The sequence below is a fragment of the Marinobacterium jannaschii DSM 6295 genome, from assembly GCF_000620085.1.
GTDB lineage: Bacteria > Pseudomonadota > Gammaproteobacteria > Pseudomonadales > Balneatricaceae > Pontibacterium > Pontibacterium jannaschii.
Genome location: NZ_JHVJ01000007.1, coordinates 57,672 through 114,569 on the forward strand (window position 1 = coordinate 57,672; position 56,898 = coordinate 114,569).

Here is a 56,898-nt window from a genome sequence, read left to right on the forward strand (position 1 = left end):
TTCACCCCTTCCGCCGCATCACCGGCCAACTCGATATATTTCTTCGAGGCCACACCGTGAGACTGGAACAGCGGCACCTGAATCCCCAGCTGCTTATAGTTTTTGGTGACGATCGCCGGTCCCTGACCAAAGCCGAAATTCAGCACCGCCTGCACCCCGGCCGTGTTCTTGATCTTGGTGAGCTGGGCAGTCATATCGGTATCCTTAGGCCCGTAGGTCTCGCTGCTGAGGATCTTGATGCCGTACTCACCGGCCACCTCTTTCGACTGTTTGAGGCCGGACTTACCAAAGCCGCCGGTGCCGGAGATCATGGCGATCTGGCTAATACCGTTCTGCTTCATATGGGCGAAGATCTTACCCGCCGCCATACGGTCGGTATGGGGCGTCTTGAACACCCAGCGCTTCACCGGGTCAACAATGGAGACGGCCCCGGCCAGGGAAACAAACGGCATGCCGGAACGCTCCATCAGCGGAATGACTGCCAGGGTTTCACCGGAAGCACTGCCGCCAACAATCACATCCACCTCGTCGGAATCGATCAGGCGCTTGACGAAGGTTCGCGCCTTGCCTGCACTGCCCTGGGAATCGTAGTGCACCAGCTCCAGCTGACGCCCCAGCACGCCGCCTTCGGCGTTGATCTCTTCGATGGTCATCTGCAGGGTTTTCAGCTCCGGGTCGCCGAGGAAAGAGGCGGGGCCGGTGACGGCGAGGAATGATCCGATCTTGATGTTATCAGCAGCCCAGGCACTGGGGGACAGCGCAACCAGTGACAGGGTTAAGCTACCGATGATTTGGCTCCATGGTTTCATGCGTTCGTTTCCTTTTATTTTTATATGAGTCGCGAACGGGCCGACTTCCGGTCCCTGCTAACAGCTTCCTTAACAGCCTCTGCATCGGGGCAGTGACTGTAACAGGCGCCAGGCAGTTTCCTAAATGCCGGCTCCATATCTGTATGGGTAATCCGGTCATGCGGGCGCTTATCAACGTTACCTGCCGATAACGTGATACAAAATAAACGCTGCAACAAAACTTAAAGTGTCACATAAAGACTGTCAATCCGCTTTTCGCCAATAAATACAAAATCACACTATGCGTAATTTGCCTGTATTCAGGCGGCGCTATAGAATCCCCGGGGCCGGAGGTCACGGCCAGAAACCATTACAGAAACAGAAGCACAATGCCCGAATTCAGTTCACTCGACAGCCTGATCGAAACCTTCCGCAACCGCCGCCCGATCCGCGCCGGTTCTCTGATCATTTCGATATACGGCGATGCGATCGCACCGCGCGGTGGCACGGTCTGGCTGGGCAGTCTGATCCGCCTGGTCGAGCCGCTCGGCCTCAACCAGCGTCTGGTGCGTACCTCGGTGTTTCGCCTCGCCAAGGAAAACTGGCTGGCAGCGGAACAGGTTGGACGGCGCAGCTACTACAGCCTGACCGGCTCCGGCCGACGCCGCTTCGAGAAGGCCTTTAAGCGGATCTATGCCGCCCAGAGCCCGGAATGGGATGGCCGCTGGACCATGGCCCTGCTGAACCAGCTCACCCCGGAGCAGCGCCAGGAACTGAAACAGGAACTGGAGTGGCAGGGCTTTGGCAGCCTGGCCCCGACCGTGATGCTGCACCCACAGATCAGCCGCGCCGAGCTGCAGGGCATCCTGCAGGAGTTCGACTATATGGACAATGTAGTTGTGCTCGATACGCTGGGCGAAGAGGCTTCCGCCAGCCGGGCGATGCGGCTTCAAACCCGCGAGTCCTGGAACCTGGAAAAACTGGCCGACAGCTACCAGCACTTCCTCTGCCAGTTCCGACCGGTGTGGCAGGAGCTGAGCGAGAACGGCCTGCCCGATCCGGAACAATGCTTCCAGATCCGTATCCTGCTGATCCATGAATACCGCCGCATCCTGCTGCGCGACCCCAACCTGCCGGACGAGTTACTGCCAGGAGACTGGGCCGGCAACGCCGCCCGCCAGCTCTGCAGCAACATCTACCGCAAGGTATGGCAGGACGCAGAAACCTACCTCGACCAGATGCTGGAAACCGCCGAAGGCCCGCTACCACCAGCCAATACCAGCTTCTACAAACGCTACGGCGGCCTGCGCTAGGAAACAGGCATTGTTGAGTTGTGTCGCTGCGCGCCGCAATCCAACCTACAAAGCATCTTTCCAAGGTTGGGATAAGGCACGCAACCCAACATCAGACGTGACATCGCTGCGCTAACCAAAGGCCGACGACCGCCCTACACGATTCCTGAAAATACTTATTACGTAATTTTCTGTATCTCGTAGCAAAAAGCTGTGCGGCCGAATTCACCTCCCTATCGCCCCCGAAGACAACCCTGCAATAAAAACAACGGGTTAAAGCACTATCCAGCCACCTTTCCGGCCCCTCCCCACTGCCAGTTTCAGCAAACCCTTCCGGCCACCCCCTCTGCGCTTCGGTTCTGACCAGTCCCGGGAAAAATTCCATAAGCTGTTGTTTTTCAGGTGATAAATAACGATCTGGAGAAATATTCACGCCCAAACAAAAGCGATACACAATCACATATCTATAATTGACTTTATGGATCACTTTGTTTTTTACTGGGCCTGCGCTGCGGTCGCGACCGGCTAAGGATCTGCTCAGGCAACCGGCCACTGTCACCCGGCGCAGTTTTACCGGTTTCCTTCTGCAGCCACCCGAAGCGAACCCGGCGTAATAAAAATAACAAGTACGGAAACTGAATATGGCTACCCCCGAATACCTCAGGGTCACTGCACCCGAATCCGGCGTATTGACGATCGAGCTCTACCGCCCGGACAGCCTCAATGCCCTCAACACCCAGATGCTTGAGGAACTTTCAGCACAACTCCAGCGTGCCCAGCGGGATGATGCCGTGGGCGCCATCGTCCTCACCGGGTCAGAGCGTGCCTTTGCCGCCGGAGCTGATATCCGCGAGATGGCAGCGCTGGATACCGTGGGCGTGCTGAAGGATGCCCGCGTGGGCTACTGGCAGCAGATCAGCGCCTGCCGCAAGCCGCTGGTGGCGGCGGTCAACGGTTTCGCTTTAGGCGGTGGCTGCGAGCTGGCGATGCAGGCCGACATCATCATCGCCGGGGAAAACGCCCGCTTCGGCCAGCCGGAGATCAAGCTGGGAATCATGCCCGGCGCAGGTGGCACCCAACGCCTGCTGCGCGCCGTCGGCAAGTCACTGGCGATGCAGATGGTGCTGACCGGTGAGCCGATCAACGCCGAACAGGCTCAGGCCGCCGGACTGATCTCCGAGATCACCCCGCCGGAATTCACCCTGGAGCGCGCCCAGAGTATCGCCCGGCAGATCGCCGCCCATGCCCCGCTGGCAGTGGCCCTGGCCAAAGAGGCGGTGCTGAAGGCGGAAGATACCGATCTGGCTTCAGGCCTGCTGTATGAGCGCAAAGCCTTCACCCTGCTGGCGGCCACCGAAGACCGCAATGAGGGGATCAACGCCTTCCTGGAAAAACGCCAACCCCACTTCAAAGGACGATAAGACAATGAACCTCAACACCCTGTCCCTCACCGTTGAACATGGGGTCGCGCAGCTGACGCTGGACCGGCCGGATCGCCTCAACAGCTTTAATGACGAAATGCACAACGAGCTGCGCCAGGCACTGAAGATGATCAAGCGCGACAGTGAGATTCGCTGCCTGCTGCTCACCGGCAACGGCCGGGGCTTTTGTGCCGGTCAGGACCTGGGCGACCGCAATGTGACGCCCGGCAGCGAAGCACCGGATCTGGGCGCCTCAATCGAGAACAACTACAACCCGCTGATCCGTACCCTACGTACCCTGCCGTTTCCGGTGGTCTGTGCCGTCAACGGTGTCGCCGCCGGTGCCGGGGCTAATATTGCGCTGGCCTGTGACATCGTACTGGCCGCCCGCTCAGCCAGCTTTATACAGGCATTTAGCAAGATCGGCCTGATCCCCGATTCCGGTGGTACCTGGCTGCTGCCCCGGCTGATCGGCGATGCCCGCGCCCGCGCCCTGATGATGCTGGGTGAGAAACTGCCCGCCGAACAGGCGGAAGCCTGGGGGATGATCTGGCGCTGCGTCGATGACGAAGCCCTGATGGATGAAGCCCTAACCCTGGCCCGCCAGCTGGCAAGCCAGCCGACCCGGGGCTTTGAGCTGACCCGGCGCGCCCTGGCCGCCAGCAGCACCAACACCCTGGATCAGCAGCTCGATCTGGAACGCGACCTGCAGCGTCTGGCCGGGCGCAGTGAGGATTACCGCGAAGGTGTCGCCGCCTTTATGGAAAAGCGCAGCCCCCAGTTCAAAGGCAAATAAGCGGTCACAGGTAGATAACATGGGCAATACAACCACACAGCCACTGACAACCAGCAGCCCGGTCGCAGTGATCGGTGCCGGAACCATGGGCGCAGGCATCGCCCAGGTGGCGGCCAACGCCGGACACCCGGTGATGCTGTTCGACCAGAACCCGGCGGCCGTCGATAAAGGGATCGAAGGAATCACCGCTGGTCTGGCCCGACAGGTAGAGCGCGGCAAGCTGAGCGAGCAACAGAAAGAGACCCTGCTGCAGCGTATCAAGCCGGTCACTCATCTTGGCGACCTGGCCGACTGTAAGCTGGTGATCGAAGCAATCATCGAAGACCTGACCATCAAACGCAGCTTGCTAACCAAGCTGGAAAGCCTCTGCAGCGATGACTGCATCCTCGCCAGCAACACCTCCTCCATCTCCATTACCGCACTGGCAGCTGAGATGCGCCTGCCGGGACGCCTGCTGGGGATGCACTTTTTCAATCCGGCGCCGGTGATGAAACTGGTGGAAGTGGTGTCCGGACTGGCAACAGACCCCGGTGTGGCTGAAACGATCTATGCCACCGCCACCGCCTGGGGTAAACAGGCAGTGCATGCGCGCTCGACTCCCGGCTTTATCGTCAACCGGGTCGCCCGCCCCTTCTATGCCGAAGCCCTGCGGCTGCTTGAAGAGGGTGCCGCCGATGTCGCGACGCTGGATAGCCTGATCAAGGGTGCCGGCGGTTTCCGAATGGGGCCGTTCGAACTGATGGACCTGATCGGCCAGGACGTGAACTACGCCGTCACCTGCTCGGTATTCGATGCCTACTATCAGGACCCGCGCTTTCGCCCGTCACTGATTCAGAAGGCGCTGGTCGAAAGCGGCCGGCTGGGGCGTAAAACGGGACAAGGCTTCTATGACTACAGCCAGGACCTGAAACCTGCAATGGCTGCACTGTCCCATCAAGCGGCACCCAGGGAGATCAGCGTCTATGGCGACCTTGGTATCGCCGAGCCTTTGTTGCAACGCGCCGCCGACGCCGGTATCCAGGTCTATCGCCATAACCAGAGCACCTCTGAGAGTGCGGGCTTTATCGAGATCGGTGGCACCCGGCTTTACCTGACGGATGGCCGCTTTGCCAGCGAACGCGCCGCCCGGACCGGCCACACCGATCTGGCCCTGTTCGACCTGGCCCTCGACTACGCCAGCTGTGACCGCCTGGCACTCAGCTTCGCCGATCAGTGCCGTGAAACAGCGTGCCAGCAAGTGATCAGCCTGTTAAGCGCGCTGGGGATCAGCGTCCATATCGTCGATGACATCCCAGGCCTGGTGGTACTGCGCACCGTGGCGATGCTGGCCAATGAAGCCTGCGATGCAGTGAACCAGGGCGTGTGCTCAGTCGCCGATGCCGACCGTGCCATGGTTGCGGGCCTCAACTATCCACAAGGCCCCCTCGCCTGGGCGGATCAGATCGGCATTGAGCGCGTTTTCGATTGTCTGAACAACCTGCAGCAGAGCTATGGCGAGGATCGCTACCGTCCCTCTGCGCTGCTGCGCCGAATGAAATTCAGCGGGAGAACCTTCCATGGATGAATTGAACAGCCTGTTAAGCGATCCGCAAAAGGTCGCCGAGCGCTGTGCTGAGGAGATGTACCGACAGGACCCGGCCTCCCAGCAGCTGGGGATGGAGATTGTCGCGATGGCACCGGGACTGGCCGAAGTACGCATGGCAATCCAGCCCTGGATGCTGAACGGCCACCAGACCTGCCACGGCGGCATGATCTTTTCACTGGCCGACAGCGCCTTCGCCTTTGCCTGTAACAGCGAGAACCATGCCACCGTCGCTGCGGGCTGCACCATCGACTACATTCAGCCCGGCCGGGGTAGCGACATCCTGATCGCCCGGGCCAGCAAGACCCAGCAGCGTGGCCGCACCGGTATCTACGATGTGCGGGTGGAAAACCAGCAGGGCGAGCTGATCGCGCTGTTTCGCGGCCGCTCCCACCGTATCGCCGGTAGCGTGATACCCGGCACCCAACCTCCGGCAAAAGGTGAAACCCGATGACCGATGCGTATATCTGCGATGCCATCCGTACCCCCATTGGTCGCTACGGCGGCGCTCTCTCCGGCCTGCGTACCGATGACCTGGGCGCGCTGCCGATCCGCGCCCTGATAGAACGCAACCCCGATGTGGACTGGCAACAGGTCGACGACCTGATCTACGGCTGCGCCAACCAGGCCGGCGAAGACAATCGCAATGTGGCGCGGATGTCCGCCCTGCTGGCGGGCCTGCCGGTCAGCGTCCCCGGCACCACCATTAACCGCCTCTGCGGCTCCGGTATGGATGCGGTCGGCAGCGCTGCCCGGGCGATCCGTTGCGGTGAGGCCGAACTGATGATTGCCGGTGGTGTGGAATCGATGTCCCGCGCCCCGCTGGTAATGCCCAAGGCCACCAGCGCCTTCTCGCGCCAGGCGGAGATCTTCGATACCACTATCGGCTGGCGCTTTGTTAACCCACGGATGCAGGCGGAATACGGCATCGACTCAATGCCGGAAACCGCAGAAAACGTCGCGGCGGAGTTCGGCGTTAACCGCCAGGATCAGGACCTCTTTGCCCTGCGCAGTCAGCAGCGCGCCGCCGAGGCCCAGGCCAGTGGCCGCTTTGAAGCCGAGATAGTCGCCGTGACTGTCGCCCAGAAGCGAAAACCCGACTTAGTCATCAGCAAAGATGAGCATCCCAGGGCCGATACCACCCTGGAACAGCTGGCGAAGCTGAAGACCCCATTCCGCCAGGACGGCACAGTCACCGCGGGCAATGCCTCTGGCGTCAATGACGGTGCCTGCGCCCTGTTGCTGGCCAGTGCCGAAGGCATCAAGCGCCACGGTCTGGTGCCCCGCGCCCGGGTACTGGGCATGAGTTGCGCCGGGGTCGAACCACGTATTATGGGCTTCGGCCCGGCCCCGGCTACCCGCAAGGTACTGCAACAGACCGGACTGGCATTGGACGCCATGGATGTGATCGAGCTGAATGAGGCGTTCGCCGCCCAGGCACTGGCGGTGACCCGCCATCTGGGGCTGGCCGATGACGACCCACGGGTTAACCCCAACGGCGGCGCTATCGCCCTGGGCCACCCGCTGGGCATGAGCGGTGCCCGGCTGATCACGACGGCCCTGCACCAGCTGGAACAGATTCAGGGCCGCTACGCCCTCTGCACCATGTGTATCGGCGTCGGCCAGGGGATCGCAGTGGTGATCGAACGGGTGAATGATTCTCGACTAAAGTAGTTTGCAGCTACCCGGCCAACACAGCAGGCTAAGCACTATCAGGATGATCGGGCGTCCATTAATGGACGCCCGCCAGAATAAAAATAAATACAGGCAGACATCATGAACATGTTGAACACGCAACAGGATTGCAGCGACAAGGATGTTGAGGATATCGAGTCGGTCAGCGTCGACCGGCTGCGGGCGATACAGCTGGAGCGGATGCACAACAGCCTGCGTCACGCCTATAACAATGTACCCCACTACAAGGCCAGCTTCGATGAAGCCGGGGTCCACCCCGAAGAGCTGACCAGCCTGGATGACCTGGCGAAGTTTCCCTTTACCGTCAAACAGGATCTGCGCGACAACTACCCCTTCGGCATGTTTGCCGTGCCCCAGAAGGAAGTGGTGCGGATTCATGCCTCCAGCGGCACCACCGGCCAGCCGACGGTGGTGGGCTATACCCACAACGATATTGAGATGTGGGCCGATGTGGTGGCGCGCTCAATCCGTGCCGCCGGTGGCCACAGCGGTGACAAAATCCATATCGCCTACGGTTATGGTCTCTTTACCGGCGGCCTGGGTGCCCACTATGGCGCCGAAAAGCTGGGCTGTACCGTGATTCCGATGTCCGGCGGCCAGACCGAGAAACAGGTACAACTGATCCGCGATTTCGATCCCGACATTATCATGGTCACCCCCTCCTATATGCTTAACCTTGCCGACGAGATGGACCGGCAGGGACTGGACCCGAAAAAACTGGCCCTGCGCGCCGGTATCTTCGGCGCCGAACCCTGGACCGGCACCATGCGCGAGGAGCTGGAGAACCGCCTCGGCATTGAGGCGCTGGATATCTACGGTCTCTCCGAAGTCATCGGCCCCGGCGTCGGCATGGAGTGTATCGAAACCAAAGACGGCCCCACGATCTGGGAGGACCTGTTCTACCCGGAGATTATCGATCCTATGACCGGCAAAGTACTGCCCGATGGCGAGTATGGCGAGCTGGTCTTTACCTCCCTCACCAAGGAGGCGCTGCCGATCATCCGTTACCGCACCCGTGACCTGACCCGGCTGCTGCCCGGCACCGCCCGGCCGATGCGCCGGATCGACCGCATCACCGGCCGCAGTGACGATATGCTGATACTGCGCGGGGTCAACGTCTTTCCGACCCAGATTGAGGAGCAGATCCTCAGGGTTCGCCAGATGTCGCCCCACTATGAGCTGCACCTCTACCGGGAGGGGCACCTTGACCGGATGGACGTACTGGTCGAACTGCGGCCCGAGTGCCTCGACTGCAGCGACTTCAGCGAGGCCCGCCAGGCCGAGCTGGCGCGGGAGCTGAGCCACCATATCAAGTCTGTAGTCGGTATCTCCACCCAGGTGAGGATCGCCGAACCCGGCAGCCTGGCCCGCTCAGAAGGTAAGGCGGCACGGGTGAAGGACATGCGGCCTAAGGGCTAAACCAAGAAGCAACCGGCGCAGGGCCCTGCCCCTGCGCCAAACGACAGGTGTTAAAGAGGTAAGCCACTGCTGTAGGGCCGTCCCACGCCCCAAAAGCGATACACAAACACAAACACAATAGAATATAACGTATCTCTTTTACTAAACTAAATGATAATGAGTGTGTGATCCTGAACACCACAGATGCTGTAAAAACAGAGATTCCAGGCAGAAAAAGCATCTAACAGACAGGACACCGTTACTTAGCCTAAGTCTTTGAAACGGTTACACGCACCGGGCAACAACTAATGCGGAGAGTCCAGGCTATGACCCCCGAAGAACAGAACTTCATGCGCAAGATCGAAACGGAAGAGAAGATCGAACCCAAGGACTGGATGCCGGAGGCGTATCGCAAGAACCTGATCCGTCAGATCTCCCAGCACGCCCACTCCGAGGTGATCGGCACCCAGCCGGAGGGCAACTGGATCACCCGCGCACCCTCGCTGCGCCGTAAGGCAGTATTGCTGGCCAAGGTACAGGACGAGGCCGGCCACGGCCTCTACCTCTACAGCGCCACCGAAACCCTCGGCATCAGCCGCGATGAGATGATCGCCGCGCTGCAGGATGGCAGTGCCAAGTATGCCTCGATCTTCAACTACCCGGCCCAGACCTGGGGCGATGTCGGTGCCATCGGCTGGCTGGTTGACGGTGCCGCCATCGTCAACCAGGTCTCGCTGCAGCGCACCTCCTATGGCCCTTACGCCCGCGCCATGATCCGTATCTGTAAGGAAGAGAGTTTCCACCAGCGTCAGGGCTACGAGCTGATGCTGGAGCTGTGCCGCGGCACCCCGGAGCAGAAGGCGATGGCACAGGACTCGCTCAACCGCTTCTACTGGCCCGCCCTGATGATGTTCGGCCCCCATGACAGCGAATCGGCCCACAGCGCCCGTTCGATGCAATGGAAGATCAAACGTGAGAGCAACGACGACCTGCGACAGAAATTTATCGACCAGACCGTGAAGCAGATCGAGTTCCTCGGCCTGGAGCATCCGGATAAGGCGATCTGCTGGAATGAAGCGCGTGGCCACTACGACAGCGGCGAGATCGACTGGGATGAGTTCTACGCCGTGATCAACGGTAACGGCCACTGCAACCGCCAGCGCCTGCAGCACCATATCAAGGTGCATGAGGAAGGCAGCTGGGTACGCGAAGCCCTGGCCGCCTACAACGAAAAGCAAAAAGCCCGCAAACAGCAGGCAGAAGCCAATAAAAGCAATCAGAACGTCGCTTAGGAGAGCATCCCCATGACGACCGAAAACCTGGAACTGTTCGAAGTCTTTATCCGCTCCAAGCGCGGGCTGGACCATAAACATGTCGGCAGCCTGCATGCCGAAGACCCGGCCCAGGCGCTGGAATACGCCCGCGACTGTTATACCCGGCGCAGCGAAGGCGTCAGCATCTGGGTGGTGCGCTCGGCGGATATCGTCGCCTCTCAGGAGGACGATGCGGAGAGTTTCTACGACCCGTCTGATGACAAGCCCTATCGCCACGCCACCTATTACCAGTTACCGGACCCGGTCAATAACATGTGACGCCCTGCAGCCCAGGTCGAAGCAAACGGACAGCACTGAAATGTTGTGAACTGCAGCGAACAGAGTCGAGAAAGATGATGAGCGAACAACAACTACAACAAGCCACCTTCGAGTACACCCTGCGCCTGGGCGACGATGCCCTGGTACTGGGTCACCGCATCTCCGAATGGGTCCGCAACGGCCCCTTCCTCGAAGAGGATATCGCCTATGGCAATGTGGCCCTGGACTATATCGGCCGCGCCCGGATGTTTTACGGCTATGCCGCCGAGCTGGCCGACGATGGCCGCACTGAAGACAGCTTTGCCTATACCCGCAGCGAGCGTGAATTCAGCAACCTGCTGATCAATGAACTTCCACGGGGCGACTTCGCCTACTCCCAGGTACGGCAGCTGCTGGTCGACATCTATGCCAACCTGTTCCTGACCCGGCTTCTACAGTCGAAAGACGCCACCCTCGCAGCCATTGCCGCCAAGGCCATCAAGGAGAGCCGCTATCACCTGCGCCGCAGCCGTGAATGGGTGATCCGCCTCGGTGACGGCACCGAAGAGAGCCAGCATCGCTGCCAGCTGGCGCTGGACGATATCTGGGGCTACAGCCACGAGATGTTCGAGATGGATGCGCTGGAGCAACAACTGGCCGATGCCGGTATCGGCGTCGATGTCAGCAGCCTGCGCGATGACTGGCTGGTGCAGATCAGAGAGATCCTGGCAGAAGCCACCCTGCAGCTCCCGGCCGATGACTGGAAGGTGAGCGGCGGCCGCGATGGCTACCACACCGAGTTTCTCGGCCATCTGCTGACCGAGCTGCAGATCGTGCACCGCTCCTATCCCGGCTGCCAGTGGTGAGTGCTATGCAACGAATCCCCCTGATCAGCCAGGAACAGCAGCAGCGAATCGCGCTGCGCAATCAGCCCGATACCACGCGACTGTGGCAGATACTGGATGCGGTCAAAGATCCGGAGATCCCGGCCCTGTCGATCTGGGACCTGGGTGTGCTGCAGGATATAGAAGTCAGCAATGACGGGGTACTGGTAATCATCACCCCTACCTACTCAGGCTGCCCGGCTATGGACACCATCGCCGACGATATCCGTGCCGCGCTGGCTGCGGCCGCGATCAGCCCGGTGCGGGTGCGTACCCGCCTGGCCCCGGCCTGGACCACCGACTGGCTCTCCGCCAAGGGCCGCGAGCAGCTGCGCAGCTATGGCATCGCGCCGCCAGAACAGTCCGGCGCAGATGAACTGACACCGGATAGTGGTATCAGTTGCCCCCATTGCGGCTCGGTACAGACCCGGCGCATCAGTGAGTTCGGTTCCACCGCCTGCAAAGCCCTGTTTCGCTGCAACGACTGCAGTGAACCCTTCGATTACTTTAAAAAGATATAGGTGCCGCGATGTCAGATACCCAATTCTACGACCTGACCATCACCGACGTGCAGCCGGAAACCGACGCCGCCATCTGCGTCACCTTTGCTGTGCCGGAACAACTGCAGCAGAAGTTTCACTTTACCCAGGGCCAGTTCCTCACCCTGAAAGCCGAAGTCGACGGCGAAGAGGTGCGCCGCTCCTACTCCATCTGCTCCGGCGTACAGGAAAACAGCCTTAAGGTCGGAATTAAGCGGGTCAAGGATGGCCGTTTCTCCAACCATGCCAACGACCACTTCAGGCCCGGCACCCAGGTGTCGGTGATGCCACCCCAGGGCAACTTTTACTCCCGCCTCGATGCCGACAACGCCAAGCACTATATGTGTATCGCTGCCGGTTCGGGGATCACCCCGATCCTGTCGATCATCAAGACCGTGCTGTATACCGAACCCCAGAGCCGGGTCACCCTGATCTACGGCAACCAGCGCAGCAACTCGGTGATGTTTAAGGATGACCTGAGCTTCATCAAGAACCGCTATATGGAACGCTTCCAGTGGATCAACATCATGGACCACGAAGACCAGGGGGCCGACCTGCTCAACGGCCGGATCGACAACCGCAAGGGCTACGCCCTGCAGAAGAGCGGACTGATCGATATCCGCACCACCGATGAAGCCTTTATCTGCGGCCCTGAAGCGATGATGGCCGAGGTATCGCGCGGCTTCCGCATGGAAGGCCTCAAGGACGAACAGATCCACTACGAGCTGTTCGCCAACTCCGCCAGCGATGCCCAGGCCCGACTGGATAAAGCCCAGCAGCGGGTCGAGACCTTCGGCGAGGAAAAAACCAGCCAGGTCACAGTAGTGGCCGATGGCCGCGCCATCCAGTTCGACCTTGCCACCGTGGGCCAGAACATCCTCGATGCCGGTATCGATGAGGGGATGGAACTGCCCTACTCCTGCAAGGCCGGGGTCTGCTCCACCTGCAAATGCAAGCTGGTGAAGGGTCGGGTGGATATGGATATCACCCACGGCCTGGAACAACACGAAATCGACGCCGGATACATCCTCAGCTGCCAGGCCCACCCCCTCACGGATGAGGTTGTCGTGGACTACGACCAGCGTTAAGCACAACAAAAACCGGCCACAAAACTCAAACGTAGGTTGGGTTACGGAGCGCAGCGACAACCCAACAAAAACCGGCAACTGGCCCGGACAGCAGGCCCTGACGAATACCCTGGCCGGGCGTTGGCACATAACACCAACGCCCGGCCACAAGTAAAGGAATCAACATGAAGTTACAGAGCTATATCAACGGCCACTGGGTCGAGGGAAAGGACGACGGCGTCACCGTCTATAACGCGGTGAATGGCGCAACGATCGGCCAGGTCAGCAGCAGCGGCATCGACTTTGGCGATGCCGTGGCCTACGCCCGCCAGACCGGCGGCCCGGCATTGCGCCAGCTGACCTTCCATGAGCGCGCTAACCGCCTTAAGGCACTGGCCAAACACCTGATGGAGAAGAAGGAAGAGTTCTACCGCATCTCCGCCTGGACCGGCGCCACCCGTGGCGACAGCTGGATCGATATCGAGGGCGGTATCGCCACCCTCTTCACCTACTCCGGCCTGGTACGGCGCGAGCTGCCCAATGAAACCTTCCTGGTCGAAGACGACGCCCAGCGTCTCTCCGCCGAGGGCAGCTTTATTGGTCGCCATATCCTGGTGCCACGCGAAGGGGTCGCGGTGCATATCAACGCCTTCAACTTTCCCTGCTGGGGAATGCTGGAGAAGGTTGCCCCCAGCCTCGCCGCCGGGATGCCGGTGATCGTCAAACCCGCCACCGCCTCCTGCTACCTGGCCGAAGCGATGGTGAAAGAGATTATTGCCTCGAAGATCTTCCCGGAGGGTGCCATCCAGCTGATCTGCGGCAGCACCGGCGACCTGCTCGACCGCCTCGATGAACAGGATGTGGTGACCTTTACCGGCTCTGCCGCCACCGGCCAGACTCTGCGCACCCACCCCAATATCGTGCGCCACTCAATCCCCTTCACCATGGAAGCGGACTCCCTCAACTGCAGCATCCTCGGTGCCGGTGTGGAGCCGGGTTCAGCCGAGTTCGACCTCTATATCAAAGAGGTTGCCCGCGAGATGACAGTGAAGGCGGGCCAGAAATGTACCGCTATCCGCCGAGCCATCGTGCCGCGCCAGCGCACCGAGGCGGTATCCGAAGCGCTCAGCGCCCGCTTAGCCAAAACCGTACTGGGTGACCCTGCCGTTGAGGGTGTAAGAATGGGGCCGCTGGTTGGCCGCGATCAGATGGCCGATGTCTGGCGCAAGCTCGACCAGCTGCAACAGGGCAGCGAATTGGTGCATGGCGGCCAGCAGAACTTTGACGTGCGGGGCGGCGATGCCGGCAAGGGCGCTTACTTCCCGGCCACTCTGCTCTACTGCGACCGCCCACTGGAAACCGAAACACCCCACGCAGTCGAACCCTTCGGCCCGGTATCGACGCTGATGGCCTATGACGATATCGAACAGGCGATCGCCATCGCCCGCATGGGACGCGGCAGTCTGGTCGGCTCACTGGTCACCGCTGACAATCTGGAAGCACGCAAAGTGGTACTGGGCAGCGCCGCCTACCATGGTCGCCTGCTGGTACTGAATGGCGACTGCGCCAAGGAATCCACCGGCCACGGCTCACCACTGCCGACATTGGTGCATGGCGGCCCGGGTCGCGCCGGTGGCGGCGAAGAACTGGGTGGCCTGCGGGCGGTAAAACACTATATGCAGCGCACCGCCATTCAGGGCCACCCGACCACCCTGACCGCTATCACCTCAGAGTTTAACCCCGGCTCGGAACAGATCCGCAAGGACGTGCATCCGTTCCGCAAATACTTCGAAGACCTGGAGATCGGCGAAACCCTGATCAGCCACCGCCGCACCGTTACCGAAGCGGATATCGTCAACTTCGGCTGCATCTCCGGCGACCACTTCTATGCCCACTTCGATGAGATGGCGGCAAAAGACTCCCTGTTCGGCAAGCGCGTCGCCCACGGCTATTTCGTCATCTCAGCCGCCGCAGGAATGTTTGTCGAACCCAGCCCCGGCCCGGTACTGGCTAACTACGGCATGGAGAACCTGCGCTTTGTCGAACCGGTCGGCATCGGCGACACCATCCAGGTGCGCCTGACCTGCAAACGTAAGATCCGCAAAGACCGCCGCCCCGAAGAGCAGCACAGCACCGGCGTCGTGGTCTGGGACGTGGAAGTCACTAATCAGGAGGGCACCCCGGTGGCGATCTACGATATTCTGACGCTGGTGGAAAGGCGCGAGAAATAGCAGGGGCCGGGAGCTGGGAACAAGGGGATTAGCGCTCCAGTCCGGTCGCTAAAGCCCCTTCGTTTACCAGGCAAAGCAGTAGCATGATGCAAGGCTCAGGCCTGCCACCGCGCCAGATTTAGACCAATAAAATCTTTAACCGACAGTGGTGCCTGGCCTGTAATGGCTTCTACATTGGCAGTAACACGATCTTCCGAACCCTGTGAGATCGCCACATCCATTGACGCCAGGCCAGCGGCATAATCATCCGGCAGGCCATTGTTGCGAAAACGCTCAGCCATCTGTTCCGCCGTCAGGCGCTTATGCTCGATAACAGCTCCCAGTTGTTCAGAGAGCTCTGCAGCAACCTCATCGTAGGAGAGCGCCTGCGGACCGGTCAGGATATAGTCTTTGTTCTCTATTGCCTGAGCCGTTAGCAACGTCGCCGCGCAATTCGCGATATCTTCCGCAGCGATCCAGCCCATACGTCCATTTTCGGTGGCAGAAAAGATACTGAATTCGTCCCGGATCGGACTGCAGTGCTGTCCCTCAGAAAGGTTCTGCATAAACCAGGAAGGACGTAGCACAGCCCACTGCGGGGCATGGGCTCGCAGCCAGGCATGTACCGCCCCCATCATCGGGCCGCCCTCCTCCAGAGAGGACGCGCTTAATAGCACAAAGCGCTGAACACCGGCCTTCAGCGCCGCCTCCAGGCCGGGCTGCATGACCCCCAGAGAATCAAAATCATCGGTTGGCGCTACCAGATAGACCGCATCAATACCGGCGAATGCGGCTGCAAAGCACCCTGGATCTCTCCAGTTAAACAGCACCTGATCCGCTTCCGCAGGGGACCGCGTGGCAATCGCGGGCCGCAGACCCTTACCCCGCAGTAAACCAGCTACACGACTGCCCGTCTTGCCTGTGCCACCCGTTACAAGAATCCGATTACTCATCGATAAACTCCTCAAAAGTAGTTTTCAGGCACTCTATACCTCCCGCCGCATCCAACAGGATCAGCGGATTCCAGTAGTCCCGATACTGCGCAATGCGGCCGTTCTTCAGCCGAATAACAGCGATATAGTTCTGGTCATAGCGGACACCCGTTTCTCGGCCGCTGGCCTTACAGGAAAACTCGATGATAAAGGTCTCCCCATCGGTCGAGGGGTGAGTAACGGAGCTGCCGAATGATTCAAAGGCAATCAGGTTACTGGCTTTCGCTAGATAGCGGGCCAGGGTATCACGACCGCGTATTTCCGTGACCGACCCCGCCGGTGAAAAAGGAAACTGAAAGACGATATCGTCGGCACACATCGCTATGAAGTCATCGCCCGCCTCTGCGATAATCGCATCGCCCAGCGCCCCGCGAAGCTTGGCGCCAAAACTTTCTATTGTTTTGTTCTTAGACATAGCTAACTCCTGATTTTTGTGACTGAGTCGATCAACATCTGCAGATGTTGTCGGATATGAAATGTCCGGGCCTTCAGCTATCGCGATTGATCTGCATAACGGCCACCCCGGCAAAAACCAGCAACATGCCCAGAATGCGTTTCAGGTCCACAGACTTTTGACTAAAGCCCAGCAAACCGTAGTGGTCCAGCAGCAAGGCCATCACCATCTGCCCGGCAATAACCGAGGTGATAAAACTGGCGGCTCCCAAACGAGGGGCAACCAGCATAGTGACAATCACATAGACAACGCCGACTAAGCCGGAAAGCCAGGCCCAGGGAGGTGCCGATAGCAGCGATGCAGCCGAAGGCGCACCCGGCCGGATAACAGCAGCAAACACCGCAAGGCAGACAAATGAACCCATAAAGGAAAAAACGGTTGCCCATACCGGATGGCCGATGCTTCGGCTCAGGGTTGCATTCATTCCGGCATGAATTGGAATCAGCGTGCCACAGACAACTGCAATGGAGATTAAGGGCGTCAGAAAATATGGCATTTGGCGACTCCGGTTAGTTGCAGCGATTGCATAAAGCATGGAACAATACATCGGAACGAAACCGTTCCGTCGAAACTAAATATAAGAGGCACTACGATGAAACGCAACTGTTCCGACGAAAAAACTGTTCCTGCAAAACGCCGTCCCAGTGGCGCTGCTGTTCTACAGACCTCGGTGACCGATGCGCTTCACCGGGCACTTTTCGAGGAATGGGCTGAAACAGGTTACGCGGCATTGCGTATGGAGCGCATCGCCTCCCGCGCCGGGGTTGGCAAGGCGGCGCTGTACCGGCGCTGGAAGTCAAAACGGGAGCTGGCATTTGAAGCCGTCAACAGCTCCGCCATCGCACTGACATCGATTCCCGATACCGGCAATTTCAAAGACGATATCCGCGCAATCATGCGTCACCTGGCCGCCACCCTACGCCATCCGCTCATCCGCCGTATCCTTCCCGACCTCCATGCCGAGCGCGCGCGATCCGATGAACTCGCCGAGTTACTTGAGCAAGTGAGCAAAGAACGCCGCAACCAGGCGCTGGCGATACTACAGAGGGCCTTGCGGCGTGGTGAGCTTGATGAACAGACCGATCCGGAACTGGCACTTGATATGCTCATCGCCCCCCTCTACTGGGGCATCGTGATTCAGCGCCGCACTATGACCTACAAAGACGTTGATCAGCTGGCAGATCAAATAGCTTCAATCTGGTGTCGTTAGTAGCCGCGTAAATTTGTACCTACAGCGGTGGTAATAAACTGAGCGGCTCCCGGATGTCTGGGATATACAACGGGTATCAGGTACGACTGTCCTGCAAACGCAAGATCCGCAAAGACCGCCGCCCGGAAGAGGATCACGACACCGGCGTAGTGGTCTGGGATGTGGAAGTCACTCATCAGGAAGGCACCCTGCTGGCGATCTACGATATTCTGACTCTGGTGGAAAGGCGCGAGGAGTAACGGTGTCGTCAAACGCTGCGCCAGGGCTTCAGTCCCCGGTGCGCATTGAATCCTGAAATAGATCGGAGGCAGCCCACAAAAACCTGCGGGCTTGCCTCCCGATACCCGGCTTTACAGCTAGCTGTTGAGGGTCGCCAGCAACCGATCCCGCCCGCTATCGCTGACATAATCCAGGAATGTCTGGGCGACAACGGAAAGACTCTTGGATTTCAGATGCACCAGATACCAGGTGGGGGTTATCGGTAACTGCTGCACATCCAGCTCTGCCAGCCCGGTGCGTCCACCAAAGGTCAGGGTGTGGCTGGAGAGGATAGAAACGCCAAGCCCTGATATCACCGCATGTTTAATCGCCTCGTTACTCTCGATCGTCATCCGTACATTCAGCGCAACCTCACAGCCGGTCATATGCTGCTCGATCGCATGGCGGGTACCGGACCCGTTCTCACGCATCAGAAAAGGCTCGTTGGCAAATATCTGCAATGGGATCCTCTTCTCCCCGGCCAGCGGATGATGCTCCGGGGCGATCGCCACTAAGGGGTTTGGCAGGAAGTTATGGGCCTGAAGGGCATGATCATCGGGCGGATGACTGAATACGTACAGATCATCTTCACCGGTCTCCAGACGGTCGATAATCTGCTGACGGTTACCCACCTTAAAATCGATATCAATCGCCGGATAGAGCTTGCAGAACTCACCCAGCAAGTGGGGAATAAAGTACTTGGCGGTGGTGACCACGGCCAGTTTCAGCGTACCGGCTTTCATACCCTTAAGGTCAGACAGGGTCATATCCAGCCGCTCAAAGCTCTGTAACACCTCTCGGGCCGTCGCAACGACCGCAAGACCCGCTTCGGTAAAAACCAGCTTACGACCGACCTGATCATACAGGCGTGCATTGACGGCGCTTGCCAGCTTCTTCAACTGCATCGACACGGTCGGTTGTGTCAGATGCAATGCCTCAGCAGCGGCGGTGATGGAGCCCTGCTGGTGAACCGCCAGCAGGATCTCCAGCTGGCGCACCGTACCGATATGCGCGTGCAAACGAGATGGGTTCATAGCTATATAGACTTTTATCTATGTAAAAAATAAATAATATCGATTTTTATCTATTTATTAAACACTTCAGAATCTCCCGCAATCTGGAGATCCTCTAAAGGAGTGAAAAGAAAATGGGTAACAGAACACTGGCATTTGAAATTGCAGTCTCGCTTTGTTTGATGGCGATGGGCTGGGTACTGGTTCAGCAGGGCCTGCCGGGATATGGACTGGTTGTTGTGGCGGCGATCCTGCTGGGATTGTCCTTTGCAACCCGGCAATGGATCGCCCAGCCAGCAAAAGTTAAAGTGCTATCCGATCACCGGGGTGGCCACTAATGCAGCTCGACGTGGTGGTAGGGTTCTTCCTGCTGGGGATGGTCGCTCAACTGCTGAAGGCACCGATCCGGATGCCGAAAGGGTTGTACCAATCGCTCACCCTGTTTTTGCTGATCGCCATCGGCCTTAAGGGCGGCGTGGCGCTCAACAGCCATGCCTCTGGTGACCTGCTGATCCAGGCGGTGGCGGTTATCGCCTTTGGCCTGGCCCTGCCGCTGATCGCTTTCCCGATCCTGTATAAAATCGGCGGCCTCTCCCGTATCGATTCCGCATCGGTGGCAGCCCACTATGGATCGGTCAGCGTGGCAACCTTCGCCGTGGCCGTCGCAGTATTAGAAGCCAATCAGATCGACTACGAACCCTACTTCCCCCTCTTCGTGGCGCTGCTGGAAGTACCGGCCATCGCCGTGGGCCTCTGGCTGGCGCGCGATCGCAACCAGACCCTCGATCTTAAAAAGACCGCCCATGAGATCTTCCTTAACCAGGGCGTGCTGTTACTGGTCGGCGGGCTGCTGATCGGCTGGTGGGCCGGTGCCCGCGCCGACACAATACTGCCTTTCTTCGGCACCCTGTTTCATGGCGTGCTGGCGCTGTTCCTGCTGGAGATGGGTCGCATCGCCGCCTCCCAACTGGGTGTATTGCGCAGCTGCGGCTCATTTATCGCCAGCTTCGGTGTCCTGATGCCACTCCTCGGCGCAGCCTTGGGCGCACTGCTGGCGCAGCTGCTGGAACTATCCAGCGGCGGCGTCATCTTGCTGGCAACCCTCGGCGGCAGCGCCTCCTATATCGCAGTACCGGCAGCGATGGCCGTCGCACTGCCGAAAGCCAACCAAAGCCTGTCGATTACAGCCGCCCTCGCCATCAGCTTCCCGTTTAATATTCTGGTGGCGATTCCGCTGTACAGCGTATTGATAGGACAGGGTTACTAAGCGGGGGATTAAAACTCTGGTTAGCACCTTGTATCAAATCAGAAGGTCTCACAAGGCAATAAAAAGACCCCGGCACGAAGCTGGGGTCTTTTTATTGGTGTCGCTGGCCGGGAAGGCAGCCCGCTGGTGGTCTACCCTATTCCGGCCCAGAAGAGAGGTGGGGCTGTGGCAGGTAAATACCATCACTGTACGAACTTGCTATGAACTGGAAACCAAAACAACAGCGATGCCATATGTAAACTGAGATAAAATCACAACAACAAGAAAGCTGCCAATGACATAGTTAGGCACTACATTTTTCAGCATATACCAAGAAATTGATATCTGAGCTAGTGCTTGCACAACCGCAATACCAATAAAATGCCGCAAACTCCACAGAGTAACCTCGAGTTCCGGCATAGATGTTCTGTATGTAATAACAAAAGGGAAAATACTTAATATACAAACAGCTGAAAATATCCCCTTTTTCTTCCAGGCAGCTAAATCTTTTGACAATAGATTTTGTTTAATATTATTCAAATTTCCTCCCTGAAAATAGCATCTGCTCGCAGCCGGCGCAGCTCACCTGAACTCCTCCATGAGTTTCAATATCGCAGCCAATCCCTAGCTGCCGGAATTCACTTTAGATCAGTCAACTCCATCTGTAAGTTTTGGTGGGTGTCCTTTTTCTAACCGTTGTTTTCTAGTTGCTGCCTAGAGTCGAAGATCGAGTGGAAACCAAATCTCGCCACGTGAATACAATTCGCCCTCTTTCGACAGCACTATGCCATTTCTAAGCCATAGATATGATGAGTTGCCTTCGGACACATCGAAATCCATCGCAAATATTGGAAATCCCAGTGCCATTCGAACATTTACTCGTTTTTTTGCTTCAAACGAGATATCTAGCTGCAACTCCTGATTGAGTAAAGAAACCACTTTGATGCTCTTATACGACTCAATATTGCGCAGCCAATCCAGCAACAGCTCATCCTGAATTAACTCAAAGATGAAATACTCTTCAGTCTCTACATCACCTAAGGTGACTTGGCAAGGAACAAGGAGGTTTCGGTCATTCGACACAAACCGAAGAGTTCCTTCTACTCTATCAGCAACAAACCAACCTTTAAGCTCTTGAGAAACGCGTCGATCTTCGATCATTGAGCTAATAACGATTGACCCTTGAATATTTTGAGCATGAATAATTCCGTGACAATCTCGGCATAAAAGAAGGCATTTATCAACCTCTTCAATCTGTTCGGCAGAAATTGATCTTTTCATCAATACCGTGTAGTCGGAACACTTTTGCTCTGGTTCTACATGGTGAAACTCAAACATCCGGTTGAAAGTTCCATATCGAGCAACCATCTCTTCAACCGACTTGCCACAGTGTGAACAGCGGTCTCCTCGATATTTATACAGCTGTGCTCTATTAGCCATATTGATTACCTCACGCCCCCATTTTCGACTGGCTTGGCGAGTACTTTAGGACACCCATCAAATTCACTCGGTGATTCGGTCTAGAATCCATTGCCGTCGATGTTCGTAGGATTCACCTGAAAACTGATCCTCACCGCACAAGAAAGCACGGCGAACACTACGGGCAATACAGTGGTAATAAGGGGTTTCGGGCAGGCTTACCTGCTCACAGCGGGCGCGGGTCATCTGAACTCCTACATGAGATTCAATATCGCAGCCAATCCTTGGCTACCGGGATTCACTGTAGATCAGTCCATCCCGACTGTAAATTTTGGTGGGTGTCCTTTTTCTCACCCCATGGCAAATACCGCATCCAGCTCGGTGATTCGGTCAAGAATCCACTGCCGTCGGTGTTCGTAGGATTCTCCTGAAAACTGATCCTCACCGCACAAGAAAGCACGGCGAACACAACGGGCAATACAGTGGTAATAAGGGGTGTCGGGCAGGCTTACCTGCTCACAGCGGGCGCGGGTCATACAAACTCCTCCATGAGATTCAATATCGCAGCCAATCCTTGGCTACCGGGATTCACTGTAGTTCAGTCAATCCCGACTGTAAATTTTGGTGGGTGTCCTTTTTATTTTCTGAATCAGCACAGGGCCTGTAAACAACAGCTTCCAGCGCCGAATCACCTCTCTGTCAGACCAACTCTCAGCCTGCGCCTGATCGACCCGCAGCACCAGATGATAGTGGTTGGACATAATGGCATAGGCGCAGATATCGATGGCAAATACCGCATCCAACTCGGTGATTCGGTCAAGAATCCACTGCCGTCAGTGTTCGTAGGATTCTCCTGAAAACTGATCCTCACCGCACAAGAAAGCACGGCGAACACAACGGGCAATACAGTGGTAATAAGGGGTGTCGGGCAGGCTTACCTGCTCACAGCGGGCGCGGGTCATACAAACTCCTCCATGAGATTCAATATCGCAGCCAATCCTTGGCTACCGGGATTCACTGTAGTTCAGTCAATCCCGACTGTAAATTTTGGTGGGTGTCCTTTTTCTATTTCCAGGCAGCTACATCTGTTGCCAATAGATCTTCTTTAATATTATTCAAACTTCTTCCCTGAAAATAGCATCTGCTCGCAACGGGCGCAGGTCATCTGAATTTCTCCATGAGATTCAATATCGCAGCCAATCCTTGGCTACCGGGATTCACTGTAGATCAGTCAACTCCATCTGTAAATTTTGGTGGGTGTCCTTTTCTCCCTGCTTTTCTCCCTGTCAAGAATCCACTGCCGTCGATGTTTGTAGGATTCACCCGAAAACCGATCCTCGCCGCACAAGAAAGCACGGCGAACACATCGGGAATACAGTGATAGTAAGGAGTGTCGGGCAGGCTTACCTGCTCAAAACGGGCGCGGGCCATATGCATTCCTCCATGATTTTCAATATTGCAGCCAATCCTTGGCGATCGGAATTCAATGTAGTTCAGGCAACTCCGTCTGTAAATTTTCGTGGGTGTCCTTTTTCTTTTGTTTCCTTTTTCTTCTTCCCTGATTACTATAAAGCGGATAATGAAGCTAAAGCTAATAAAGCTGGCCTATGGAGAATATCAAAGCCTCAAGCTATACCACCTTGGGAGTGGCGAAAAGTTCGGAAAAATTAGTAAGTAACTTAGCTAAATAGCGTAACAAAACGGAGGCTTACAAATGAAAACCTACAAAGCATTAGCCCTACTCCCCTTGCTTGTGTCTGGGTGTGGAGCTGAAAGCAAAGCAACTGTATCTGAGCAAAAAATCAATAACTGCAAACAAATGATTAATTACTCAAGCGGACACGATCTTTCAAGATTAACATATATGGAAGCTAAATCTGACGGCAGCATCTATATTGACTATCAGAAAAGATCAGGAGGAACACTAAAGTACTCCTGCAAGAGTGGTGCGCTAAGCGTTTGGGCTGATGGGGCAGGTATGTGGTTGAAAATTTAAATTCTGTAATAGATTTCGTATTTATCAGACATGATGTGTCACTCCCTGTAGGGGTTAAACTATAGAGGTGACACAGAATTTTGAACACTACCGACCAAAATTGACTACAGATCGATCAGTCCCAGCTGCGGGCTCTGTGGGCATTTTTCCAATAAGATTATCTTTAGGCACTAGGCAGTAACAGCTGCCCCCCTCCCCTGCATGCTCCCGCCCCACCCTTTCTCCGGCATCAGGTCATTACCTAGTACCTGTCCCACTCAACACAAAGAGTTCTTTCCAATGGATCTAAAAGATACACATTTAGATAATAAAAATTTACTTCACCAATAGATAAGCAAATTTTTCTTAGCTTAGACAATCATAGAAAGCGCTTACGCATATAAATATTGGCTTTTGCTATGACGGACACACCGAAAATAGTGCAGCAAGTTAAGCAACTTGCCGAGTTACGGTAACAACGCAATCTGCAACCGTTCGCCAATGTCGGTGAGCTGATACGAGATGCACGAACGTACCAGCAGCTGACCATTGACGATCTGGCGCCCTACAGCAACGCTTCAGAGGTCGCCATTGGCAAGATCGAGCACGGTGCTACAAACGTGACAGTATCTAAATTCAAGGCGGTACTGGGCGCTGAGCTTGAGCCTATGGATCAGTTAGCGGAGGTTTACGACAGGGGCTGACTTTATGACCCTGGCCGGGAATATAGGTCTACCGGTCAAAGTGGCCGATAAGGCGATCACAGACTTGGGAAAAGCCCTGGTTAAGATCAAGGCCCTGATCAGCCGTTCCTACCTCTAGGATGAACTGAAAAAAAGGTTCCTGGCGCTGGTAGTGAGTCGGTACCGGGCTATCTGTACGATAAGGCAGGGGCGACCAGTCTACGGACAGGCTGGCCGACCAAAAAGAGCGGTCTGGTAGGTTGGCAGCCCCGGACCTCAACCGATCATCCTCTGAATAATTACAGCTCAACCGCTGGCAGCACGGTGGCAACCACCTCACCAAAACCAATCCGTGGCGCGCCCGCTTTTTCACAGCAGCCGCGCAGGATGACGCTGTCGCCATCGGCGAGGAAGGTGCGGGTTTCGCCGTTGGGCAGGGTGATGGGTTGTTTGCCGCCCTGACTCAGTTCCAGTAGCGAGCCGGATTCGCTCTGTTCCGGGCCGGACTGGGTGCCGCTGCCGAAGAAATCGCCCGGTTTCAGGTTACAGCCGTTGATGCTGTGATGGCTGACCATCTGGGCGATGCTCCAGTAGGAGTCGCGGAAGTTGGACGCAGACAGGCGGCAGGCGGGTTCACCGGCCTCACGCATCTGAGCGGTCTGCAGCAGTACTTCCAGCTGGATATCCAGCGCGCCACTGGCCCTGTTCTGTGCTGATTCCAGGTAGCTCAGGGGTTGTGGGTCTGCACTGTCACGCTGCCAGGCGGTGCGGTAAGGGGCCAGGGCTTCCAGGGTGATAACCCAGGGCGATACGGTGGAGGCAAAACTCTTGGAGAGGAAAGGCCCCAGCGGCTGGTATTCCCAGGCCTGAATATCCCGTGCCGACCAGTCGTTAAACAGGCAGAGGCCAAAGACATGGTTATCCGCCGCATCCAGTGCAATCGGCTCACCCAGTTCATTACCTGCGCCGATATAGATCCCCAGTTCCAGTTCGTAATCCAGTCGCTTACAGGGGCCAAGGCTTGGCACTTCGGCATCCGGGGCCTTGGTCTGCCCCAATGGGCGGCGGAACTGCTGGCCGGAGATCCCGATCGAGGAGCTGCGACCGTGATAGCCGATCGGCACCCATTTGTAGTTGGGCAGCAGCGGATTATCGGGCCGGAACAGGCTACCCACCCGGGTAGCATGGTGGATTGAAGTGTAGAAGTCGGTGTAGTCACCGATGGTGGCGGGCAGTTTGTACTCCGCATCTGCCTGGGGCAGCAGACAGGCCTGCAGCTGCCCCGCCTCGGCCGCGCCCTCGCGCAGCGCCCGCGACAGTGCCAGACGCAACGCCGACCAGGCGGGCTGGCCCAGTGCCATCAGGGAATTCAGCGTATCGCCCTGACAGGCCGCCAGCGCCTCAGCCGCCTCCCCTGCCACTACGCCGCTGTCCTGCAACTGTTGCAGGTCGAGGATCTGATCGCCAATCGCCACACCTGCACGAAAGGCCTCTTCGCTGCCCACGCGGCGGAAGACGCCAAAGGGCAGGTTCTGAATCGGAAAGTCGCACCCTGACTGGTTGGCAGAGCGCACCCAGCTTCTAAGTGCGGGGGCATGGGTTTCATTGAGTAATTCCATCACAGTCTCTTCTGCCTCCGTATACGATGGACAGCCGGTGGGCTGTCTTAAATTGATTCCCGTGCTGCGGCCAGCGCCTGGCGCAGTACCGCCAGGTCACCTATATGGTTGGCCAGCAGCAGGATCAGACGGGCATTGAGCATCTGACTTTGCTCATCGCTCAGGCCCTGATGGCTGTCGATCAGGGCTTCATAAAGATCATCACCCGCCCGATAGGGACGTGTGACCGGCTCGCCGGCATGGTGAAAGTTGGCCTCGGTATTCAGCTTTCCGCTGGTTTTATCGCTGGCAGTCATCTCGTCACCCTCCTTAAAGGTTGCAGGTCGCGGTATTTAGCGCAAGGCGAACTGCCTCGCAATCCAGGCTGCGCCAGCGCGCGGCCAGATGCTGATCGGGACGGATCAGGAAGCAGCTACCGTCACGGCCGTCGTAGCGTTGCGCCATCAGCCCTTCGCTGTCGTGAACGGCAGCGATTGCCGCAGGCGGCGTACCCCGGCGGTAGACCAGCAGCGGCCGCAGCGGGATCTCAGATTCGGCCAGCTCGCTCAGTTGCTGCAATTCACCAGCGCTGATCCGGGTCGCATCTTCACAGAAGCAGAGCAGCTGGAAGCGATGATCCACCAGCTGTAGCGCCCATCCCTCCCCTTTCGGGCCTTCTATCGGCGCATCCTCCATCACCGCACCCGGTAGCATCGGGCTATCAAACGGATCAGCATCCGGCGTATTGAGGGAGGAGTGACTGAGAATCGCCGGATCGGAAAGGCGGCCGGAGTTGACCAGCTTGCGGGCAAAGTCATGCTGTTTCGCCAGTGCCAGGGTGGCGTTGCGGAACTGCAGCGAGACATCGGACTTAGGCGTAATAAAGTCGGTGGCGCGGGTGGAGTTCATCAGGTTCTCATCCGCCGCAAACTCCCGCTCTTCACAGTAGCTGTCGATCAGCTGCTGCGGCGCCAGGCCCTGCATTACCAATCTCAGCTTCCAGATCAGGTTATCGCTGTCCTGAAAGCCGGAGTTGGCACCACGGGCACCGAAAGGCGATACCTGATGGGCCGCATCCCCGGCAAAGATCACCCGCCCGTGCCGGAAGCGCTCCATACGGCGACACATAAAGGTGTAGACGCTGGCCCACTCCAGCTCAAACTCCATCGCCTCGCCCATCATCGCCTTCACCCGGGGGATAATGTTCTCGGGCTTTTTCTCCTCTTCCGGGTCTTTATCCCAGCCGAGCTGGAAATCCAGCCGCCAAACATTATCCGGCTGACTGTGCAGCAGCGTGGACTGGCCGGGATGGTAGCTGGGATCAAAGGAGAACCAGCGCTCTGAGGGAAAGTCAGCCTTCATAATGATATCCGCGATCAGGAAGCGGTCGCGGAATACCCGCCCGTCCATACTGAGGCCCATCATGCTGCGTACCGAGCTGTTGGCACCGTCGGCGACGATCAGCCAGTCGGTGCTAAGCTGGTAGGGACCGTCCGGAGTCTCAATGCTGACCACGACCTGCTCGCCCTGCTGCTCGACCGCGCTGACCCGGTTCTGCCAGCGGATCTCCACCTGATCCAGCTCACCGGCCCGGTCGACCATATACTCTTCGAGATAGTATTGCTGCAGGTTGATAAAGGCGGGCTGGGAATAGCCCGCTTCCGGCAACAGGTCAAAACTGCTGACCAGCTGATCCTGAAAGAACATTTTGCCGACCTTCCAGCAGACCCCCTTCTCCACCATCCGCCCGGCACAACCCAGCCGGTCCAGCACCTCCAGTGCACGCTTGGAGTAGCAGACCGCACGCGAGCCGACGCTGACGGTGTTGTTGTCATCCAGAATAAGCGCCGGCATCCCCTGTACGCCGGCGTCCAGCCCGGCCGCCAGTCCGATCGGGCCTGCGCCGACGATGATCAGCGGGTGGTGGGCGATCTGCCCTGCCTGCTGATCGACCGAGCGCTGATAATCATAAACCGGTGGCTGATAGGTATTAAACATGCTGACCTCACTATTATTATTTTTACTCTTGAGGAAGGTGGCTTAGGGCAGCTACTGCAGGCTGTGCCACATCTGCTGATCGCGCTCGGCGGTCCAGATCTGAGGGTCGCGGATGCCGGAGGCTTCGTCATAGGCGCGGGTCACATCAAACGGCAGGCAGTGTTCATAGATAAAGACCTGGCCAAACTGCGGGTCCATCGCCTCACGGGTCAGGGCCATCGCGGCCTTAAGATCCAGCTTGTCCGCCACCGCGCGCTGGGCACTCTCATACAGGGTGGTGACAAAAGCGCGGGTGTAGGCCAGCCCTTCTGCGACCTGTTGCGGGGTTTCCAGTGCCGGACCGCGGCCTGGCACCAGCTTTTTCGCATTCAGGGCGCTGATGTTGTCCAGCGTCTGCGGCCAGTCGCTGAGATAGGCATCGCCGGTATAGCAAGCGGCATCGCACTCCACCAGATCACCGGAGAACAGCACCTCTTCCTGCGGCACCCAGACCACCGTGTCACCCTTGGTATGACCAAGCCCCAGCTGCATAATCTGCACCTCCAGCCCGCCCATCATCAGGCGCATCTCCTTCTGGAAGGTCAGGGTCGGCCAGGTCAGCCCCGGCACCGATTCCACCGCCTGAAACAGGCGCGGAAAGCGGCCGATCTCGGAGTCCATATCCTGCTGACCGCGCTCGACGATCAGATTCCAGGTGTCCTGGCTGGCGATCACCTGCTCCAGACCGTGCTCGCGATAACCAGAAGCCCCCAGTACCCGCACCGCATGGTAGTGGGTCAGGGTGACATAGCGGATCGGTTTATCGGTCACCTCACGGATCTTCTTCACCAGCGCCTGCGCCGCCACCGGCGTGGCGGTAGCATCGATCACCATCACCCCGTCCTCGCTGATGATCACCCCGGTATTGGGGTCGCCCTCAGCGGTATAGGCCCAGCAATGTTCCGAAAGTTGAGTAAAGCTGACCGCCTTCTCATCCAGATCTGCCGCCGATGCAAATTGCTTGCTCATAGTCGCTCCTGCCGGTACGCGGTGCCGCCAACATCATCAGCCAGCACCATTTAAGTTACACAAATTATTATTTTTCGTTTATTTTTGTATCATTCAATCACCGCTCATTTCACGGTGCAAAGGTTGCCGTTGATCAGTTGTGGATTTTTACGCATTGCGTAAACCGCACTGTGCGGACAGATATTCAGGAGGCAGGAAGGGATGACGGAAGGCAGCAAAGGTGGCGTACAGTCCGTGGAGATCGGCATCGGTTTACTGAAAACCCTGGCGGCAATGGGCGGCAAGGTCTCCCTCAACCAGTTGAGCGAGGAAACCGGGATGCACCCGGCCAAGATCCACCGCTACCTCACCAGCCTGGTCAATACCGGTCTGGTTGCCCGCACCGCCCACGGCAAGTACGACCTGGGCAGCTACGGACTGGAGTTTTCCACTCTCTACCTCTCCCGCCTCGACCCAACCACCATTGCCAATGAGATGATGGAGTCGCTGCGCGACCAGACCGCCGAGGGCGTGATCCTGACTGTCTGGGGCAGCGCCGGAACCACCGTGATCCGCTGGTTCCAATCACGCCAGCCGATCTCTGTCGGTATCCGGCCCGGCACCTGTTTCTCCACCCTGATGTCGGCCTCTGGCCGGGTATTTATGGCCCACCTGCCGACAGAACTGACCCAGCCGCAGGTGGAGCAGGAGCTGTTACAGCTGGAGCAGAAACCACACCGCCTGGCACCGCAGGGCTGGGATGAGATCGCTCAGATAAACGCTGAAACCCGCCAACATGGACTGGGACGGGTGGAGGGCCACAGTGTCGAAGGGGTCTCCGCACTGGCCGCGCCGATCTTCGACTATCGCGGTGAAATGGTGCTGTCGCTGGCACTGTTTGGCTTCAGAAGCCGTTTCGATGCCGACTGGGATGGCCGCAACGCCCGGCTGTTACGCCAGACTGCGGGCGAGATCTCCAGCCGGCTGGGCTATATCGCCCCGGCCTGATAGGACTCATCAGGTCCGGGGATAAATTACATTAATCGTAAAACAGATTAGTCGGTCTAACCTTAATATTGCGTAACAGTTTCAGATGCCATTTACTGACTGACAAATCCGCCGCAGGTAACGATATGAAGCTTTACACATACTGGCGCTCTTCAGCCGCCTACCGGGTACGTATCGCCCTCAATCTCAAGGGGCTTCCATACCAAAGCGAATATGTGCATTTGGTTAAAGACGGCGGCGAACAGAGATCCGCAGCCTACCGTAAGATCAATCCACAGCAGCTGGTACCCAGCCTCGAAACTGATGCAGGCGAGGTACTGACCCAGTCGCTGGCGATGATTGAGTACCTCGACGAGTGCTATCCCGATCCGGCGCTGCTACCTGCTGATCCGGTTGCACGCGCCAAGGCAAGGTCAATGGCGCAGCTGATCGCCTGCGAGGTCCATCCGCTGAATAACCTGCGGGTACTGCAGCATCTGGGTGGCGAGCTGGGGCTGGATAAGGCGGCTCAGGGCGACTGGTATCGCCACTGGCTGGCCGAAGGCTTCAAGGCTCTGGAAGCGTTGCTGGCCGGGCAGGATAAGCAGTTCTGCTGTGGCGATGCGCCAGGGCTGGCGGATATCTGCCTGGTGCCCCAGGTTTACAACGCCCGGCGCTTCGAACTGGATCTCACCCCCTACCCCAATATCCGGCGCATTGATGCCCGCTGCCGCGAGCTGGAAGCCTTTGCCGCTGCAGCCCCGGAAGCCCAGGGCGACGCGCCCTGAGCGCCCGATTTTGTGCAGGGATAACAATAACAACCACTGACAGGTACAGAATATGATCAAGCTCCAGCAGATCCATCACGTCGCTTACCGCTGCAGGGATGCCAAGGAAACCGTAGAGTTTTACCGCGAGATGCTCAATATGGATTTCCTGGTGGCGATCGCCGAAGACCGGGTGCCCTCCACCAAGGAACCCGATCCCTATATGCATGTCTTCCTCGATGCCGGTCAGGGCAATATCCTGGCCTTCTTCGAGCTGCCTAACTCGCCGGAGATGGGACGCGATCCTAACACCCCGGAATGGACCCAGCACATCGCCTTCCAGCTGGAGAGCGAAACCGCCCTGCTGGCCGCCAAGGCAGAGCTGGAGAACAAAGGCCTCAGTGTCGTCGGACCAACCAATCACGGCATTATCAAGTCGATCTACTTCTTTGACCCCAACGGCCACCGGCTGGAGCTGACCTGCCTTACCGGCAGCGAAAAACAGCTGGCAGAACTGAAACGGGTTGCGCCGCTGATGCTGGAGGAGTGGTCGCAAACCAAGCGCGCGCCCAAGCATGCCGCCTGGCTGCATGAGGATGAGTTTGACGCCGGAAGCTGAAACCAGACCGCACAGGATTTAGTCCTGTGCCGCAAGCAACTACCTTTGGGAGGCCAACCCTACAGAGACATCAATCGCCTGACACCCAGCAGAATTCCACCGAAGGCAATCAGAAAAAGCAGTGGTATGCCTATCAGCGCATCGGTATCTGAAAGGTCGGTTGCAGGGCTGCCGATTACAGCCAGCGTATTAAGAAATAGCAGCACCAAGGCCGTTTGCAGGCGGCCTTTAAAACCGATGAATCCCGTCAGCAACAGCATCAATAGAGATATAGCTACTGCCGGTGTAAATGGAGCCGCCGCCAGCAGCATACTGATCAGGGAGATGACTATTGCAAACCCAAGGGCGATTTTTTCTGCCATAGCAACCTCGCAAGGAAAGTATTTACTGCAGGCAAATGCTTTGCAGCCAGTTCAGATCTCTGAACCGACAACCTGAAATGCGGGCAGAATGGTTACTTTAAGCAGCGCTATCGAAACACCGTGTAACCGCGCTTAAAGGCTGCAGTAGGATTGCGTATCCGCGACGGATACCGTCTTTATGGTGCTGCCTTTTTTAATTACGAATTCGTTCAGGCCGACTTCGTTGCTTTTGGCGTTCCAGTTGTAGGTATAACCGAGCCGGGTCCAGGGATATCCCTCAGGCGCATTGTATGAAGCCGCACTCTGGGTTGCATACCAGGCTTTATGCGCCTCGCTTGCATCCTCCGGAAAGCCTGCAGTACAACTTGTTGCCGTCAGGCTTGGGTTGGCACAGGGACGGAACATATCACGGGTGCTGGCTTCCAGAACAACCACAAAGCGTTTTGCATCTTCCTCAGGAGGCAGCCCAAGTAACTGCTGAATACGCAGGTTGAGCTTCTTCTTGCGATAATCCTTACACATCGACTGCAGGTCGCCATCCAGTGTTACCCAGGTCTCTCCCCATGACAGTGTGGTGTCCTGACCCGGTACGTAGCTGTCCGGATATTTGGTCCAGGTAACGACTTTAGCCGTATCACCGGTCAGCGTTTTTAATGCCACGATCTCTTCAGGCTCGATGACAGCGGCATCTTCAATGGATTTCTGATATCGAGTTGTTACGTCGGCAAGTACCGGGGTCGCCAGTAAACAGGTAGCAGCAATTACAAAAGAGTTATAAGAGTTGATACGCATAATATGTCCCTATATTTTATGTCAGTAATTCAGGCTTAAAGTTTATAAAAACGGATGTCCGATGCCCTTACGACTGAGGCAATAGCTGAGGAATTATATGATGCCGGCACGGGCAAACCTAGCATCTATCTGCCTGAAATATTGCCAGCAAGAGAAGAGCTTTTAGCAATATATCCGGTAGAGCCAACGCCTTAATTAACAAACAATCAAACCAATATTTCGGGTTCACTTTATAAAGCTACGAAAATGCTTCGCACAGGCTGCAATATCATACTCCCGATATTCGAAATTGTGTTTTTCCGAGTAAACACAATAAATTCCCGGTTTTATAACGTCGCAGTCATCAAAACAAAAAAGCTCGGCTACTTTTCGCGAATCAAAGAACAGCTCCAGCCCAAGATTACTGGGGATATCATCTATTGGCTCATAACTAAGCCCTTCGATATGCGAGAGGGTCTGTAGGAGTAGCTTTAAGCTGTCAAACTCATCACGAAGCTCAGCCAGGTTTTCTTCCCAGGCAAAAGATTCGTTAAACGTCCAGTCATCGGGATGTTTCATGATAGGTCCCCATGCAGGGCGGTCTTGTTCTGCAAGACTGACTTGAAACAGGCCTGGTTTAAATCGATCTGTTCGACGCCTTAACAACGCCAGGGATTCGACAGGCAGAACCCTGTTGCCGATGAACAGCCCGTCGCGCGGCAGGAGAAACACCTTCAAGCAACGGACTGCAAACCAGGACGAGGCAGCTTCTAGCGCTTACTTCGCCTCAGCACGGCCGGTAAAGCGACGCTCTTCGACATTCACTTTAATCCGGTCGCCAGTAGAGATGTGCTCGGGTACCTGCACCGTCAGACCTGTGGACAGCCTGGCAGGCTTGGTTCGTGCCGTTGCGGAACCACCCTTAATCGACGGATCGGTTTCAACGATTTCAAGCTCGACGGTCGCTGGCAGGTCCAGCGCCACCGGAGCATCATTAACAATCACGACATACAGGCCCGGGGTGTCATCCGTGATGAACAACAGCTCGTCCGCAATATTCTCCCGGTCCAGGCTGTATGAGGAGTAATCTTCGCTGTCCATAAATACAAATTCATCGCCATCGGAGTATGAAAACACCGCTGCGCGTCGGACAAGATCCGCCAGGTTCAGCATATCTGAATCCTTGTAGGTTTCGTCCAGCTTGCTGTTGGTAGCGACGTTGTACATACGCATGCGATAGAGGCTGCCACCGGCACGTCCCTGTGGAACAGAGCGTTCGATATCACGCACGATGTAAGCTTCACCGTTAATCTCGACGGCGGCGTTCTTTTTTATTTCACTGGCTTTAGGCATTTCATGTTTCTCTGGGAGACAAAATCAGGGGCATTATCATAGCGGTACAGAGTCTGGTCTTGCACCCTCCGTGACGGTCAGTTTCTGAAATCCAGATTGAGGAAATTCGAGGCATATGCTCGCAGATACCTACAGGAGCACACTCCGTGCACGAATGGCATTGGTATGAGATTCCTTCGCTCGCAGATCGAGCTCCTACAGCCAGTTCCACCGTCTTATGTATTCCCACGGAGACCAAGGGAACAAGGGATTCAAAACCACAAAAAAAGCGCCTTAGCTATTTAGCTAAGGCGCCTCAAGATTGGGCTTTCTGTTTACCCGGTTGGGTTGGGTTCGCAGACGGCCCGGAGACTAAATCGACTTAGCCGTTAAACTTAATCCGCCACCTTACGGCTATAGATAAACACGCCGATAAACACCGCCAGTCCGGCGAAGTCGATGATCAGGTTGCCGTGTGGCCACAGCATCGCCACGGCACAGGCACCGCTTAGCAGGCGCAGAGCGATGTTAAGGCGTCCTTCCAGGTAGCCTTCCATAAAGCCAACGAAGGCATACAGGCCGAAGACGGCGAAGATGAAGATGGTCATCACCTCGGTTGCGCTACCACCGATAAAGTTGGTGTAGGCAAACAGCAGCGGCACGATGTAGAGACCCTTGGCGATCTTCCAGGCGGTAAAGCCGGTTGCCATCGGCGGGGTCTTGGCGATCGCGGCCGCGGCGAAGGCGGTGAGGCAGACCGGTGGCGTGACGTTGGAGTCCTGGGAGAGCCAGAAGATGATCATATGGGCAGACAGCAGGGTGGCAGCCAGCAGAGCCGGGTCCAGTGCCTGCTCCAGCAACTGGCTCTTGAAGTCAGCCGGTACTTTCTCCACCAGTGCCATCGCATTGGCTTCGCTCATCGGCGCGGACAGCAGCGCAAATTGCTCCGGGTCGACCAGCATAAAGATCATCTTGGCCTGCTCCGGCAGGTTACCGGCAGCGATCAGGCTGACCAGCTGGGATTCAGCTATCAGACCATACAGCGCCGGGGCCGACAGCGTTGCCAATACGATATAGGACGCCGTGACCGGCAAGCCCATACCCAGCACCAGGGAGGCGATCGCTACCAGCGCCATCATGATCAGCAGACTGCCGCCGGACCATTCCGCCACCATCAGCGAGAAGGTGTTGCCGATGCCGGTCATCGCCACCACGTTCACCACCAGACCCACGGCCACCAGCAGCATCGCCGTGGTCGCCATGTTTTTCGAGCCCTGTGCCAGCGCATCCAGTACATCGCGCACGCCCATCGGGTGTTTGGATAACCAGGAAGAGGCGATCACCGAGAGGATGGAGATACCGGCAGCATAGGTCGGGGTGAAGCCGTAGATCAGCAAGGCAACCAGTACCACCAGTGGCAGCAGGTAGTGCCAGCCCTCTTTGAAGACCTGCCCCAGTGGACGGGCATCCAGCTCAACGGCGTGGGCGTGGCTACGCTTGGCCTCAACGCGGACATAGAAGCCCACCGACAGGAAATACAGCAGCGCAGGCAGTGCCGCGATAGCGATGATGTCGACGTAAGGGATCTGGGTATAGGACGCCATAATAAAGGCCCCCGCCCCCATCACCGGCGGCATCAGCTGACCGCCGGTCGAGGCGGCGGCCTCGACACCGGCGGAAAAGCGCGCCGGGAAGCCCGCCTTACGCATCAGTGGGATAGTAATAACACCGGTAGACACGGTGTTGGCCACGGAGGAGCCGGACACCGAACCCATCAGGCCGGAACCCAGCACCGCTACAAAACCCGGGCCACCGACAAAGCGACCGGCAGCGCAGCGGGACAGCTCGATAATGAAGTCACCGGCACCGGATTTCACCAGGAAAGCGCCGAAGAGGATAAACATAAACACATAGGTCCATGAGATCCGGGCGATCGGCCCGAACATCCCTTCGGAGGAAAAATAGGAACGGTACAGCAGGGTTTCCAGGCTCAGCCCGGCAAAACCGAAGATACCGTCGATATAAGGCCCCCACCAGAACACATAGGTCAGGGCGGTAATAATCATGCAGGGGATAAACCAGCCGGTGGTCCGGCGTGCCATCTCCAGCGCGATAAAGATCGCAGCCACAGAGAACAACCAGTCGGTGGCGACAAATTTCACTCCGCGATCGTAGAGTGCATCCTCGAAACCGATCAGGTACAGGGCACAGATGATCGCCGCAGCCCCCAGCAGGAGGTCGAGCACCAGGCTCAGGCGCTGCCCCTGTAGGCTGGTGGCCTTAACCGCTGGTACCATCAGGGCACAGATCATGGCAAAGCCACCGAAGTGGATCGCGGCGACCCATAGCTCCGACAGGGTGCCCAGCGTATTAAAGTAGATATGGGCGATCGCAAAGATCACGCTGGCCCAGTAGACAAATCGACCCGCGGCGGATTTCTCGTCACGCTGGGTCAGTTCCAGGCTTTTCAGCTGCGCCTGGGTGTCCTTATCGGTCGTAGTGGAGGATGTGTCAGACATAGTGTTTTGGCTGCAGGTTTGAAGCTGTAGGCGGCATGAGTCCCTGCGTGGATGCAGTACCGGTTCAGCTTTCTCGTTATTGGGGCCGGCTACCGGACAGGCTGTCCGGCAGCGGCTTGGCTCACACCTTTTGAAGCTTATCGCTTCAGGTTTGTGCTGTTACTTGGCAATCAGGTGCGCCGGTACATCAACGCCCATCTCTTTGTAGTAACGGGCAGCACCCGGGTGCAGCGGTACCGGCAGGCCTGCGATCGCTTTTTCCAGCGCCATCGCCTTGGTGGCCTTATGGATGCCGTTGAGGAACGCCAGGTTTTCGTAGATGGTTTTAGTCAGCATATAGACATCGTTTTCGGATACATCATCACGTACGGCCAGGAAGTTTGGCTGTGCCATGGTGTTGATATCCTTGGTCTGGCCCGGATAGGTGTTGGCCGGGATCACATAACGGGTCCACAGCTTGTAGCCGCCGTTGGCATCCTTGATCTGCTGATCGGTGAAATCCAGTACGGTAATATCGCTGCCCAGTGCCGCGTAGGCACGGGTGATGGCGCTGGTTGGCACACCGGACGGGATGTTCATACCGTCGATGGTGCCGTTCTGCAATGCGTCGGCGGAGGCACCGTAGCCCATGTACGCCAGGTTGAAGCTGTCAGCCTGGATATTCAGGTTGCCCAGGATGGTGCGACCGGAGCCTTCAGTACCGGAGTTCTTCTTACCGATAGAGAACTTCTCGCCTTGCAGGCCTTTCAGGTCAGCCACGTTACCCTGTTTAACGTAGTCGCTTTTCACGACGAACTGCTCGACGTTCTGCCACAACATGGAGACAGAACGCAGGTGCTTCTGCGGGCCGGACTGGGCCACTTTACCTTCGCCGTTCCAGGCCCAGGCACCGTACAGACCCTGCAGGATCGCGAACTGGGCTTCGTTTTCGCGCAGCAGTTTTACGTTCTCACCGGAACCTGCGGAGTTGATCGCAGACATGGAGATCTTCTGAGTCGGCTCCAGCTTCACCTTGGTCAGGGTCGCCAGTGCCACACCGACCGGATAGTAAGTGCCGCCGGTGGACGCCGTTGCCAACACGTAGGAGCGCTTATCAGCAGCCTGCGCCAGGCCGGCTGTGCCTGCGGCGGTGGTCAGGACCAGGGCTGCGCCCATCGCTTTAATCAGGCTGCGTTTACTCATGTTCATCATGTGATCGTATCCTTTGTTGTTATGACCAATTGTTGTTTTCGGGGGGACGAAACACTCCCCACTATGCTTTTGGCCTCAGCACTTCCTTGTCTGCAAGCACGATGCCAAAACCCAGAAAAACAAATAACCCATTGTTTTACAATGAATTATTTATATTCAAAAATTTCAGGGCTGATCCCGGTAAGCAAAAAATGGCCTACGGGACTGAAAAACCATAAGCCATTTTTTGCCGATCAGGGCTGAGATCGATCAGATAAGCACCAGTTCCGGCCTGCCTCAACCCCCTGAGCCGCTCTAAATCGGCCAATGCGCCATTTTTTGCCTATTCACTGCCATCCCCACCTTCGGGGATAAAATCAACCCGGTTGAGGCCGTAACGCACCATCTTCTGGTTCAGCGTCCGCCGGGGCAGATCCAGCTCCTCCATCACCGTCTTGATGTTGCCCTGATGGCGGCGCAGTGAGCGGCTGATCACCTCAGATTCAAAGCTGGCGACCTGCAAAGCCAGTGGCAGCGGCTTACTCAGCGGCTCTTCAAAGCTGATCGGGCTTTGTCCGGCCGACAGCAGGTCAGCCAGACTGACCCGCTCATCCAGCGCGAAACGGATGGCGATATTCTTCAGCTCACGCACGTTACCGGGCCAGTTGTAGCCACAGAGGGTACGCTCGTCCTGGGTACTGAGCGCACGGTTATCACGGGCATGCTCGCTGGCAGCCTGGCGTACATAGTGGCTGAACAACAGCGGCACGTCCTCCGGCCGTTCACGCAACGGTGGCAGGTAGAGCTGGGCGACATTGAGGCGATAGAACAGGTCCTGACGGAAGTTCTCATCCTCTTTCAGGTCGGACTTGGAGGCGGCGATCACCCGCAGGTCGACACTGATCGGCTGGTTGGCACCGAGCCGCTCGATCATCCCCTCCTGCAGGGCGCGCAACACCTTGATCTGCAGATGGGCCGGGGTGCTCTCGATCTCATCCAGAAACAGGGTGCCGCCATCGGCATGTTCAAACTTACCGATCCGGCGTTTACTGGCCCCGGTAAAAGCCCCGCTCTCATGGCCAAACAGCTCGCTTTCAATCAGCGACTCGGGAATTGCGCCGCAGTTGATCGGCACGAAATGTTTGCGCTGACGGTTACTGAATTCGTGCAGGCACTGGGCCACCAGCTCCTTGCCGCTGCCGGTCTCGCCGTAGATGATGACATTGGTATCCATCGCAGCCAGCGCCAGCAGCTCCCTCTTCAGGCGCTGGATCGCCGGGGAGATGCCGATAATCTTGCCATCGATACCGGAGCGCGCCGCCAGGTCATGTTGCAGGCGCAGGTTTTCCAGCGTCAGGTTGCGCTTTTCACAGGCTCGGTGGATGGTCTCCACCAACCGCTCCGGGACGAAGGGTTTCTCGATAAAGTCATAGGCCCCGGCACGCATCGCGCTGATCGCCATATCCACATCGCCGTGTGCAGTCAGCAACATCACCGGCAGATCGGTAATGCGCTTACGCGCCTCAGCCATCAACTGCAGGCCGTCCATACCCGGCATCTTGACATCGGTCAGCAGTACGCCGGGAAAGTCACCCTGCAGGTGCGGCAGGGCCTGCTCGGCACTGTCAAACTCCAGCACTTCAAATCCGGCCATTTTCAGCCACTGGCCGGTAGACTGACGCACCATCTTTTCATCATCCACCAGCATTACGGTGCCACGTTTTGTTGCCGTCATCACTCTACCCTTTACATCACTTATGCTGAGCCACCAACGCGTTCAGCGCGGGGCAGCTGTACCCTGAAACAAGCACCACCCAAATCACTCCCGACCACCTCGATAGTACCGTTCAGGTCCCTGACGATGGAGGAGACGATCGCCAGCCCCAGCCCCAGCCCGCTGCCGATCGACTTCGTGGTATAGAAAGGCTCAAATAATTTTGCACGCTGATCTTCGCCAATACCGGGGCCACTGTCGGCGACATCCAGCCAGACCTGCTGCTCGTCACCGGCAATGCCGATACGCAGACAGCCGCCGCCCTGTTGCTCCATCGCATCGCAGGCGTTTTTCAATAGATTTACCACCACCTGTTCCAGCCGGGCACTGTCTCCCATCACCGCCGGTTCCGGCGTGATACGCAGGTAATCCAGCTGAATACTGCTCTGCTGAAAGCGTTGATGGAACAGCAACAAGGCCTGATCAATCACACCACAAAGTCCCACCGGTGCCAGGTGCTGCGGCTTCTTATAGGCGAAGGTTTTAAGCTGGCTGGTGATCACCGCCATGCGCTGGGTGATATCGTCGATCATCGCGAGGTTTTCATTCAGCATCTGCGGCTGATCCAGCAACTGGCGGCAGATGGCTACATAAGTGCGCATCGCGGTGAGGGGCTGGTTCAGTTCATGCACCACTGCGGCGGACATGCGTCCCAGTGCCGCCAGCTTCTCGGCCTGCAATAACTCTTCCTGGGCACTTTCCAGCGCCCGGGTACGCTCGGCGACCTTCTGTTCCAGTGACTCATTGGCCTCACGCAGGGCATGTTCAGCGCGTTTTCGACGACTGATATCAATCACCGTCACCAGGTACTGCGGTTCCGGCTCACGCTGCATCCGCCGTAACGAGATCATCATCGGGAACTCGGTACCGTCACCACGCAACCCTACCGCCTCATAGGCACTGAGAGGCGAGAAGTTATACCCCACCAGCCGCTCCAGCGCCCGGCGCAGCGGTCCGAAATTATCCAGCCCGGCAATCAGGTCGGACAACACCAGTCCGGTCACCAGCGGCTCTGAGACACCGAACAGCCGCTGAGCCATGGGATTGATAAAGCGGATCTGTCCCATGCAATTCAGGGTGATCAGGCCTACCTCCGATTGACTGATAATGGCCCGCTGCTGCTCTTCACTGCGTGTCAGGGCCTGTCGGGTTTCCTGCTGCGACAGCTGTTTCAGCTGACGCTCACGCAGGTAGAGCAGCAGGATTCCCAGCAGGAAACCTGCGCCAAGGGTTGCCAGTACCATCCGCTGACTGCTCTGCTCTGCTTCCCGGGTCGATACCAGCGCGGTGAAGGTCCAACCCAGATCATCCAGTCGCACGGACTGCGCCAACAGGCGTTCTCCCTCATTCAGCCAGAGTTCCGCACGGGCTCCGTCATCCAGCCGGATCTGCTTTCGCGTAGCCAGTTGTTCCAATGGTTGCCGGAACCACTGCTGCCTGGAAGTCATCAGAACCACACCCTGATCATCACTGACGGTAAACAGGTCAGACACCTGCAGCTTAGGAATCAGGGCCTGCAGGTCAATCCTGACAACTGCAGCACCGACAAAGCTCTGCTGGTTATAGATCGGAGCCGACAGGAACCAGGCCGGGCGTTTACCTTCGCTGTGACTGTAATAACGTCCCTCTTCACCGGCACGGGCCTGGATAAAGTACGGCTGTCGGGCATGGGAGCGGGAAAGGAAGCCATTGGCATCACGCCAGTGGCTGTAGGCCAGGGTCTGACCATGACGGTTGAGGATAAACAGACCGGACGCTCCGGCAACCAGATTGGTCTGTTCCAGATAGCGCGACACTTCGCCCCAGTTATCGAGATTTTCGGCGTAGAGCAGGCGCAGCACGTCATCATTCTGCGTCAACAAGAACGGCAGATAACGGTATTCATCCAACGCCCCGCGTATACGCTGGATATCACCCAGCAAGCGGTCGGCGGCCTGTTCCTGTAACGCGCTGTACTCCCAGCTGCGGGTGACTTTGCCAAACCAGACCGCCAGCCCCAGTGTCATCAGACACCAGAACAGGCCGGTAATAAAGACCCCGCGCCGGGCCAGCAGGGCCTTCATGATAAGGCCCGCTCTGCTGTCGGGGCGGTGCCGTTTTTTACCGCCTGATTCCAGCCCTGCGGATCGATAATCTCACCTTCCGCATCATAGGGTGGATAGGCCAGGCCACGTTTGCGACAGAACTCAGCCACCTGGCTGTTGCCCCATTCAAACAGACTCAGGGCGATCTGTTCTCCACTCAAGCGGGGCTGATCGTACATGCCCGCTGCCTGTCGCTGGTTGCGTGCTTCCATCAGGATAATCCCGGCCGCCGTGGAGACATTCAGCGAGCTGACCATCCCCATCATCGGGATGACGATATGCTCATCGGCCAGTGCACCGGCCTCGTCGCTAACCCCCTCTTTCTCAGCACCCAGCAGGATGGCACAAGGACAGGTGTAGTCGACCTGCCGGTAGTCTATCGCCCTGTCGCTGAAATGCGCCGCATAGATCTTCATGCCTTCATCACGCACCGCCGCCGCAGCCTCGGCAAAGCTCAGGTGATTGATCTTGCGGACCCAGCGATCCGACCCCAGGGTAGTGCCCCTGTAATGGTGGTAGCCGTCGCGAGGATCAACACAATGAATCTGGTGCATCCCAACGGCATCGGCATTACGGATCAGCGCCGCCAGGTTACGTGGTTTATGCACCTTATCGGCGATCAATGTCAGGTCGGGCTGGCGTTGCAGCAGCGCGGCTTTCAGCTTCTGATGGCGTTCCGGTGTCATATCTCTTACTACAATATCCCTGAGTCTCAGTGTGGCGAACTTTAAAGGACTTGTTCGCAGCTTCCTATACGTTATGACATAATTACCGCCCTTTAAAATTTCTGCTATGGATTTCTTTCACATGAGTGATCTTCCGGACATCATCGCCTATCAGGGTGTACCCGGTGCGTACTCCCACCTGTCCTGCCGTCGCGTTCATCCTGAACTGGAAGCTTTTGCCTGCAACAGCTTTGTCGACGCTATGTTTATGGTGGAAAAAGGACAGGCGCGTCTGGCGATGATTCCGCTGGAAAACTCCACGGCGGGCCGTGTGGAAGAGATCTACCGTCTGGTCCCCAAGACCCGGCTGCATATCATCGGCGAACATTTCGAGCCGGTAAACCACTGCCTGCTGGCGTTGCCGGGGACTAAGATCGAGGATATCAAAACCGTCTCCTCACACCCGCAGGCGCTGGCCCAGTGCGACGGCCATATCCGCGAACTGGGTATCGAACAGATCGCCGGACTGGATACCGCAGGCTCGGCTGCCGAGCTGGCAGCCAGCGGGGATAAAACCCACGCCGCGATCGCATCCAGTCTCGCCGCCGAACTTTACGGCCTCGAAGTACTGCGTGAAAACTTTCAGGATAAAACCGGTAACACCACCCGCTTTATCATCCTGGCCCGCGACAGCCATATGCCAAAGCTGGAAAACGATATCCGCTTTATGACCACCATCATGTTCCAGGTGCGTAACATTCCGGCGGCCCTGTACAAAGGCCTGGGCGGTTTTGCCACCAATGGCGTCAATATGGTGAAGCTGGAAAGCTATATGGCCTCAGATACCATGGCTGCCACCAGCTTCCATCTGGATGTGGAAGGTCATCCGCATCAGCAGTCGATGAAGTACGCCATTCAGGAACTGGAATTCTTCGCCAAGGAGCTGCGCATCATGGGCACCTACCCGGCGCACCCGTTCCGCTACAAGGATGATCAGATTCTGGAATAATGCAGCGGCGCGCTACGGGCTTCGCGTAGCGCGCTTTTCGACAGCAACATTGCCCGCCTCTAAGCTATCCACACCTCGCTCGCTGATCTGACACACTATCCAGTCATTAAACCGGATTGGCGCTGACAATCTCGCAGATTTCGTCGCTGATATTGCGGAAGCGGTGCGGTTTGGAGCTTTCGAAGTAGTAGCCGTCACCGACTTTGAGAATGTAGATATCGAAACCGACGGTGAGTTCGATCTCGCCACTGATCACGACTCCCCCCTCCTGGCCTGCGTGCTGCAGCATTTCGGGGCCGGTATCTGCGCCGGGGGGATAGGTCTCACGCATAATATCCATATTACGGCCACTGACCGGGGCGCCAACCAGTTTCAGCGAGACATTATTAGAGCCGATATCAGGTTGCTCAGAGGCCCGGAATACAACCGGCTCGGGTTTGATATCATCGATATCGAGGGTAAAGAAATCGCCGATGGAGATCGGGATACCGGCCAGGACTTTTTTCAGTGAACTGACCGAAGGACTGACACTGTTTTTCTCGATCATCGAGATGGAGCTGTTGGTTACACCGGCACGTTTTGCCAGCTCCCGCTGGGACAGTCCCTTTCGTTCGCGAATCGCTTTGAGTCGATCACCAAGTTCCACGCTGCGCCTGCCTTCCCGGATGAGTGAATGAACCTCAGAATCAGTTCCCGCTGCAATTATAACTGCGTTACCAATCTTTAGTTTTACTTTCATCAAACAATACAGACGAAAAGACGGGAAATTACCGGTACTTCGACCCGGGGTCACCGGTAAGCTGCTGGCTGTCGCCGTTCAGGCAACGATACCTCTGTCTTTTAATAGCGCGATCTCACTCTCATCCAGCCGCAGCAACTCTCCCAGCACCGTAGCGGTATGCTCGCCAAGGCGCGGCGAGGCCCGGCGATAGTCGATCGGTGTAGCCGAGAACTTCACCGGACTGGCGACGCCCGGCACCTCGCCGCCTCCGTCCCTTGGCAGGCTGATCTGCATCTGGCGATGCCTGACCTGAGGATCGGCAAAGACCTGCTCAATATTGTTGATCGGACCGCATGGCACGCCGGCTTCGGCCAGTTTTACCAGCCACCATTCGGTACTTTGCCGGGAGATAATCTCCTCCACCAGAGGGATCAGGTCCTGGCGATGCTCAACACGGGCCTTATTGGAGATAAAGTCCGGGTTATCTGCCAGGGTGGGCTCGCCGCCGATCTCGCAGAATTTACGGAACTGGCTGTCGTTACCTACAGCCAGAATCATATGGCCGTCCGAGGTCGCAAAAGCCTGATAGGGCACTATATTGGGGTGGGCATTGCCCAGGCGCTGTGGCGCCTTGCCACTGGCCAGGTAGTTCATCGCCTGGTTGGCCAGAGTCGCCACCTGTACATCCAGCAACGCCAGATCGATATACTGCCCCCGGCCGGTTTCATTGCGGTGCAACAGTGCGCCCTGTACAGCGTTGGCCGCATACAATCCGGTCATGACATCGGTCAGCGCGACACCAACCTTGACCGGCATCCCCTCGGGCTCGCCGGTGATACTCATCAGGCCGGACATCCCCTGAATCATAAAGTCATACCCGGCACGGCTGGCATAGGGACCGTCCTGGCCAAAGCCGGTAATGGAGCAATACACCAGACCGGGATTGATCTTACTGAGGCTGTCGTAGTCCAGGCCATACTTTTTCAGCCCGCCCACCTTGTAGTTTTCCAGCACTACATCACTGACCGCCGCCAGCTGACGCACCAGAGCCTGTCCATCGGCAGTGGTGATATCGATCGCGACGGAATTTTTATTTCGGTTAGCGGCGTGGAAATACGCTGCTTCTGCTGCATGACCCTCTTCATCCTGAATAAACGGAGGCCCCCAGCCGCGGGTATCATCACCACAGCCGGGACGCTCCACCTTGATCACTTCGGCACCGAAATCGGCCAGTATCTGACCGGCCCAGGGGCCGGCCAGGATACGGCTCAGATCCAGAACACGAATATGTTCCAGAGCGCCACTCATTAGCAGAACGCCTGAATGCCGGTAATAGCACGACCCAGGATCAGGGCGTGGATATCGTGGGTACCTTCATAGGTATTCACCGCTTCCAGGTTCATCACATGACGGATGATATGGAACTCATCAGAGATACCGTTGCCACCGTGCATATCGCGGGCAACGCGGGCGATATCCAGTGCCTTACCACAGTTATTACGTTTCATCATGGAGATCAGCTCTACCGGGCACTGACCTTCATCCATCAGCCGTCCCATGCGCAGTACGCCCTGCAGGCCAAGAGAGATCTCGGTCTGCATCTCAACCAGTTTCTTCTGAACCAGCTGGTTTGCTGCCAGCGGACGCTTGAACTGGATACGATCCAGTGTGTACTGACGGGACTGGGTCCAGCAGAACTCGGCCGCACCCAGAGCTCCCCAGGCGATACCGTAGCGTGCCTTGTTAAGGCAGCCAAACGGGCCGCTCAGGCCTTTGGCATTCGGCAGCATGGCATCTTCAGGCACCAGTACATCGTCCATAACGATTTCACCGGTGATGGAGGCGCGCAGGGAGAACTTACCTTCGATCTTCGGAGCACTCAGGCCCGGCATGCCTTTTTCCAGAATAAAGCCACGGATCTCATCATCCAGCTTGGCCCAGACCACAAAGACATCGGCCACCGGGGAGTTGGTGATCCACATTTTGGCACCTTTCAGCAGGTAACCACCGTCAACGCGGGTCGCCCGGGTTTTCATACCCGCCGGGTCAGAGCCGACATCCGGCTCGGTCAGGCCGAAGCAGCCGATCCATTCGCCGGTCGCCAGCTTAGGCAGATACTTGCGACGCTGTTCTTCTGAGCCGTAGGCATAGATCGGATGCATCACCAGTGAGGACTGCACGCTCATCGCGGAACGATAACCGGAATCAACACGCTCCACTTCGCGTGCAACCAGTCCGTAGCAAACATGGTTTACACCGGCGCAACCGTACTCTTCCGGCAAAGTAGAGCCCAGCAGCCCCAGCTCGCCCAGCTCTTGCATGATTTCGGTGTGGAAAACCTCGTTGCGATTGGCCTCGATCACGCGTGGAAGCAGCTGGCCCTGGGCATAATCGCGGGCCGCATCGCGTACCATACGCTCTTCTTCGGTTAGCTGAGAGTCCAGCAGAAGGGGGTCTTCCCAGTTAAAAACAGGTTTGCCGGATGACTGACTCATAGGTGGAGGCCTCTTTATTGTTAGTGTCTCTTGGGCGGCAGGCGCCGCGCCAGAGCTGTAGATTACTTTTCGATCAGACCATATTGTTCAATATTTTTTACATCCACAAGACATTGACCCTGCAAAAAATTCACGCACTATCCGCTTCACACGCGATCAGTTAATAACCAACGAATGCTCAATAACTGTGCAGTGCGTCTGAGAAATGGCGGCAGTTCGGTCATCTATCCCGGCTATAAATTAGCTAAGCAGGCATAATGTCGACATTTACTAAAAACAACGATGATATAAAGCTTAAATGTCGACAAGTTCGGAGTATGGAAAAACGACGAAATCGCATTCCATACAAAAGTATGAGGTGATTCTGCCATCCTTTTCTTTACCTGCCGACAACGCAGGTGTTAGAAATAGCGCACAGCTTTTTACTTTTTAGTTGATCCAGATCAGTAACGATCGCTCAGGATTAAGCGGACCTCAGGGAAAGAAATCGATGCCGCCACTGTGCTTTAGCCGCCACTCCCCTCCTTGCCGTCCGTCTCCGGTCAGAAAGCTCGCCCCCTGTATCCGGATACAATCCGGTTGCCGGCCCGATCACAGCAACATAACAACAAAGACAGAAGCCAGATGAAGTACGCAGCCGCCGTCACACTCAGTACCCTAGCCAGCCTGTTCAGCTCCGGCATCAGCTATGCCGACAACCCTCTTACCGTGGTTGCCTTCGGGGGTGCTTCTCAGGAGGCACAACGCCAGGTCTTTTTTAAACCCTATGAGCAACGCAGCGGCATCAGGATCAGCGAGCAAAGCTACAACGGCGGCCTGAGTGACGTTAAGACGATGATCGAGAACAACAATGTCCGTTGGGACGTGATCCAGATGGAAGATCCCGACCTGATTTCCGGCTGCAAGAAGGGCTATTTTGAACCGATCAACTGGAGCAGGCTCGGGGGACAGCAGCAGTTCCTGCCCAGCGCAGTCAGCCGCTGTGGTGTCGGGCATATCGTCTGGTCAACCGTACTGTCCTACGATAAACAGCGCTTCCCGGCCGGCCCTTCTGGCTGGAGTGATTTCTGGGACACCCAGCGCTTTCCCGGCAACCGGGGGATGCGCCAGGGTCCGCGCGGCAATCTCGAATATGCGCTGATGGCAGACGGCGTCCCTCCGGAAAAAGTCTATGTCTACCTTGAGACCAAAACCGGCCAGGACCGTGCCTTTGCCAAACTGGATCAGCTTAAGCCCTATATCAAATGGTGGAAGTCAGGCTCACAACCACCCCAGTGGCTGGAAAACGGCGAAGTGGCAATGACGACGGCGTACAACGGCCGCATCACCAATGCCAATAAGGCAGGTAATGATTTCCGTATCGTCTGGGACGAACAGATGTTCTCGGTGGATTCCTGGGCAATCATATCCGGCAGCCCCAACCGCTCGGCTGCGATGGATTTTATCGCCTTTGCCAGCTCTCCGGAGGTATCGGCCAGATATCCAACCCTGATGCCCTATGGCGTGACCAATCGTGAGGCGATCAAAGCCATACCGCCTCAGATCGCAGCCAACCTGCCGACCCATCCGGACAACACCGTGCGGGTACTCAGGGAAGACTCCCAGTTCTGGATTGATCACCAGGAGCAGCTTGGCAAGCGCTTCGAACGCTGGCTAAACCTCTGATCGCAGACCGGCTCAGTTAAGTCTGAAGCCCACTTTCATCACCACCTGGAAGTGGGCAACCTCTCCCTGACTGATGTGTCCCCTGATCTCATCGACTTCGAACCATTCCAGATGATCAATGGATTCCGAGGCCTTTGAGACTGCCTGACGAATCGCATCATCGATGCTCTCCGCAGACGAGCCCACCACATCTATCTTTTTATATACATGATCACTCATGGTTATTCTCCGCTGCTGCAGGTTACAGGAACTACAGTAGTGAATAACTATGGTTGGCAATCAACAGTTCGACAAGTCGGGCCGAACTGTCCGGGCGGCGGGGACAAAAAAGCCCGACCGGTAAGGGTCGGGCTTTATCCGAATATGCGCGGGCTGCTAACGCAGTACCTTACGCAAGAAGGCACGGGTTCTGTCATCGTCAGGCTGGCTGAAGATCTTCTGCGGCGGCCCCTGTTCGACAATACGCCCGCCCTCCATAAAGATCACCCGGTCGGCAATATCCCGTGCGAAGTCCATCTCATGAGTAACAATCACCATGGTCTGCTTACGGTGCGCCAGCTTTTTCATCAGCTGCAGTACCTCCTCTACCCATTCCGGGTCGAGCGCAGAGGTTGGCTCGTCGAACAGCATGACCTGGGAGTGTGATGCCATCGCACGGCCAATGCCCACCCGCTGCTGCTGCCCCCCGGAAAGCGACGCCGGATAACTGTCAGCCTTATCGGCCAGACCGATATCACTGAGAATCTGGGCCGCTTCCTGCAGTGCTTGCGGCTTCGGCTTTTTCCAGACAGTAATCAGCCCCTCAGCAATATTCTGCAGCGCCGTCTTATTGGCAAACAGGGCATAGTTCTGGAAAACAAAGCTGGTATTACGGCGTAACTTAAGAACTGACTTTCGGCTGGCATGGGCGGCATCAACCTGAGTATCGCCGATTGAGATAATCCCGGCATCGGGCTGCTCCAGATAGTTGATGCAGCGCAACAGCGTCGACTTCCCGGTACCGGAGGGGCCGATCACTACAATGATTTCCCCTTCGGCTATGTCCAGGTTAATCCCATCCAGCACTTTCTGGCCGTTATAGGCTTTAGTCAGGTTTTGGATGCGGATCATCGCTGATAGGCCCTGTTCAGTCTTTTTTCCATCATCATCTGCAACCGGGTAAACAGCACCACCACTACCCAGTAGATTAATGCCACTGCGAGGAAGCTTTCAAAGAAACGAAAGCTGGAAGACGCTTCCATCTGTGCCCGCGCCATCAGCTCCGCAACTCCCAGTGTAAACGCCAGGGACGTGGACTTGATCATATCAACAAACTGATTCATCAATGATGGCAGGGCAATCCGTGCGGCCTGCGGCAACACGATACGGCGCATCGCCATCAACGGTGACTGACCGATTGATAATGCCGCTTCCATCTGACTCTTATCGATTCCCAGAATAGCCGCGCGTATCGATTCCGCCATATAGGCCGAGAAATGGAGCGACAGGCCAATCACCGCGGCAGTAAAGGCATCAATCCCGACCATCAGCGGAAAGATCTGCGGCAGACCGTAATAGAGCAAAAACAGCTGCACCAGCAGCGGGGTACCGCGAAAAAAGGAGATATAGAGCTGTACCAGCCAGTCCAGCACCGGCACACGGAAGACTCGCACCACCGCCATAAAGACAGCCAGAGCCAGTGCAAACACCAGCCCCAGCAGCGCCATCTTCAGTGTGATGCCGAGATATCCCAGCAGCAGTGGGATTATCTCGACAAAGTAAGTGACATCGAAGTTCATGATCGTGCGCAGTGCACCTTATTGGGTGATATCAGCATCAAACCATTTGGTAGAAATCTTCGCCAGGGTGCCATCGGCACGCATTTCGGCCAGTACCCGGTTCAGTTCTGCCTGCAGTTTCTTGCCCTTCTCATTATTCAGCAACGGCCAGGCATTACGGATCGTTTCAAATGCTTCACCGGCATGTACAAAGGGCAGGCGATGCTGCTTGATCAGTTCCAGTGAAGAGACCCGGTCCATCACGAAAGCGTCGATGCGACCCAGCATTAGTTCCTGCTCGATACCGGTGTCATAGGTTTTTATATTGATCTGGTTCTGCTTATCGTAGCTACGCAGCAGCTGCTCGTAATTAGAACCCAGATTCACCGCAACCGTCTTACCTTTCAGGTCTTCGATCCCTTTGATCGCGCTGCCTTTACGGGTAACGACCTGAGCGCCATCAACGACATAAGGGTTAGCAAACAGGTATTTCGCCTGACGCGCTTCAGTCATGGTGATCTGGTTAGAGATCGTGTCAATACGGCCGCTCTCCAGCAGCCCAAACAGGCCGGAGAAGTTGGACGTTACGAACTCGACCTTGTAATCGTTGCGCTGACCGATCTCATTCCACAGATCAACCTCAAAGCCCTGCAGTACATCCTTCTTCACAAATGTGAACGGGAAATACTGGCCTGACATACCAACCTTAACCACTTCTGCCGCCAGTGCAGACTGAGTTACCAGTGTCATTGCTACGACAGCCGCAGCCTTACGAATATGTTTGATCATCACCGTCTCCCGAGACCACATATATCAATATAGAATATAAAAATAACCAACATAGACTTAATTGGTATAATTGGCGCGGATAATACACCTTTAGTCGCAGATTGACAGAGCCTCGCCGCCTCTGAGTAACGGCGAAACTGTGGAAAATGACAGGCGAAATCGAAGAATCCGCTGCTAACAAAATAGCAGAGTGGGAAATGAGGTAAGCTGATCAGGTAAAAACAGAAACTTTTTCCGAATTTTACCTGACCCGGCAGTCAATCCATCACCTGAAACGGCCAGTGCAGGGCCAGCAGACGCTCCCAGGGCTGGTTCTGCAGATAACCTGTCAGGGCACTGATATCCGGTAACATCCAGAACAGTGCGCCACTGAGTACCAACAACAGCAAACTCGCCGGCCAGCTGTTCAGGCTCAGCAACTTAGTTGCTGAGCCGAAAGAGGTTTTCAGCTCAAACCCTTCCAGGTCAACCGAATACAGCTCGTCCAGCAACAGGTGAATCAAGAATCCAAATCCGGTAAACAGCCCAATCAGCCATGAGAAACGGGCACTATGGGCAAATACTTCGTAGCTGAGCCAGACCGCCAGAAAACTGCAGAAGACTCCGGCCAGCAACGAGTGCCAGATGCCCCGGTGCACGGAGAATCGGGCAAACAGCTCCATAACGCCATAACGTACCGACACAAAGGAGATCGCCAGCGCGCCCCAAAACCAGTAAACCGAGAGTGTGCGGGGTAACAGAAATATCAGCGAGATGGCACAGGCCACGGCCAGCACTGTGAAGATATAGCGGATAGAGCGTGACGAGTCGGAATCGATATCTGGCAGGATGCCGGCGCCACTGCCCACCAGCCAGAGCAATGCCCCCTGACCGGCACTCAAACCGCCACCGGCCACCAGCGCCGTGGCCAGCATGGCACTGCCAATACTTGCCGTCGTGATATGTGTTTTGAAATCAGCCATAGAACCTGTCCGCAACGGAAATGCGCTCAGTCTATCGGCAGTATCCTGTAAATGCACCCGCGGCCGCACTGCATCGGAATGAATGGATACGGCCCGGGATGTTAACTGGCGGCAGGCTCGGTCTGCTCTTCAGGTGTCTCGACCGGAGCTGGCACCAGTACCCGAACCCGCTGATCACCGCCCTGCTGATTGTAGGTATAGATCTGGATACGCAGCAGCATCGCTTCCGATATCTCATAGCCCTTGGCCAGTATCAGTGAGCTGTCGTTCTTAAGCAGATCCTGATCCAGTACCATCCCCACCGCCAGCTGTCCCAGCGGCAGTAACTTGGTTACCAGGTCATCATTACAACTCAGCGTCGCCAGATGCCGGACTACCTCGGGATGATACTCTTCCTCCTTGCGCTCCAGCCAGGCAATCGCTTCAGCGTGACAGCAGCCATTGGCCAGCAGGCGGTCGTACTCCAGCACGACCTTAATCATATGCCCACCCAATAGAGCCCGATCATCTCCTGTCAGCTTGCCGGCATCACCGCTGAAACTGATATTGTCCTTCTGATACCGTACCATCCGCGCCACCCTGGATAGCCGGGGGACCTTCTCTATCAGTAAGGCGCCCTGATGAGGCACGGCCATCATCAGCTGCTTCTCTTCGCTGTTGAGGATCTCTCCGTTGGCAATCTTATTCAGCAGGCTGTCTTCCAGCGCCACTGCCCCCAATTCGCTCAGCATTGCGGCAATTTCAAACTCCCAGCGCTGGGAAAGCTCCATTGCATCGGCCAGATGGCGGATATAGCGCTTCACCCGTACGCCATGACTAAACAGGGCCGGATTGATCTGGCTGAGCATCTCCACCAGCAAAGCGATGGTGCCTTTAAGCGTTTTATCGAGCAGTTCCCGCTCCATCCGCTGCAGCCGATGGTGTTCCAGCCCCGCCTCCAGCGCATGGGCGATATCGTCCATCGCACTGGGTTTGGTCATAAAGCGGAAGATCTGGCCGCGATTAACCGCTTCTATAGCCGATTGCATATCCGCCTGGCCAGTCAACAGAATCCGCACCGTGTTGGGGTATTGCTCGCGCACCCGGCCCAGGAATTCGGCACCGTTCATACGGGGCATCTTCATATCAGAGACAATCAGGGCAAAAGGGCCGTTTTGCTCTATCTGCTCCAATCCCTCGACACCATCCATGGCAGTAAAGACCTGATACTTTTTCCGAAACTGCCGTTTGAAAGAGTGCAGTATGTTCTCGGCATCATCGACCACCAGTATCTTTTCCAGACTATTCACTGCACAGGCCCTCCTCTGCCAGTGTTTGCCACTCCGCCGGGCTGCCGGCTGCGAGCAGTCGTTCTTCATATTCCCCCTGACCATCGGTCAGCAGGTTTGCTGCGTGCAGTATGCGTTTCAGCCTATACCAGGGCTGCTCCGGGACATTCCTGGATACCCGTCCCAGCAGGCTGAAGATCACACCGTCCGGCAGCCCCCAGATTCCGAGCATGAACGCCCCCATCACAACATGATCCGCTCCGGCCACCTTACGTTCAGCGATGAGGATATCAAGCTGATCCTGCTCCATGCACTGCAGAATCTGCTCATACATATCCGGCGCATAGCTGACCAGGGCCAGCTCTCCCAGGTCCTGAAACATCGCTGCCGAACAGAGATAGTCCATCTCCAGCCGGTTAAGTGCTTCGAGTTCTCCCAGACGACGGGCCACCCCCAGCACCCTCAACCCGCGCAGCCAGATCTGGTCCAGGTCAAATCGCCGGCTGATCTCCGGGTCAACCTGTTCAAACAGCTCGGTCATCAGTACCAGCGCCTTGATCCGCTCCAGGCCCAGCATCATGACAGCTTCCTGAGGCGAGGATACTTCACGTGGCACGCCGAAAAATGCGGTGTTCACAACCTTCAGGGTTTTGGCTGCAATTACCGGGTCCTTAGAGATCAGTCCGGCGATATCATCAATGCTGTATTCCGGCTGCTCCAGCAGATCGCGCAGGGATTCATAGACCTTGGGAATACTTGGCAAGCGCCCTACGCTTGCCAGCATTTTCTGTACACCACGCACACGGATTAGGCGGGACAGTAATAATGCCCGCTCCAGCGTCGCGCTGAGACGCTCTGGCTCACAGGGCTTTGCCAGAAACTGGTGAGCCACATCGATCACATCAGATAAGCGCCGGTCGGAGGACTCCCCGGACAGGATCACCCGGATACAGTGGGGCTCCTTGATGCGTAACTGGCGCAGGATCTCAATACCGTCACGCCCCGGCATCTTCATATCGACTACGGCAATGTCGATAGCCTCACGCCGTATCAGCTCCAGGGCTTCACCGTAGTCAGTAAAGAAGTACAGATCCCACTCCTTTTTACGGCGCCAGAGCAGGCGCTCTATTCCCTTGACGACATTCTCCTCATCATCCAGAAACAGGATCCGCGGTTTCTTCCTTGTACTCATCTTGGTCGCCCTCAGACAGAGGTAGTCGAATAATAAAACAGCTTCCACTGCCCGGCTCTGAGCAGAATGTCAGTGTGCCTCCATGCTGCTCCTGAATCACCTTATGACTAATCGAGAGTCCCTGACCGGTGCCCTTGCCCACCGGCTTAGTGGTAAAAAACTGATCGAAAATAAACGGCTGAACCTCTGCGGGGATTCCGCCTCCGCTATCACTGACGCGTATCTCCAGCCAGCTGCCGTCGGCGCTGCTGGCAATCCGCAACTCACCTTTAGTCCCCTCCTCGCCTTCGACCACGTCGGCAATAGCGTCACTGGCATTGACGATCAGGTTCAGCATCACTTCGCTCAGGGGACCGGGATAAGTGCGAATCAATGGCAGTGCCGGGTCCAGGTCGAGCTGCAGCTCTGCAATATGCTTCCAGATATTGCGGGTGATGGTGACAGTTGTCTGAATCACTCGATTGATATCGGTCTCAACCTTTTCATCACTGCCGGGATGGGAAAAGTCTTTCATTGCCCTGACGATACGACTGACATGATCAACTCCGTCCAGCGCCTGCAGTACCGCTCTTGGCACCTCGTCCATCAGGTAATCCAGTTCCAATTCGTCAATCAGGCTCTGCAGACGAGTGATTTCCGGCCCAGGTGGCTGCTTCAGTACCCATTCACTGCAATGGCCTGCAAACTGAGCCACATCAGTAAACGCATCCCGCAGAAAGTGCAGGTTATCCCCGACATACTGGATAGGTGTGTTGATCTCATGGGCAATTCCGGCAGCCAGCTGACCAATGGACTTCAGGCGCTCCGCCTGCTGCGCCTCTTTCTCTGCTTCCACTTTGGTGGTGATATCATCCAGTAACATCAGGTAACCGCCGAAGTTACCACGCTCATCCAACAGCGGCGTAATAACGATAGAGAACACGCCCACCTGCCCGTCGACATGGGTGAAAGGCGCTTCAAAGCGCTCAGTCGTTACTTTCTCTGTCAGGCAGGTCAGTACCTGCAGGGAAATATGCTTCCAGCTCCACTCCAGCGGCAGTCCCATGATCGAACGTCCCAGCACCTCCTCTGCCTCCAGCCCCAGGTAGTGTTGGGCCGCATGATTCCAGTGACTGACACAATCATAGATATCGACACCGACAATGGCGGAACTGATCGATTCGATCAGTTGGTTATTCTGCTGATACACCCGGTCAACCCTTTCATGCTCCCGATAGCGGGTGATCAGGCTGCAAAAGGCGGTGGCTATCTCATCGGCAGCGCAAGAAGTCAGCTCGGCGATATCGAAGTGACGGTCGCAATGGAACATCACCACTCCCAGCAGCCGCTCATTGTCATAAACCGGAATCAGACAGCAAAGTTCATCGATCGTCTTCGGGGGATGAAACAGCATCCGCTCGCCCTGACTGTCATCATTAACAATCGCCAGATTCAGTCCTGCTTCGATCAGGAGTTTCGCCTCCTCATCAACATTGCAGCCGGCGACTAACTTCAGTGTCTGCGAGCCAGGGTAAAGCAGACAGATTGCGCTTTGCGCCGCCGCATCAACGTAACCAACCCGGTTAAGTTCTGCCAGCGCGGCGTCGAGCAGGGTATCCAGTATCTGGCCGCTGAACGGAAGCCGGTGCAGCGCCAGCAGCAAGGTCTGTGTCTGTCGGTAGATATACTTCTGACGCTGCCCCGCGGATGACCGCAGGCACGCAGCCAGTTGTGTTGCGAGATGATCCGGCGGGTCGTTCAGGTTAAGGCAGCTGAACAGCTGCGGAGATAAGCTGGAAGGCAGGCTTTCACCGAGCGGCAGGAAGCCAAAAACGGGGGGCTCATCTCCCATTAACGTCAGAGCGTCGGTGCAGGAGAGCGGAAGATCCACCGTATTCACCAGAACCAGATCGTAGTAGTGCCCCTGTAAAAGCGCACTGATCCCCCAGAGCGACTCCTGCCGGGCCAGCGAAAGGTAATATTCACAGATCTCAGCGGCGCTATTCAGCACCGCCTCCAGACGGGCGAAGTTTTCATCGTCACTGCAACATACCGCCACATAGATTCCGTGACGCTTTACTGCGTTTCGCCCAGCACTGCGGACTTCCTGATCCACAAGTTCCATTTTTCCCCCTGAACATCCCGGTATTCCCTGGCCGAAGACGGCGTTTTACAACCCCGTCCTGTCACTGCTTCGCTGAAAGCCCTGCTCCGACAGCCTGTATGGTGAGACTGCAAAAAAGGACTTTCAAAACAAAGCTCAGCGCAGATAACGCAGTCCGGCCGGTACTCAGCCGAATCTCTTACCTACAGGGATTCAGGTTAGTCCAGATTTTTGCGGCAGCAAGTAGACTGCCGGAATTGAGGAGTCAGAAATCTGGTTATATATCAGGCTATTCAAGGGTGGAGAAGTAAGCGCTTAGCTCGCTCAGACTGGAGAGTGTTGTACTGGGTTGCCACTCCCAGCAGTCAAACTGAATCGTCGGATCACGCTGAATCCAGACCGCTTCCCAACCGGCCGCGCGGGCACCGATAATATCGAACGGATTGCTGGACACCAGCCAGGTATCCGCTGCGTCGACCGCGGACTCCCGCAGGAAGTGTTCATAGACGCGGGGATCAGGCTTGAAGCTTTTGACCGCATCGACACTGATAATCCCCTTCACGGTACCGTGCAGATCTGCATGAGCAAACAGAGACTCAAGATCATCCGGTTCCCCATTCGAAAAGGCCCAGCAGGCGATATCCTGCTGCTTCAGGGCGCTGAGAGCCGGCACGGTGTCGTCATAGGCCGGCAGCCGCGTATAGGCTGCCATCAGCGCTTCCTTATCGGCCTCGGACAACTTAATGGCCAGCTCAAGGCAGGTAAAGTCCAGTGCCTGCCGGGTACAGACAGCAAAGCCGCTGTAGGCGTCCATCAGGCCGCGCCGAAAAC

At 56.7% G+C, this 56,898-nt stretch carries 56 protein-coding genes and 2 pseudogenes (2 of these 58 running past the window's edge); 23 read left to right on the top strand and 35 right to left on the bottom strand.

Annotated elements, in window-relative coordinates; translation table 11 throughout:
- Positions 1-809 carry the 5' portion of an ABC transporter substrate-binding protein gene (locus tag Q354_RS0106600; RefSeq protein ID WP_051559959.1) on the bottom strand. It extends 340 nt beyond the left edge of the window, so 809 of the gene's 1,149 nt are visible here — the first part of the coding sequence; it begins with the start codon at positions 807-809; its stop codon lies off the left edge, out of view.
- Positions 810-1,177: 368 nt separating this feature from the next.
- Between Q354_RS0106600 and paaX the strand changes: the two genes are divergently transcribed.
- The 13 genes from paaX to paaZ all read left to right on the top strand — a co-directional run bounded on the left by paaX (position 1,178) and on the right by paaZ (position 15,264).
- The gene (paaX, locus tag Q354_RS0106605; protein WP_027856912.1) at positions 1,178-2,101 is read left to right on the top strand and encodes a phenylacetic acid degradation operon negative regulatory protein PaaX; all 924 of its coding nucleotides are present in this window, start codon (positions 1,178-1,180) and stop codon (positions 2,099-2,101) included.
- A gap of 620 nt (positions 2,102-2,721) precedes the next feature.
- Positions 2,722-3,501, top strand: a complete 780-nt coding sequence (gene paaF, locus Q354_RS0106610; protein ID WP_027856913.1) for a 2,3-dehydroadipyl-CoA hydratase PaaF — start codon at positions 2,722-2,724, stop codon at positions 3,499-3,501.
- 4 nt (positions 3,502-3,505) lie between these two features.
- A complete protein-coding gene (paaG, locus tag Q354_RS0106615) occupies positions 3,506-4,297 on the top strand; it encodes a 2-(1,2-epoxy-1,2-dihydrophenyl)acetyl-CoA isomerase PaaG (protein WP_027856914.1) in 792 nt (263 codons plus the stop codon).
- Positions 4,298-4,316: 19 nt separating this feature from the next.
- The gene (gene paaH, locus Q354_RS0106620) at positions 4,317-5,861 is read left to right on the top strand and encodes a 3-hydroxyacyl-CoA dehydrogenase PaaH (protein ID WP_027856915.1); all 1,545 of its coding nucleotides are present in this window, start codon (positions 4,317-4,319) and stop codon (positions 5,859-5,861) included.
- Positions 5,854-6,333, top strand: a complete 480-nt coding sequence (gene paaI, locus Q354_RS0106625) for a hydroxyphenylacetyl-CoA thioesterase PaaI (RefSeq protein WP_027856916.1) — start codon at positions 5,854-5,856, stop codon at positions 6,331-6,333. The genes paaH and paaI overlap by 8 nt, the downstream gene beginning before the upstream one ends.
- A complete protein-coding gene (gene pcaF, locus Q354_RS0106630; protein WP_027856917.1) occupies positions 6,330-7,553 on the top strand; it encodes a 3-oxoadipyl-CoA thiolase in 1,224 nt (407 codons plus the stop codon). The genes paaI and pcaF overlap by 4 nt, the downstream gene beginning before the upstream one ends.
- Positions 7,554-7,655: 102 nt before the next feature.
- A complete protein-coding gene (paaK, locus tag Q354_RS0106635; protein WP_027856918.1) occupies positions 7,656-8,993 on the top strand; it encodes a phenylacetate--CoA ligase PaaK in 1,338 nt (445 codons plus the stop codon).
- A gap of 305 nt (positions 8,994-9,298) precedes the next feature.
- A complete protein-coding gene (gene paaA / locus Q354_RS0106640; RefSeq protein WP_027856919.1) occupies positions 9,299-10,264 on the top strand; it encodes a 1,2-phenylacetyl-CoA epoxidase subunit PaaA in 966 nt (321 codons plus the stop codon).
- Positions 10,265-10,276: 12 nt separating this feature from the next.
- Complete coding sequence (paaB, locus tag Q354_RS0106645) at positions 10,277-10,564, top strand: 1,2-phenylacetyl-CoA epoxidase subunit PaaB (RefSeq protein ID WP_027856920.1); 288 nt, start codon at positions 10,277-10,279, stop codon at positions 10,562-10,564.
- 74 nt (positions 10,565-10,638) lie between these two features.
- Positions 10,639-11,409 (top strand): 1,2-phenylacetyl-CoA epoxidase subunit PaaC, encoded by a 771-nt coding sequence (gene paaC, locus Q354_RS0106650; protein WP_245601003.1) that lies wholly within the window; start codon positions 10,639-10,641, stop codon positions 11,407-11,409.
- Between the two features lie 5 nt (positions 11,410-11,414).
- Entirely contained in the window at positions 11,415-11,948 is a 534-nt protein-coding gene (gene paaD, locus Q354_RS0106655; RefSeq protein ID WP_027856922.1) for a 1,2-phenylacetyl-CoA epoxidase subunit PaaD, read from the top strand.
- Between the two features lie 8 nt (positions 11,949-11,956).
- On the top strand, positions 11,957-13,054 hold the full coding sequence (paaE, locus tag Q354_RS0106660; protein WP_027856923.1) for a 1,2-phenylacetyl-CoA epoxidase subunit PaaE: 1,098 nt from the start codon (positions 11,957-11,959) through the stop codon (positions 13,052-13,054).
- Between the two features lie 164 nt (positions 13,055-13,218).
- The gene (paaZ, locus tag Q354_RS0106665; protein WP_027856924.1) at positions 13,219-15,264 is read left to right on the top strand and encodes a phenylacetic acid degradation bifunctional protein PaaZ; all 2,046 of its coding nucleotides are present in this window, start codon (positions 13,219-13,221) and stop codon (positions 15,262-15,264) included.
- Positions 15,265-15,359: 95 nt separating this feature from the next.
- Here the strand turns inward: paaZ and Q354_RS0106670 are convergent, their stop codons facing one another.
- The 3 genes from Q354_RS0106670 to Q354_RS0106680 all read right to left on the bottom strand — a co-directional run bounded on the left by Q354_RS0106670 (position 15,360) and on the right by Q354_RS0106680 (position 17,185).
- Positions 15,360-16,196, bottom strand: a complete 837-nt coding sequence (locus Q354_RS0106670) for an NAD(P)H-binding protein (RefSeq protein ID WP_027856925.1) — start codon at positions 16,194-16,196, stop codon at positions 15,360-15,362.
- Entirely contained in the window at positions 16,189-16,650 is a 462-nt protein-coding gene (locus Q354_RS24880; RefSeq protein ID WP_051559960.1) for a nuclear transport factor 2 family protein, read from the bottom strand. The genes Q354_RS0106670 and Q354_RS24880 overlap by 8 nt, the downstream gene beginning before the upstream one ends.
- A gap of 73 nt (positions 16,651-16,723) precedes the next feature.
- Positions 16,724-17,185 (bottom strand): DMT family transporter, encoded by a 462-nt coding sequence (locus Q354_RS0106680; RefSeq protein ID WP_027856926.1) that lies wholly within the window; start codon positions 17,183-17,185, stop codon positions 16,724-16,726.
- Positions 17,186-17,281: 96 nt separating this feature from the next.
- Between Q354_RS0106680 and Q354_RS0106685 the strand changes: the two genes are divergently transcribed.
- Positions 17,282-17,899 carry a TetR/AcrR family transcriptional regulator gene (locus Q354_RS0106685; RefSeq protein ID WP_027856927.1) on the top strand — a complete coding sequence of 206 codons (618 nt, stop codon included), beginning with the start codon at positions 17,282-17,284 and terminating at the stop codon, positions 17,897-17,899.
- A gap of 53 nt (positions 17,900-17,952) precedes the next feature.
- Positions 17,953-18,138, top strand: coding sequence for a hotdog family protein (locus Q354_RS0106690; protein ID WP_027856928.1), 186 nt, complete (start codon positions 17,953-17,955; stop codon positions 18,136-18,138).
- 117 nt (positions 18,139-18,255) lie between these two features.
- On the opposite strand, the gene Q354_RS0106695 is transcribed toward Q354_RS0106690, so the two are convergent.
- Positions 18,256-19,191 carry a LysR family transcriptional regulator gene (locus Q354_RS0106695; protein ID WP_036228843.1) on the bottom strand — a complete coding sequence of 312 codons (936 nt, stop codon included), beginning with the start codon at positions 19,189-19,191 and terminating at the stop codon, positions 18,256-18,258.
- A 113-nt stretch (positions 19,192-19,304) separates the two neighbouring features.
- Between Q354_RS0106695 and Q354_RS0106700 the strand changes: the two genes are divergently transcribed.
- Positions 19,305-19,508 carry a hypothetical protein gene (locus Q354_RS0106700; protein ID WP_027856930.1) on the top strand — a complete coding sequence of 68 codons (204 nt, stop codon included), beginning with the start codon at positions 19,305-19,307 and terminating at the stop codon, positions 19,506-19,508.
- Entirely contained in the window at positions 19,508-20,437 is a 930-nt protein-coding gene (locus Q354_RS24885) for a sodium-dependent bicarbonate transport family permease (protein ID WP_036228846.1), read from the top strand. Before Q354_RS0106700 ends, Q354_RS24885 begins: the two co-directional genes overlap by 1 nt.
- A gap of 198 nt (positions 20,438-20,635) precedes the next feature.
- Here Q354_RS24885 and Q354_RS28190 read toward each other — a convergent pair whose 3' ends face one another.
- From Q354_RS28190 to Q354_RS28195, 5 genes and pseudogenes are all read right to left on the bottom strand, one after another.
- Complete coding sequence (locus Q354_RS28190) at positions 20,636-20,956, bottom strand: hypothetical protein (protein WP_156948256.1); 321 nt, start codon at positions 20,954-20,956, stop codon at positions 20,636-20,638.
- 174 nt (positions 20,957-21,130) lie between these two features.
- Entirely contained in the window at positions 21,131-21,856 is a 726-nt protein-coding gene (locus Q354_RS0106710; RefSeq protein ID WP_027856931.1) for a hypothetical protein, read from the bottom strand.
- Between the two features lie 335 nt (positions 21,857-22,191).
- Positions 22,192-22,371: pseudogene (locus Q354_RS0106715) on the bottom strand (alpha-amylase family glycosyl hydrolase); the annotation flags it as partial.
- A gap of 66 nt (positions 22,372-22,437) precedes the next feature.
- Positions 22,438-22,638, bottom strand: coding sequence for a hypothetical protein (locus Q354_RS28985; RefSeq protein ID WP_027856933.1), 201 nt, complete (start codon positions 22,636-22,638; stop codon positions 22,438-22,440).
- A 479-nt stretch (positions 22,639-23,117) separates the two neighbouring features.
- Positions 23,118-23,266, bottom strand: a pseudogene (locus tag Q354_RS28195) (transposase); the annotation flags it as partial.
- Positions 23,267-23,549: 283 nt separating this feature from the next.
- On the opposite strand from Q354_RS28195, the gene Q354_RS28200 reads away from it, so the two are divergent.
- Complete coding sequence (locus Q354_RS28200) at positions 23,550-23,831, top strand: hypothetical protein (protein ID WP_156948258.1); 282 nt, start codon at positions 23,550-23,552, stop codon at positions 23,829-23,831.
- 961 nt (positions 23,832-24,792) lie between these two features.
- Here the strand turns inward: Q354_RS28200 and fahA are convergent.
- The 4 genes from fahA to Q354_RS0106750 are packed head-to-tail and all read right to left on the bottom strand — an operon-like array spanning position 24,793 to position 29,097.
- Entirely contained in the window at positions 24,793-26,112 is a 1,320-nt protein-coding gene (fahA, locus tag Q354_RS0106735; RefSeq protein ID WP_027856934.1) for a fumarylacetoacetase, read from the bottom strand.
- A gap of 47 nt (positions 26,113-26,159) precedes the next feature.
- Positions 26,160-26,408 (bottom strand): DUF2783 domain-containing protein, encoded by a 249-nt coding sequence (locus Q354_RS0106740; protein ID WP_027856935.1) that lies wholly within the window; start codon positions 26,406-26,408, stop codon positions 26,160-26,162.
- Positions 26,409-26,421: 13 nt separating this feature from the next.
- Entirely contained in the window at positions 26,422-28,089 is a 1,668-nt protein-coding gene (locus Q354_RS0106745) for an FAD-dependent oxidoreductase (RefSeq protein ID WP_027856936.1), read from the bottom strand.
- 51 nt (positions 28,090-28,140) lie between these two features.
- Positions 28,141-29,097: an MBL fold metallo-hydrolase gene (locus tag Q354_RS0106750; protein WP_027856937.1), complete on the bottom strand. Its 957-nt coding sequence runs from the start codon at positions 29,095-29,097 to the stop codon at positions 28,141-28,143.
- A 201-nt stretch (positions 29,098-29,298) separates the two neighbouring features.
- Here Q354_RS0106750 and Q354_RS0106755 point away from each other — a divergent pair, with 201 nt between their 5' ends.
- The 3 genes from Q354_RS0106755 to Q354_RS0106765 all read left to right on the top strand — a co-directional run bounded on the left by Q354_RS0106755 (position 29,299) and on the right by Q354_RS0106765 (position 31,449).
- On the top strand, positions 29,299-30,084 hold the full coding sequence (locus Q354_RS0106755) for an IclR family transcriptional regulator (RefSeq protein ID WP_027856938.1): 786 nt from the start codon (positions 29,299-29,301) through the stop codon (positions 30,082-30,084).
- 125 nt (positions 30,085-30,209) lie between these two features.
- On the top strand, positions 30,210-30,851 hold the full coding sequence (maiA, locus tag Q354_RS0106760; protein WP_027856939.1) for a maleylacetoacetate isomerase: 642 nt from the start codon (positions 30,210-30,212) through the stop codon (positions 30,849-30,851).
- Between the two features lie 52 nt (positions 30,852-30,903).
- The gene (locus tag Q354_RS0106765; protein ID WP_027856940.1) at positions 30,904-31,449 is read left to right on the top strand and encodes a VOC family protein; all 546 of its coding nucleotides are present in this window, start codon (positions 30,904-30,906) and stop codon (positions 31,447-31,449) included.
- Positions 31,450-31,508: 59 nt separating this feature from the next.
- Here Q354_RS0106765 and Q354_RS0106770 read toward each other — a convergent pair whose 3' ends face one another.
- The 9 genes from Q354_RS0106770 to trmH all read right to left on the bottom strand — a co-directional run bounded on the left by Q354_RS0106770 (position 31,509) and on the right by trmH (position 42,147).
- Positions 31,509-31,811 (bottom strand): DUF6419 family natural product biosynthesis protein, encoded by a 303-nt coding sequence (locus tag Q354_RS0106770; protein ID WP_036228851.1) that lies wholly within the window; start codon positions 31,809-31,811, stop codon positions 31,509-31,511.
- A 132-nt stretch (positions 31,812-31,943) separates the two neighbouring features.
- A complete protein-coding gene (locus Q354_RS24890; RefSeq protein WP_051559961.1) occupies positions 31,944-32,603 on the bottom strand; it encodes a hypothetical protein in 660 nt (219 codons plus the stop codon).
- A gap of 225 nt (positions 32,604-32,828) precedes the next feature.
- On the bottom strand, positions 32,829-33,320 hold the full coding sequence (locus Q354_RS0106780) for a hypothetical protein (protein ID WP_156948260.1): 492 nt from the start codon (positions 33,318-33,320) through the stop codon (positions 32,829-32,831).
- A 39-nt stretch (positions 33,321-33,359) separates the two neighbouring features.
- Complete coding sequence (gene efpL, locus Q354_RS0106785; RefSeq protein ID WP_027856943.1) at positions 33,360-33,935, bottom strand: elongation factor P-like protein EfpL; 576 nt, start codon at positions 33,933-33,935, stop codon at positions 33,360-33,362.
- 374 nt (positions 33,936-34,309) lie between these two features.
- Positions 34,310-36,433: a TRAP transporter permease gene (locus Q354_RS0106790; RefSeq protein ID WP_027856944.1), complete on the bottom strand. Its 2,124-nt coding sequence runs from the start codon at positions 36,431-36,433 to the stop codon at positions 34,310-34,312.
- Positions 36,434-36,592: 159 nt separating this feature from the next.
- The gene (locus tag Q354_RS0106795; RefSeq protein WP_156948265.1) at positions 36,593-37,621 is read right to left on the bottom strand and encodes a TAXI family TRAP transporter solute-binding subunit; all 1,029 of its coding nucleotides are present in this window, start codon (positions 37,619-37,621) and stop codon (positions 36,593-36,595) included.
- A gap of 325 nt (positions 37,622-37,946) precedes the next feature.
- Positions 37,947-39,338, bottom strand: a complete 1,392-nt coding sequence (locus Q354_RS0106800; RefSeq protein ID WP_036228855.1) for a sigma-54-dependent transcriptional regulator — start codon at positions 39,336-39,338, stop codon at positions 37,947-37,949.
- Positions 39,339-39,358: 20 nt separating this feature from the next.
- Positions 39,359-41,440 (bottom strand): sensor histidine kinase, encoded by a 2,082-nt coding sequence (locus tag Q354_RS0106805; RefSeq protein ID WP_027856947.1) that lies wholly within the window; start codon positions 41,438-41,440, stop codon positions 39,359-39,361.
- The gene (gene trmH, locus Q354_RS0106810) at positions 41,437-42,147 is read right to left on the bottom strand and encodes a tRNA (guanosine(18)-2'-O)-methyltransferase TrmH (RefSeq protein WP_027856948.1); all 711 of its coding nucleotides are present in this window, start codon (positions 42,145-42,147) and stop codon (positions 41,437-41,439) included. Before trmH ends, Q354_RS0106805 begins: the two co-directional genes overlap by 4 nt.
- A gap of 121 nt (positions 42,148-42,268) precedes the next feature.
- On the opposite strand from trmH, the gene Q354_RS0106815 reads away from it, so the two are divergent.
- Positions 42,269-43,135, top strand: coding sequence for a prephenate dehydratase (locus tag Q354_RS0106815; RefSeq protein ID WP_027856949.1), 867 nt, complete (start codon positions 42,269-42,271; stop codon positions 43,133-43,135).
- A gap of 106 nt (positions 43,136-43,241) precedes the next feature.
- On the opposite strand, the gene Q354_RS0106820 is transcribed toward Q354_RS0106815, so the two are convergent.
- The 3 genes from Q354_RS0106820 to Q354_RS0106830 form a co-directional block, all read right to left on the bottom strand.
- Positions 43,242-43,781 (bottom strand): cupin domain-containing protein, encoded by a 540-nt coding sequence (locus tag Q354_RS0106820; RefSeq protein ID WP_027856950.1) that lies wholly within the window; start codon positions 43,779-43,781, stop codon positions 43,242-43,244.
- 171 nt (positions 43,782-43,952) lie between these two features.
- A complete protein-coding gene (locus tag Q354_RS0106825; RefSeq protein ID WP_027856951.1) occupies positions 43,953-45,164 on the bottom strand; it encodes a CaiB/BaiF CoA transferase family protein in 1,212 nt (403 codons plus the stop codon).
- Positions 45,164-46,351: an acyl-CoA dehydrogenase gene (locus tag Q354_RS0106830; protein WP_027856952.1), complete on the bottom strand. Its 1,188-nt coding sequence runs from the start codon at positions 46,349-46,351 to the stop codon at positions 45,164-45,166. The genes Q354_RS0106825 and Q354_RS0106830 overlap by 1 nt, the downstream gene beginning before the upstream one ends.
- Before the next feature lie 624 nt (positions 46,352-46,975).
- Between Q354_RS0106830 and Q354_RS0106835 the strand changes: the two genes are divergently transcribed.
- A complete protein-coding gene (locus Q354_RS0106835; RefSeq protein WP_027856953.1) occupies positions 46,976-48,016 on the top strand; it encodes an ABC transporter substrate-binding protein in 1,041 nt (346 codons plus the stop codon).
- A gap of 12 nt (positions 48,017-48,028) precedes the next feature.
- Here the strand turns inward: Q354_RS0106835 and Q354_RS0106840 are convergent, their stop codons facing one another.
- From Q354_RS0106840 to Q354_RS0106880, 9 genes are all read right to left on the bottom strand, one after another.
- Positions 48,029-48,235, bottom strand: coding sequence for a dodecin (locus tag Q354_RS0106840; protein WP_027856954.1), 207 nt, complete (start codon positions 48,233-48,235; stop codon positions 48,029-48,031).
- A 156-nt stretch (positions 48,236-48,391) separates the two neighbouring features.
- Complete coding sequence (locus Q354_RS0106845) at positions 48,392-49,126, bottom strand: amino acid ABC transporter ATP-binding protein (protein ID WP_027856955.1); 735 nt, start codon at positions 49,124-49,126, stop codon at positions 48,392-48,394.
- On the bottom strand, positions 49,123-49,794 hold the full coding sequence (locus Q354_RS0106850; RefSeq protein ID WP_027856956.1) for an amino acid ABC transporter permease: 672 nt from the start codon (positions 49,792-49,794) through the stop codon (positions 49,123-49,125). The genes Q354_RS0106845 and Q354_RS0106850 overlap by 4 nt, the downstream gene beginning before the upstream one ends.
- 18 nt (positions 49,795-49,812) lie before the next feature.
- Positions 49,813-50,562 carry an amino acid ABC transporter substrate-binding protein gene (locus Q354_RS0106855; RefSeq protein WP_027856957.1) on the bottom strand — a complete coding sequence of 250 codons (750 nt, stop codon included), beginning with the start codon at positions 50,560-50,562 and terminating at the stop codon, positions 49,813-49,815.
- A gap of 257 nt (positions 50,563-50,819) precedes the next feature.
- Positions 50,820-51,524 carry a metal-dependent hydrolase gene (locus Q354_RS0106860; protein ID WP_027856958.1) on the bottom strand — a complete coding sequence of 235 codons (705 nt, stop codon included), beginning with the start codon at positions 51,522-51,524 and terminating at the stop codon, positions 50,820-50,822.
- A gap of 101 nt (positions 51,525-51,625) precedes the next feature.
- Positions 51,626-52,813, bottom strand: a complete 1,188-nt coding sequence (locus tag Q354_RS24895; RefSeq protein WP_051559962.1) for a response regulator — start codon at positions 52,811-52,813, stop codon at positions 51,626-51,628.
- Entirely contained in the window at positions 52,806-53,984 is a 1,179-nt protein-coding gene (locus tag Q354_RS0106870) for a response regulator (RefSeq protein WP_027856959.1), read from the bottom strand. Before Q354_RS0106870 ends, Q354_RS24895 begins: the two co-directional genes overlap by 8 nt.
- Positions 53,944-56,088: a two-component system sensor histidine kinase NtrB gene (locus Q354_RS27270; RefSeq protein WP_051559963.1), complete on the bottom strand. Its 2,145-nt coding sequence runs from the start codon at positions 56,086-56,088 to the stop codon at positions 53,944-53,946. Before Q354_RS27270 ends, Q354_RS0106870 begins: the two co-directional genes overlap by 41 nt.
- Before the next feature lie 268 nt (positions 56,089-56,356).
- Positions 56,357-56,898: the 3' portion of a haloacid dehalogenase type II gene (locus Q354_RS0106880; protein WP_027856960.1), read on the bottom strand. Its footprint extends 136 nt past the window's final position; only the last 542 of its 678 coding nucleotides appear in the window; its start codon lies off the right edge, out of view — the gene reads right to left on this strand; it ends in the stop codon at positions 56,357-56,359.

Bases quoted from the DNA above. Each gene is read 5' to 3' on its own strand.
- paaX (WP_027856912.1), top strand. From the start codon at position 1,178: ATGCCCGAATTCAGTTCACTCGACAGCCTGATCGAAACCTTCCGCAAC.
- paaF (WP_027856913.1), top strand. From the start codon at position 2,722: ATGGCTACCCCCGAATACCTCAGGGTCACTGCACCCGAATCCGGCGTA.
- paaG (WP_027856914.1), top strand. From the start codon at position 3,506: ATGAACCTCAACACCCTGTCCCTCACCGTTGAACATGGGGTCGCGCAG.
- paaH (WP_027856915.1), top strand. From the start codon at position 4,317: ATGGGCAATACAACCACACAGCCACTGACAACCAGCAGCCCGGTCGCA.
- paaI (WP_027856916.1), top strand. From the start codon at position 5,854: ATGGATGAATTGAACAGCCTGTTAAGCGATCCGCAAAAGGTCGCCGAG.
- pcaF (WP_027856917.1), top strand. From the start codon at position 6,330: ATGACCGATGCGTATATCTGCGATGCCATCCGTACCCCCATTGGTCGC.
- paaK (WP_027856918.1), top strand. From the start codon at position 7,656: ATGAACATGTTGAACACGCAACAGGATTGCAGCGACAAGGATGTTGAG.
- paaA (WP_027856919.1), top strand. From the start codon at position 9,299: ATGACCCCCGAAGAACAGAACTTCATGCGCAAGATCGAAACGGAAGAG.
- paaB (WP_027856920.1), top strand. From the start codon at position 10,277: ATGACGACCGAAAACCTGGAACTGTTCGAAGTCTTTATCCGCTCCAAG.
- paaC (WP_245601003.1), top strand. From the start codon at position 10,639: ATGATGAGCGAACAACAACTACAACAAGCCACCTTCGAGTACACCCTG.
- paaD (WP_027856922.1), top strand. From the start codon at position 11,415: ATGCAACGAATCCCCCTGATCAGCCAGGAACAGCAGCAGCGAATCGCG.
- paaE (WP_027856923.1), top strand. From the start codon at position 11,957: ATGTCAGATACCCAATTCTACGACCTGACCATCACCGACGTGCAGCCG.
- paaZ (WP_027856924.1), top strand. From the start codon at position 13,219: ATGAAGTTACAGAGCTATATCAACGGCCACTGGGTCGAGGGAAAGGAC.
- Q354_RS0106670 (WP_027856925.1), bottom strand. From the start codon at position 16,196: ATGAGTAATCGGATTCTTGTAACGGGTGGCACAGGCAAGACGGGCAGT.
- Q354_RS24880 (WP_051559960.1), bottom strand. From the start codon at position 16,650: ATGTCTAAGAACAAAACAATAGAAAGTTTTGGCGCCAAGCTTCGCGGG.
- Q354_RS0106680 (WP_027856926.1), bottom strand. From the start codon at position 17,185: ATGCCATATTTTCTGACGCCCTTAATCTCCATTGCAGTTGTCTGTGGC.
- Q354_RS0106685 (WP_027856927.1), top strand. From the start codon at position 17,282: ATGAAACGCAACTGTTCCGACGAAAAAACTGTTCCTGCAAAACGCCGT.
- Q354_RS0106690 (WP_027856928.1), top strand. From the start codon at position 17,953: ATGTCTGGGATATACAACGGGTATCAGGTACGACTGTCCTGCAAACGC.
- Q354_RS0106695 (WP_036228843.1), bottom strand. From the start codon at position 19,191: ATGAACCCATCTCGTTTGCACGCGCATATCGGTACGGTGCGCCAGCTG.
- Q354_RS0106700 (WP_027856930.1), top strand. From the start codon at position 19,305: ATGGGTAACAGAACACTGGCATTTGAAATTGCAGTCTCGCTTTGTTTG.
- Q354_RS24885 (WP_036228846.1), top strand. From the start codon at position 19,508: ATGCAGCTCGACGTGGTGGTAGGGTTCTTCCTGCTGGGGATGGTCGCT.
- Q354_RS0106710 (WP_027856931.1), bottom strand. From the start codon at position 21,856: ATGGCTAATAGAGCACAGCTGTATAAATATCGAGGAGACCGCTGTTCA.
- Q354_RS28200 (WP_156948258.1), top strand. From the start codon at position 23,550: ATGAAAACCTACAAAGCATTAGCCCTACTCCCCTTGCTTGTGTCTGGG.
- fahA (WP_027856934.1), bottom strand. From the start codon at position 26,112: ATGGAATTACTCAATGAAACCCATGCCCCCGCACTTAGAAGCTGGGTG.
- Q354_RS0106740 (WP_027856935.1), bottom strand. From the start codon at position 26,408: ATGACTGCCAGCGATAAAACCAGCGGAAAGCTGAATACCGAGGCCAAC.
- Q354_RS0106745 (WP_027856936.1), bottom strand. From the start codon at position 28,089: ATGTTTAATACCTATCAGCCACCGGTTTATGATTATCAGCGCTCGGTC.
- Q354_RS0106750 (WP_027856937.1), bottom strand. From the start codon at position 29,097: ATGAGCAAGCAATTTGCATCGGCGGCAGATCTGGATGAGAAGGCGGTC.
- Q354_RS0106755 (WP_027856938.1), top strand. From the start codon at position 29,299: ATGACGGAAGGCAGCAAAGGTGGCGTACAGTCCGTGGAGATCGGCATC.
- maiA (WP_027856939.1), top strand. From the start codon at position 30,210: ATGAAGCTTTACACATACTGGCGCTCTTCAGCCGCCTACCGGGTACGT.
- Q354_RS0106765 (WP_027856940.1), top strand. From the start codon at position 30,904: ATGATCAAGCTCCAGCAGATCCATCACGTCGCTTACCGCTGCAGGGAT.
- Q354_RS0106770 (WP_036228851.1), bottom strand. From the start codon at position 31,811: ATGGCAGAAAAAATCGCCCTTGGGTTTGCAATAGTCATCTCCCTGATC.
- Q354_RS24890 (WP_051559961.1), bottom strand. From the start codon at position 32,603: ATGCGTATCAACTCTTATAACTCTTTTGTAATTGCTGCTACCTGTTTA.
- efpL (WP_027856943.1), bottom strand. From the start codon at position 33,935: ATGCCTAAAGCCAGTGAAATAAAAAAGAACGCCGCCGTCGAGATTAAC.
- Q354_RS0106790 (WP_027856944.1), bottom strand. From the start codon at position 36,433: ATGTCTGACACATCCTCCACTACGACCGATAAGGACACCCAGGCGCAG.
- Q354_RS0106795 (WP_156948265.1), bottom strand. From the start codon at position 37,621: ATGAACATGAGTAAACGCAGCCTGATTAAAGCGATGGGCGCAGCCCTG.
- Q354_RS0106800 (WP_036228855.1), bottom strand. From the start codon at position 39,338: ATGACGGCAACAAAACGTGGCACCGTAATGCTGGTGGATGATGAAAAG.
- Q354_RS0106805 (WP_027856947.1), bottom strand. From the start codon at position 41,440: ATGAAGGCCCTGCTGGCCCGGCGCGGGGTCTTTATTACCGGCCTGTTC.
- trmH (WP_027856948.1), bottom strand. From the start codon at position 42,147: ATGACACCGGAACGCCATCAGAAGCTGAAAGCCGCGCTGCTGCAACGC.
- Q354_RS0106815 (WP_027856949.1), top strand. From the start codon at position 42,269: ATGAGTGATCTTCCGGACATCATCGCCTATCAGGGTGTACCCGGTGCG.
- Q354_RS0106825 (WP_027856951.1), bottom strand. From the start codon at position 45,164: ATGAGTGGCGCTCTGGAACATATTCGTGTTCTGGATCTGAGCCGTATC.
- Q354_RS0106830 (WP_027856952.1), bottom strand. From the start codon at position 46,351: ATGAGTCAGTCATCCGGCAAACCTGTTTTTAACTGGGAAGACCCCCTT.
- Q354_RS0106835 (WP_027856953.1), top strand. From the start codon at position 46,976: ATGAAGTACGCAGCCGCCGTCACACTCAGTACCCTAGCCAGCCTGTTC.
- Q354_RS0106840 (WP_027856954.1), bottom strand. From the start codon at position 48,235: ATGAGTGATCATGTATATAAAAAGATAGATGTGGTGGGCTCGTCTGCG.
- Q354_RS0106845 (WP_027856955.1), bottom strand. From the start codon at position 49,126: ATGATCCGCATCCAAAACCTGACTAAAGCCTATAACGGCCAGAAAGTG.
- Q354_RS0106850 (WP_027856956.1), bottom strand. From the start codon at position 49,794: ATGAACTTCGATGTCACTTACTTTGTCGAGATAATCCCACTGCTGCTG.
- Q354_RS0106855 (WP_027856957.1), bottom strand. From the start codon at position 50,562: ATGATCAAACATATTCGTAAGGCTGCGGCTGTCGTAGCAATGACACTG.
- Q354_RS0106860 (WP_027856958.1), bottom strand. From the start codon at position 51,524: ATGGCTGATTTCAAAACACATATCACGACGGCAAGTATTGGCAGTGCC.
- Q354_RS0106870 (WP_027856959.1), bottom strand. From the start codon at position 53,984: ATGAGTACAAGGAAGAAACCGCGGATCCTGTTTCTGGATGATGAGGAG.
- Q354_RS27270 (WP_051559963.1), bottom strand. From the start codon at position 56,088: ATGGAACTTGTGGATCAGGAAGTCCGCAGTGCTGGGCGAAACGCAGTA.